Here is a 52,907-nt window from a genome sequence, read left to right as displayed (position 1 = left end):
AACGGCAGACGCTGCGCGAACAGATGGGGGATGAAAACGGAAAACGACTCGCACCCAATAATAGGGAATAGCAGTTCACCAATACCCAATACTTCGACTTCGCTCAGTACAAGTACCCAATACTTCGACTTCGCTCAGTACAAGTACCCAATGACAAATGACAAATGACAAAATTCAAGTGATTGGCATTGATGTGGGGGGAACAGCAATTAAGCTGGGACGTTTTACATCTGATGGTACTTGTCTCTTATCTTTGACTTTGGTAGCTCCCCAACCGACAACACCAGAGGCGGTGGTGGCGGTGCTAGTAGATGCGATCGCTCAAATTGATCCAGAGAATCAAGCTGTTGCTATTGGTGTTGGTACTCCAGGACCTGCCGATGCAACAGGACGTATTGCCAAAATTGCGATTAACTTACCTGGATGGCGCGATGTGCCTTTAGCAGACTGGCTAGAAGCTAAAACTGGTAAACCGACTGCGATCGCTAATGATGCAAATTGCGCTCTTTTGGGAGAAGCTTGGCTGGGAGCCGGTCGCCACTTTCAAAATCTGATTCTGCTAACTTTAGGAACTGGGGTTGGTGGTGCAATTATCCTCAATGGCAAACTATTTATTGGACATCAAGGAGCCGCCGGGGAATTGGGTTTAATTTCATTAAATCCTGATGGGCCAATTTGTAATAGTGGCAATCAAGGCTCTTTGGAACAATATGCCTCTGCGACTGCGATTCGCCGCCGCACTCTCAAGGAACCCGCCGAATTGGGTTTTCTTGCCCAACAAGGAGATGACGCAGCCTTGACTTTTTGGCAAGAATATGGTAATAATTTGGGAATTGGTTTAACGAGTTTGATTTATGTACTCACACCGCAAGCGATCATCATTGGTGGCGGCATAAGTGGCAGCTTTGAATTTTTCTTACCAGCAGTGAAGGCAGAAATTGAGAAGCGAGTGCAGCCTTTATCACGGGTGGGGTTACAAATATTGCCAGCAGAGTTAGGCAATTTTGCTGGGATAGTAGGTGCAGCAAAGTTGGCATGGCAACACTATTCGGGATTTTAGATTATGGTTCAAATAATCCCAGCTAGAGACATCAGTCTTTACGAATTAGAAGAAAAATTTGGTTTGCAACTTGCCACAGACACCAACTTATTTACAGAATGGACAGAAAATTTAGCAACTCTAACTGATAATGAAAAGCAAGCGATCGCGCGAGTCAAAAGCAACTATTTAAACTTGAATAAGCATCGTCTGATGTCAGAAGAGGCGGTAAAGATGGTAGTGCTGTCTCCTTTACTCGATCTAGCTGGGTTTTATCAACTTCCTTTTGAGATTGAAACCGAGACTTCTGTGGAGATTTCTGCTAAAGACGAAAGCTTTATCGTTAAAGGAAATATTGATGTTCTTGTCATCCAAAAACGTTTTTGGGTACTTGTGATCGAATCTAAAAGCAGTAAATTTGATGTGATGACAGCCCTACCTCAAGCACTTGCTTATATGCTTGATCGTCCAAATCCTGCACAACCAACTTTTGGTTTACTAATCAACGGAAGGGAATTTGTTTTTGTCAAATTGATTCAACAAGAATATCCTTGGTATACCGGATCTGATGCGCTATCAATTGAACGTGATTCCGAACTACACCAAGTACTCAGTATATTGAAGCGGCTGGGAGAATTAATCGTTATTTAGAATTGTGGATTTAATCACCTGCAATTTTTATAAGGTGCATGAATTGACACTAAGAAAAAGAATATCCTGTTGCTTTCTTAACGTATTGCACCACTTTTTGATATGATTCAGGATTACTCACAGGGTTGATGATGATCGGAATAGTGCCATCTGGCAACCAAAAAGTTATCCTGCCGTTCGGTTCATGACAAAAGGAACTGATGCAGTTGAGATTAATTACATATTCATTTTTTTCGTAAATAATTTTCACCCAGTGGGCGTGATCTAATTCCAACGCCGTCACACATTCTAAATAATCAAGAATCTTTTGATAATCTTCCAAGTTACTTTGCGGGTTAATCACTATAGGAATGGCACTATCGGGTAGCCAAAAAGTAACTCTGCCATTCACTTCATAACAAAAAGCATGGACACCCTCAAAATTCACTACATATTCTCTCCTTTCGTAAAGGATTTTCACCCAGTACGCCACAACATCTCCTCAAGTCCGAAATTTACGAATGATGCACCCTGGATGTCCAAATCTGCTAAAGTCTTAAGTTAATGTTGCAATTAATTATCAATTATGAATTTTTATGACACCTCCAATGGTGTAGGTTTACCAGATGTCGAGATCGAAAGAGCGATCGCTGTTTGAATGAACCCTTTAAATAAGGGATGAGGGGTACTGGGGCGCGATTGAAATTCTGGATGGAATTGGCAAGCAAGAAAGAATGGGTGCTTGGGTAATTCCACAATTTCAACTAACTGTCCATCGGGAGAAGTACCACTGATCACATAGCCAGACTTCAATAACAGATCGCGGTAATCATTGTTGAACTCATATCGATGTCGATGTCGTTCATAAATTACATCTTCTCGATAAAGCTTGAAAGCCAGAGTATCAGGTATAACACGACAAGGATATAGCCCCAAGCGCATTGTACCCCCTAAATCCACTACTTCCTGCTGTCCTGGCAATAAATTAATCACCGGATCAATTGTATAGGGGTCAAATTCAGCACTATTGGCATCTGTTAATCCGCCTACGTGCCTAGCCCATTCAATCACAGAACATTGCATTCCCAGGCATAAACCCAAAAAGGGGATTTGGCGATCGCGCGCGTATTTAATGGCGGCAATTTTGCCATCTACTCCCCGAACACCAAAACCTCCTGGTACAATCACACCATCGACACCTTTAAGATGAGTTTCGGCTGGTTCAGTTTCCAAATCTTCTGAGTTCACCCAACGCAGGCGCAGTTTGCCATAAGTGGAGATGGCAGCATGGTTTAGTGCTTCCACTACAGATAGATAAGCATCACTTAACTGCACATATTTCCCGACAATGGCAATTTCTACCTCGTGCTTGGGACTATGTAACCGTTTTACTAGGGTTTGCCACTGCGTCAAATCTGGTTTGCGTTGTTCCATTTGCAGCAAGTTCAGCACTTGTTCTGCCATTCCTTCCCATTCCAGATTTAGCGGTACTTCATAGATACTTTTGGCATCTTGGGAAGTGATCACACATTCTTCCGCCACATCGCAAAAACCCGACAATTTTTGTTTTAATCCTTTGGGTAAGGGGCGATCGCTGCGACAAACTAAAATATCTGGTTGAATGCCAATGGATCTTAGTTCCTTAACTGAATGCTGGGTTGGCTTAGTTTTCATCTCACCCGCAGAGGCAATCCACGGTACCAGCGTTACGTGCATATACAACACATTCTGCCGTCCCACCTCTTTGCGGAACTGGCGAATTGCTTCCAAAAATGGCAGTGATTCAATATCTCCCACCGTACCGCCGATTTCTGTAATCACTACCGAGGGATTTGTACTTTTAGCAACTCGCAGAATCCGATCTTTTATTTCATTAGTAATATGAGGAATTACCTGTACAGTACCGCCATTGTAGTCTCCGCGTCGCTCTTTATTGATAACTGCCTGGTAAATCGAGCCAGTAGTAACACAGTTTAAGCGCGACATTGAGGTATCGGTAAAGCGTTCGTAATGCCCCAAGTCCAAATCTGTCTCCGCACCATCCTGGGTAACGAATACTTCCCCATGCTGAAAGGGACTCATTGTGCCAGGATCGATATTGATATAAGGGTCGAGTTTGAGAATCGACACCGAATATTCGCGCGACTTGAGCAAACGCCCTAGACTTGCTGCTACAATGCCTTTACCAATACTGGAAACTACGCCTCCAGTTACAAAGATAAACTTAGTCATAGTAGTTTGAATTTCTAACAACTTCTAAAAATACATCCCGTCATTGTGCCACAGTTATTGTGGTGTAATTTTCTGTGATTTGCAGTGAAAAACCTTTTAGGATTAGTAATATTAGGCTTTATTCTCTCCTCCTCGATCGCATTGGCACAGCCATCTCTTATAGTCATTTTTCCCCAAACAAACTACCAGACAAGTGCCGAAAAAATCTTCTTTCTGGGCACTGCACCACCAGATGGTCAGGTTTTGATCAATAGTAAGCCAATTACCCGCAGCAAAGCTGGTCATTTTTCCCCTAGTTTCCCCTTGCAGTTGGGGGAGAATCTTTTTACTGTACGTCACGACAATCAAGAACTCCAGATTAAAGTGACAAGGCTTACCACTAGCCCTGAACTACCACAGGGGTTAGGCTTTGCTAAAGATTCCCTGACTCCTGCTGCTGACATTGCCAGACTACCAGGAGAACTAATTTGTTTTAGCGCGTTAGCGAAACTTCCTCAAGGGGTCGCACCCCCTAAGGCCAATGTCTCTGTTAAATTGGCTAATCAAACTATTGCCCTTTTACCCCAACCTCAACAAGCACAACTACCAAGTAATTTGGCAATTCTGACCGGGCAAAATCAGCCTTATGCCCAGTCTAGCGTAGGCAATTATCAAGGTTGCACCACAGTAGCAGCAGCTGCCGATCTGGGGCAACCTCAGTTTCAATTGACGCTCAATGGCAAGACAATAACTCAGCCAGGATCTGGTAAGATTCAAATCCTCTCAAGAGCAGAGTTGCCAGTTGCTGAGATTATGGCAGACGCAGGCGTTGCTCGTACTGGCCCAAACAGCGATTATTCTCGACTCACACCACTGCCCAAAGGCACACGCGCAACAGTTACAGGTAGGGAAGGTGAATGGTTGCGCCTAGACTATGGCGCTTGGATTAATAGTCAAGAAACGCGCATTTTACCTGGTGCAATTGAGCCACAGACAATAATTCGCAGTGTTGGATACCGTCAACTCCCTGGTGCGACAGAGATAGTTTTCCCCTTGCAAGTTCCCGTGCCTGTGAGTGTGCAACAAAGTGAGCAGGCGATCGCTCTCACTCTCTACAATACCACTGCCCAAACGGACATTATTCGCCTGGATGATGACCCCCTAATTTCTCGCCTAGATTGGCAACAGAAAGCTCCAGGACAAGTAAAATACACCTTTAACCTCAAAAAACCTCAACAGTGGGGATATAAGCTAAGATACGACGGTACAACCCTGGTTTTGGCTTTGCGTCATCCGCCTCAAATCGGCAACACAAAACGCAAGCCTTTAGCTAATTTTAAGATTGTACTAGATCCAGGGCATGGCGGTAAAGAAACTGGTGCCAGTGGCCCAACTGGATATTTAGAAAAAGATGTGAATTTGGTGGTATCTAAGTTGCTGCGGGATGAGTTGGTGAAACGAGGAGCAACGGTGGTGATGACGCGGGAGGACGATCGCGAACTTTCCCTAGTAGAACGTCAGGCAATTATCAGTCAAGAAGAACCTACGATCGCTATTTCCATCCATCACAACTCCCTACCCGATGATGGCGATGCCGAAAAGATTAAGGGATTCGCCGCTTTTTGGTATCAACCCCAAGCTCATAACCTCGCAATATTTTTACAGAAATACGTAGTCAAAAAACTTGCTAGACCTTCTTATGGTGTGTTTTGGGATAACCTAGCGCTGACACGTCCGACAGCTGCGCCATCAGTGTTGCTGGAATTGGGTTTTATGAGCAATCCCGATGAATTTGAGCAGATAGTGAACCCAGAGGTACAGAAGAAAACGGCAAATGCGATCGCTCAAGGAATTACTGAGTGGTTTAGGAGTGTGAGATAAATTTGGAGGTACAACTAGTGTTGTATTTGGTGGAGTGCGATCGCTAGAGGATCTCGAAAAGGCCAAGCTGGAAGATGAATTGATGGAGGTAATTTGCGATGGCGAAGAAGAAATCAGCGATTCTTGAAGCCGTTCACGAAACGGTTACGGGGCTGCACAAGGCTGGACTGATAGATCAAACTACATTGCGGGAATTCGACAGTCTGTGTTTGTCTGAGATTGAACCGCTAGAACCTAAGCAAATTAAGGAAATACGCGAATCATTGCCGAAAGCGAGACAGAGATTGTAGTGATTACTGTGTATACATTTTATTTTTAAGGAAAGTGACGCGATGAAAATTAGTTATGGGACTTCCAAATAAAAAAATATCCAACTATTTATTGTGGGGTGGGCGTCTCGCCCGCCCAGTAACCAAAGGCTCTCGTGTCGCCCACCCCACAAGTAGTAGTAATTATATTTCTTGGAAGTCCCTATGACCAAGAAAGAGATTAAAAGACGCTTAGGAAGATTATTCAACGGAAACAGCTAAAAAGAACGGGGTAAAAAATGAGCAACGAAAATAATGTTTACATTAGTAGTGGGAATGTGTTTGCTGATTTAGGATTACCTAATCCCGAAGAAAGATTAGTCAAAGCCGAACTTGCCCGTAAAATTAGTGAGATAATTGCTGCTCGGAAATTAACACAAGTGCAAGCTGGTGAAATTTTAGGAATTGATCAGCCTAAAGTTTATTCATTAATTAGAGGACGATTAAGCGGGTTTTCAATTGATAGATTGATTAGCTATTTGAATAGTTTTGGTAATGATGTAGAAATGACGATTAAACCCAAACCTGAAAATCGCCCAATCGGACGTACAACAGTAGTCTGTTAATAAAATTATTCCAGAAATGCGTGTGCTTTTTCATAAGTCTACTTTTGAATATTCTTCGGCAGCGTCAATATTCAGCGCTCGCTATTTTTTAACTATAGCGGTTTTCACTTGAGTGAGATACAATCAAATGTACTATAGAGAGAAAATAAGTAAAAACTGTCAGTAATGAAAGCATATTACTTAGATTTGCGGCAGAAAATAATAGAAACATACAAGCAGGAATCTATATCTCAACGCAAGTTAGCAAAACGATTCCGAGTTGCTCTAAGTTTTATATATAAACTACTAAAACAATACAGAGAAAAGGGGACAATAGAAGCTAAGAGTCATGGAGATGGTCAGAGCCTAAAACTGAGTCCAGAGAATATCATAGCGCTGGGAGAACTAGTAGAGCAAAAGAATGATGCTACCCTAGAAGAGTTGAAAGAACAACTGTATGAAGAGACTCAGGTCGAGGTAAGTAATTCCACTATTAGTCGTGTATTGACTCGTTTAGAATTGACCCGTAAAAAAAAACGTTGCAGGCAAGTGAAAGGCACACAGAGCGAGTGCAAAACTTACGCAGAGAATACCGACAAGAAATGACCATGTTACCGGTGGAAGATTTAGTCTTCGTAGATGAAGCCGGGGTAAATTTAGGAATGACTCGCCGATTTGGACGGGCATTATCAGGACAAAGAGCTTATGGAACCTGCCCTCAACAACGAGGACGAAATATTAGCCTCATTGGTGCAATTGGATTACGGGGTGTTGTCGCTTCCATTGCAATTGTAGGAGCAATAGATGGCTTAACTTTTGAAGCTTTTATCTCTCAGCGATTAGTACCCAATCTTTGTTCGTGTGCTGTGTAGTCATGGATAACGCCTCTATTCATCAACAAGCATTTTTACGTCCTATTCTAGAACAAGCAGGTGCTACTTTACACTTTCTCTCTTCCTACTCCCCTGACTTCTCTCCCATTGAAAACTGTTGGTCGAAAGTGAAAGAGTTTATTCGTTCCATTGCTCCTCGTACCTATGATGACTTAGCTCAAGCTATTGACACAGCTTTTCAAAGGGTCTCTTGGAAAGATATTCATCACTGGTTTACTCATTGTTGCTACTGTCTGACTGAATATTTAGAACCAGACTCAAGTTTTTCTCCTCACTCCTCTATTTAGTACATCAATTCTTTAGTACACAAGTTCGTATCTCATCCAAGTGCATACCGCTATAGTCCCTGCTCAATGTTGCGATCGGTCTTTGTTCAGCAACCGATGAGAAACCATTCCTACTGTACCAATTGAGTAAAATGAAAGTTCGTGAAAGGCAATATAAGCCCCTTCAATGGAGACTGGGCGTATTGGAGCGCCCGTCGAGGAACTCACCCAGAAACGCCAACAAGAGTTGCCAAGCTAATGAAGGCGCAAAAAGGGAAGTGTCCACACTGCCATCTATATATTCGCTCTGTTGACCTAGTTGAGGTTGACCACATAACCCCTCGCTCACAAGGAGGCAAGGACATTTACACCAATCTGCAACTAATCCACAGGCATTGTCACGACGCGAAAACAGCAACGGATACCAAATCCCAGGCTAGAAGTACCTATGTCACAGGTCAAAATACAGAGGAGCCGTGTGACGCAAAAGTGTCACGCACGGTTCTGAAGACGAGTAGTTCCTGTGAGGGAATTGCTTAGTTTAACTGCAAGCACGGTTCCGAATGGGAGGGGTAATGCAGTAATGCACACCTCGACCCTACCCACGGTACTGTACTCTGTCAGTGTAGGAGTATGTCACTAAATATTACTCTACATCTGGATCGATACCCATTGCCCTGAGCCGTTCTGCTAATTGTGCAGCTTTTCGTTCTGCTTGCTCGGCTCTTTGCCTTTGCAAGTTAGCTTCTTCTTTACCAATCAGTAATAAATTTCCCTCTAAATCCCACCAGCGTAACCAAAATTGCTCAGGATTATTCAAGTAGCTTCCCTGCCATAAGCCTAGTTCTACTCCTAAAGGAGGAATTGGGTAGTGGCCTCGCTCATTAGGCTGCATCTTGTGGTAAGAAAAATCTACCAAGTGATAAACCTCCAGTTTGCCATTACTAATTTCATAAATCGCATAGTAGGGAATTCGGATTATTCGCTCATATACCCAGAATTTACCCGGTTTTGCGCCTTCCCGACTACCAGCTAGAGGTAAAGGAGTGATATCTCGTTCTTCATCGCCATTACCACTAGCTAGTTCTATGGCAATCAATGGCGGTATGTATTCCCGCCACAAAACATAGGAGCGACGGTTTTTGCCATCTAGCCTTGCTGGTACACCAGGGACATAAAACCAGTCGGGTGCTGCTGCTCCTTTTTCTGGTGGTTCAGTCTCTCGCCAATAAATACCACAATCTTGACCAATGCAATACTGTCCATTTGGATGTAGGCGTTGCAAAACTTCAGCAATTGAGTCTGTGAGAATGATGGTTTGGGGATGCTCTTGAAAATTTTTCACAAAAGTACCATCAGACTCTGGTAGTTGAGTGTGATCGGGAAACTGGGGTGGTATGGCAATATCAGCAAGTCTTTCACTCATACTTTGAAAAGTATTGCAGCTATTTGTTTAATGCTTGACGTTTCCCATAAGGTGTTACTAACTAGTATAACACCTTGTTATATCTGGATTTCAGTGCTTTTACCCTGCCAGAACCCCTTTGATTGCGGGTAGAAATATATGAAATCTGATATTTTGAAAGTCCATGTCTTTTAAAATAGGTGGCATGGTGAGAGCGATCGCTATTTTCTGGAATAATGGCAGTGCGATCGCCCAAGATGCACAAAGATATATCACTATTTTATAAGCAGGAAATGGGGAGCAGAGGAGCAGAGAGGAAATAACCAATGCCCAATACTTCTCTATGAGAGGCTGCGCCAACGACGCCGCTCAGTACAAGTCAGTACAAGTGCCCAATGCCCAATGCCCAGGTATAAAATACTAAGGACAAAACAAGGTGTCACGCGTATCTCGTCCGGTAATGGGATTAGTTCCTTTGGCAAGTTTGCACAATTTTTTTTGCTCATCGGAACGCAGCAGCGCATCAGTAAAATCTGCCCCGTCAATAATTGCACCATCAAATCTGGCGTTAGCAGCAAAGGCACCCTCCAACAGTGCATTTGTCAAATTTGCTCTGACTAAACGAGCTGAGTCTAAAGTAGCATTTCTTAAGTCAGAACTTTCCAAATTTGCAGACTCCAAATTTGCTGCAAAGAAACTGACACCCTGCAAATTAGCGTGGCTGAAGTTGCTCTGGCGAAGATTAGCTTTGGTAAAGCTGGAGTCTGTTAAATCACGTCCTGAGAAATCAGCCTCGACCAAAATTTCTTTATTATATTCGAGTGCCAAAGCTGTGGGAGCAAAACCGACTGTTGCGGTGATGGCAACTATTCCCCACAGGAATAAGCTGAGTATGCTTGCCCAAATTCGGGCGCTTAACTTAGAATTCATGCTATTTTTAGCCAATGGCGAACTCTCCTCCATTTCATTATCCTTGAGTGAGAGATGTTAGCGCAAAAATCCTTTAAAAATATTTTTACGAATACTAATTCAAGTTCATATGACGATTTGAACGTTGCCTTCGCACGACTTCAAGCTATCCAGTGGGATACGCTGGGAATGGGGGAGAAATACGAAAGACTTACAAAACTGATGTTAGAAGGGAAGAATAAGGAGATTATGGAAATATGATTTTGGTTAACTGCTAGAAACTCTTATTTTCCTGTTGAATTAAGTCATTAAATAACCCAGAATACTATACTAAAGTTTATATGCATTGTACAAATAGTGGTCAATTAGGAGAAGACCTAGTAGCCCAATGGTTGCAATCTACAGGTTGGATGATTCTCCATCGTCGCTTTTCTAGTCGCTGGGGAGAAATCGATATTATTGCTGAATATGATGGAGTAACTGGGAAAAAGCAGGGTAGCAGGGGAGAATACCCGACTCCCGACTCCCATTCGGCTACGCTCACGGCAAGCCGACTCCCCACTCCCCACTCATTACTAGCATTTGTGGAAGTCAAAACCCGCAGCTCAGGTAGTTGGGATGCAGGGGGAAGAAGCGCTATCACCCCACAAAAGCAAGCAAAAATCTCGCGCACAGCTGGAATGTTTTTAGCCCAGTACCCTGAGAAGGCAGATTATTCTTGCCGATTTGATGTTGCTATTGTCTATTGTCAAAGGATATCAAAAAATCTGACTGGGGTTACAGCAACCCAGTCCGCTCTAGCTACTTCATCAGCAGCCGGATACAAGTTTAAGCTGCAAGAATACATTCTTGCAGCTTTCGACTCTTCAATTGATAATGGTTAATCGGTAATCGATAAAATATCTTGATTACCAATGACCAATAATCTTGTAGTGACCTGACAACCAAATAGGATCACGCCAAAGTTTCTGGGCAATAGCCTAAGCCTCGGACAAACTGTTGGCGGAAGGCCTCGATTTCATCTCTCTCTGGACTACCATGAGAGACGATCGCAACCTGATAGCGACGCATCACGTCCACAGGGCACTGTCCCGCTTCCAAACTCCAAAGTGCCATTTGCACCCTCATTGGCGGCTCGTAGCTAATTCCTAATTCATTTAGAAAAGCGCGAAAGTCGCCATCCTCTTGATGCGAGACTTGACCTTTGAGTTTGATCCTAACCACCCAGCCATCAATTTGATGAATTACGGTGACGAAAGAAACTGGTGTCTGGGGTCTAGCGTGCAGGTGTTGAACGACCCTCAGGGTTAGACTGGCATTTGCCAGATAGTACAAGTATTCCATGTTTGTTGGTGCTTGGGATCAAAGCCAATCCTACATATCTATATTCGTCAATCAATGCCTGTTCACGCTAGGGTAAAAGCCCCCGTTTTTATATGGGGAGGTTTACCCAATTTTTATGTTAATTTTCCGTGTTACTTAATAGTACCAATCTTATAGCCAAGCGAGAAAACTGAGCGAAGATGCTTTAAAGTTCTTTTAGAAGGAAAACTCAAACCAGCTTTTTTAAGAGAGTATAAATACTAAATAAAGCAAAAACTAGTAGAAGTCAATTTGAAAGACACCTCTGGCACACAAGGAAAAGATTTTGAATTAGATTGTTCGGTAGCTGGCTATGACTACAAACTATCTCCAGAACTGATTGCCCAAAACCCAGCAGTTCCTAGAGATAGTTCGCGGTTACTGGTGGTTAATTCTCCCAATACAGGCACCGAAACAGCAACCCTGCACCACATTTTCCATGATTTGCCTGCACTGCTGCGCTCTGGTGATTTGTTGGTTATGAACAATACAAAAGTTATTCCAGCGCGACTTTATGGACATAAATCTACTGGTGCTAAAATCCAGGTGTTGCTGTTGGAAGAACGTCAGTATAACTGTTGGTTAGCTTTAGTTAAGCCAGGAAAAAGCTTCAAGCAGGGAGCGAAGATTATTTTTCAACCAAGGCTAGATGGGGGAGATGGGGGAGATGGGGGAGAAAATTTTACCTCATCCTCTTCATCCCCTCACCTTCTCACGGCTACGGTTCTAGAAACAGACGCAGCCACCGGGGGGCGTTTGTTGCAATTTAATGTGCCAGAGGGAAAGTCTTTGGTCCAACTGTTAGAGGTATTTGGTGAAGTACCACTACCACCGTACATCACTGCCTCAAAAGCTGCTGATGATCAGTATCAGACAGTTTATGCTAAAGAGCCAGGAGCGATCGCAGCTCCGACAGCCGGATTACATTTTACAAAAGAATTATTACAAAAGTTGCGCGATCGCAATATCAATCAAGCTTTTGTGACGCTACATGTTGGTGTTGGCACATTTCGCCCTGTGGAAGTGAAGGACGTAACTACCCATCAGATGCATGAAGAATGGATTGAAGTCCCAAGAGCCACAGTAGAGCAAATCCGCGCCACTAAAGCAGCTGGCGGTCGGATTATTGCTGTAGGAACAACGGCAGTACGGGCTTTAGAAGGGGCGGCTGAATCTGGTAATTTACAACCATTTTGCGGTAAAACGGATTTGTTTATTTATCCGGGCTACCAATGGCGGGTAGTGGATGGTTTAATTACCAATTTTCACCTACCGCGTTCCAGTTTGCTGATGTTGGTAAGTGCGCTAATTGGCAGACAACGGTTATTGAATATATACAACGAAGCGATCGCTTTTGGCTATCGTTTTTATTCATTCGGTGATGCCATGTTAATTTTGCCAGAAGCTGTGGGAGTGGGGAGTTTGGAGAGACGCGATTAATCGCGTCTGTACAGGAGTTGGGAATTTGGAATTTTTTCTTTGGTGATGGGTACTCTGACTTATAAGGAACTAAAAATAAGTACAGGTTTGCGATTCATCGCCTTGCAACAAACAACAAGATCAAATACAGCCTGCGCGCCACTTATCGCCAAGCCTTACAGCTAGAGCGTAAAAACGCCACAGCCTACAAGTAATTTAGTACAACCACCTCAGCCACAGACGCCAAATCAACCAGAAACTTCTCCGAAAACGCCCGCTAACCCTGCCTCAGTTGAACCACAGCCTACTTTAACCAGTCCTAAACAATATAAACAATCAAAACCTCACCCCCAACTCCTCTCCTTAGTAAGGACAGGGGAGTTAACAATTCAAAATTTAATTAAAAAACACACATGGTAGCCTATATCTGGATGTTTTTTTGAATTCGGCTTTGTCTTAACACTGGTTTTTTCATGAGTGCAACACTTTCCGAGCAAATTCAGCAATTTTACGATGCTTCCTCTGGTCTGTGGGAACAGATTTGGGGCGAACACATGCACCACGGCTACTATGGCGCCGACGGTACCCAGAAAAAAGACCGCCGTCAGGCTCAAATTGATTTAATTGAAGAACTGCTAAATTGGGCAGAAGTAGAAGCAGCAGAAAATATCCTAGATGTAGGTTGTGGCATTGGCGGCAGTTCTTTATACCTCGCAGAAAAGTTTAATGCTCAGGCTACAGGAATTACACTGAGTCCTGTACAAGCCGCTAGAGCAACAGAACGCGCATTGGAGGCTAATTTGAGCCTGAGAACAGAGTTTCAGGTTGCCAATGCTCAAGAGATGCCTTTTGCTGATAATTCTTTTGACTTGGTTTGGTCGCTAGAAAGCGGTGAACACATGCCAGATAAAAAGAAGTTTCTCCAGGAGTGCTACCGAGTATTGAAGCCTGGGGGTAAGTTAATTATGGTGACATGGTGTCATCGACCAACTGATGAGTCAATATTAACGGCGGATGAACAAAAACATTTGCAGGATATTTATCGGGTGTATTGTTTGCCTTATGTGATTTCTTTGCCAGAGTATGAAGCGATCGCACATCAACTACCATTACATAATATCCGCACTGCCGATTGGTCAACCGCTGTCGCCCCCTTTTGGAATGTGGTGATTGATTCCGCATTCACTCCCCAAGCGCTTTGGGGCTTATTAAATGCTGGTTGGACTACCATTCAAGGGGCATTATCACTGGGATTAATGCGTCGCGGTTATCAGCGTGGGTTAATTCGATTTGGCTTATTGTGCGGCAATAAGTAGGGTAACACAATTTTAGATTTTAGATTTTAGATTTTAGATTGAAAAGAGCAATCAAGTCACTAAATCTGTCATTTAATCTTAGATTTTGGATTTGAGATTTATTCTCGGTTTAAATTCAGAGGCTTCTCTTGGAGACGCGCAAGGGACAGACCTTTTTAAATTTTGGATGCAAGAATCTTCAATCCAAAATCCAAAATTTAAAATCTAAAATTCAGTAAATGGATAAGGATGCTAAATAATCCACTCAACTCCTGTAAAATTAAGTTTCTCCTTTTTCATTTTTGAATTTCAGCAAATGCCACTCAAATTGCAAAACCTCACAGGCGGTTACACCTCAGTACCAATTGTTCAAGACATTAACCTGACTCTGCAAACAGGAGAATGGTTGAGTTTAGTTGGTGCTAACGGTTCAGGTAAATCTACTTTACTCAAATTGCTGAGTCGTATTCTCACCCCACAGCAGGGAACAGTGCTACTTGACGGCAAAGCAATTCACTCTCAACCCCCAAATATAGTTGCCCAGAAACTAGCATTATTACCGCAACAACAAACGGTTCCCCTTGGCTTAACAGTGCGACAATTAGTAAGTTTAGGACGCACACCACATCAACCTTGGTGGCAATGGGAATTAAACGCTCAAGATTTGGTGAAAGTGGAAGCTGCAATTAAAAAGACGCAACTAGAAAAATTGAGCGATCGCTTAGTCGAAGAACTCTCAGGCGGTGAAAGACAACGGGCTTTTTTAGCTTTAGCATTAGCGCAAGAACCCAAAGTTTTACTATTAGATGAACCAACAACTTTTTTAGATATCAACTATCAATTGCAACTATTGGAACTGCTTAAAGAACTGAATCAGCAGCAGGAATTAACTATTGTCACAGTTTTACACGAACTGAATTTAGCAGCCCGGTATAGTTCTCGCATTGCATTATTAAAACACGGTCATATTTGGGAAATTGGTACACCTGAACAAGTTCTGACATCAAATGCGATCGCTCAAGTCTTCGGTGTAGAATCAGTGATTATTCAGACACCTGTAGGATTACAGGTTTGTGCCATTTCTGCTGTTTAAAATCAAATCATAGTATCGTATCCTAAATTTTTCATAATCAAAAAACCTCCCAATAATCTGCCAGAGGTATTTTAACTTTTCAACTGTAAATAATCTTAATCCTCAATCTTCATGCTGGCGTCTATAGATTAGGGTTGGTTTACTCATATCTTGCACCTGGAAATATGGATGTCAAAACCACAACTACGTGTAAGAGGAATTAATCGTTCAATATCAAGTAAAAGAAGAGACATGACTAGTTGAGGGAAAATAGATTCAAGTGCAGTTTTTGCAGCTTGACCCCAATCAAGCGGTGATGGGAACTGAATTTGGAGATAAGTCCAGTGAGCTATGAGGTAAGCAGTCAGAGAAAGGATGAGCCAGCGATATATACAATAGCATTGTACCTTGCCCAAAACGATGTAAGCCGAAACGATGCTTTGCAGTTTTAAACCAACCTTCTATCTGCCAACGACGCTTACCATTATAAACTCTTATTAAATCCCCAAACTCTTTGAATTTACCCCGTTTTTCAAGAGTTGTTAGGTCAATGATAACCTGTAAAAATGGTCTACGTCCTTTGCCTGATGCTGATGAAACCTTTAAAACCGTCTCTAATACATCACTACGAACAATACGAATCATATCCCTTGTTGACCAAGGATTGATATTTAAAAACCGACTCAATGCACTTGGAGATTTGGTTTTAGAGTGTTCGGGCAAGGGATGCCCTTGTGCCGACAAAAATAATCCCAGCATGGCATCAAAATTATCTTTTTGATATTGGGTCGGCATTAACTCTTTGAGAGTGTATACTAGCTCTTGGGCGTAGGCAAGCATTGTTCTTGCTATAAAAAATTTGATATTTCACGCCCTTTCTCTCATATTTTGTGCTATCAAAGCAAATTCAGATTTTGGAATTAAAGTTTAAAGTTAGCGATCGCTTTCGGCGGGCGGGTACGCCATCGCACCACGGGATCAGGCAAATAGTCATCGCTACATTTTGTCTTCTGTGAAACTATTTATGTAATATTACGGCTATCAAGTCGCTTTTTAATCTTTGTCTACTTAAAGTTTCGTATTGATCCTCTGTTATATTTTGTACTTCTTATTTGCCTTTTAGGGGTTTGTTCGGTTAGGTGCAAGATGTGAGTTTATATCTGCAAATGTTTGGAAAACTGCTATTTAATCAAGCGTGGAGGTATAGCATCTCCACACGGGCGATATGTTAATCTTATGGCCCGCCTGAAAGGTTATAGCCAATGTAGCAGTTACTGCCAGTACGAACAAATACACCTGTTGATGTCCATTGCTTGATCTGTTTGATAGAACGAGCATCTAGGAACAGTGGATAGGGTTCACCCAACAAGGTAGGTATTTGTCCAACTTGCGTAAGCGGCCACAACTTTTTATCTATCAAATCTAACTCTGTCCTACAGGGAAGCTGTATCCCGTAGGAAAAAACTCCAATGCACTTATTTGAAGCAATATAGACCCGATCACCGTATGAAACTCGGCAAGGTAATCCTCCTTTTCCTGGTAGTGCGTAGCCCAAAAAGTTAAAGCTCCACGGTAGAAAGACAAGCAAAAGTACAGAAAATAGGATGAAGCCTACTGTACCTAGCACTATGGTAGATTTCCGAATGGGACTCATTATATTTTGTTGACACAACTTCTAACTCTCTTAGCGTACAAAAAACTCGTTTTAGCACGATGACCCCATAGGGGCGCACAGATGTGCGCCATCATCGCATAAACACTAATTTGTCAAAATATACAACTAATTTAATTGACACCTAAGACTTAGTTTCCTGTGTCTGTGCGTCGATAATTACACTCCAGTCATCATTTTTCACCGCCGCTTCAAGTTGACGCTGACGTTCGGCTTCACTCGCATCTATTGTTTCTGACTCTTTAGAAAGGGTTGTGTCAGCCATTGCTTTGCGCAGTTTTAACTTTTTCTCTTCGTAGGCTTGACGTTGAACCTCTGACATTACCGCCTTTGCAGCCTCCCCGACTGTACTAGCCCACATTTCGCCATCAGTTGCATTACCAGGTGGTGTGTTTTCGAGTTCTGCTATCCATGCATCTCGCAAATCTTCCATTTCTTGACGCTTGGGGAACTTGAACGCTTGCACACGTACAAAAGCAGACTTTTGCTCACCATTTTGGCGAAGATGGCCGTTTAGGGAAAGCAACACATTCCGAGAATAGCCAATGTACTGCGTGTGGTGTTCTGCGTTTAATACGGCGTAAACACCTGCAATTTTCGCGTTCTGAGCAGCTGCACTCCAAACCTCAACGTGAATGATTTCTGTACCATCGTTTGCCAGTTCAGGAGTTATACTCACCTCAATGGCGGCATGTTCCTCGTCGGAACTGTACAAAAAGTCATGTAGTCCACGGTGATTTATAGGGACATTTTGATGTTCAATTGGCGAGTTGTGCTGAGTTTCCATTGCAGTTTATCTCCGAGTTATTAATTAGCGTTACGCAAATATATGCCCTTAAAATATTGAAGCGTAAATCTACTCACATCCCCAAATTCTTCTTCTGACAAAGCAAAAACAACTATTAGAGCTTATATGAATCAATTTACGCCTAAAAATTGGATATTCATCAAACAACGACTAACCCCTTATTTATTTTTACTACCCGCCTTGGTTCTTTTAGGATTAACTGTATTTTGGCCAGCACTGCAAGCGTTTTACCTCAGCTTTACTAGCTATGAAGATATTGCCCAGCCGCCACAATGGATAGGTTTCGCCAACTTCCTAAAACTTTGGAAAGATGCAGTTTTTTGGAAAACCTTGGAAAACACTTTTTTATATCTTGTGGGTGTAGTACCAATTTTAGTAATTGCTCCCTTACTACTGGCAATTTTGGTAAATCAGAAACTGCGGGGGATGAATTGGTTTAGAGCAGCTTACTACACCCCAGTAGTAATTTCAATGGTAGTTGCGGGAATAGCTTGGAAATGGCTGTATGCAGAAAACGGATTACTCAATCAGTTCTTTAAAGCTTTAGGTATTTTTCCAGAAGGTATTCCTTGGCTAACAAGCCCAGACAAAATTTTTGGCATTGTACCAATTTCACTTGCCAGCGTCATGGCTGTTACCATCTGGAAGGGACTAGGCTACTACATGGTGATTTATTTAGCGGGGTTGCAATCAATTCCGGCTGATGTGTACGAAGCCGCAGCCATTGATGGCTCTGATGGTATCAGCAAACATTGGGATATTACCATACCTTTGATGAAGCCATATTTAGCACTAGTGGCGGTGATTTCCGCTATTTCTGCAACCAAAGTGTTTGAAGAAGTATACATTATGACCCAAGGGGGACCACTCAGTAGCTCGAAAACGATTGTTTATTATCTATATGAGCAAGCCTTCAATAATTTGGAAATTAGTTACGCTTGCACAATTGGGCTAGTGCTATTTTTGATAATTTTGGGATTATCAATTTTACGATTAATTATTAATCAGTACGGGGGCGATAATATCACAATCTGATATTGACCGAATTGGGAGCATCTCAGTGAAAGCAAATATACCAGATGAGAAACAAGATTCTTGCTCCCTCTCCTTAGTAAGGAGAGGGTTGGGGTGAGGTTTTACAAGGTTTTTTACACTCATTGAGATGCTCCCGACCGAATTTCAGGATATTAAATTTAGAAAAATCAGCCACGAGAATCTGAAAATATTCAAACATCCAGAGTACATGAAAACAGACACGATTTTTTACACCTTATTTTAAACTCTCCCAGGTGTCTTATTTGAACTATTGGAACAATCCCAATCGCTGGCGTTGCACTACCAATTTACCTCAGTAGAAATCAAAGAACTAGCGCGTCGCATTGATGGTTTAAGCTGATGTGCAGCTAAATTGTATAATACGAAAACGTAAAATTATTGTAGTGTGGGCATCTTGCCCGCATCGCATATACAAATTAAATACGCAACAGCTTATTCTTACGCAAACCTGACTTCCCAGAAGACCCAATGTATTTTGTTGAGGTACAGTTTCAGCGCGATGATGATATTTACTGGCGAATAATCACAGAAACTTTCCTGTATATACAGCACATTTCATCTGAATGAGGTACACAAGGGCGGGCAGGATGCCCACCCCACAAGATTTATCATATTAAGATGTGTACTTAATTTACCTGCAAAGTGCTGTAAATCAATATAAACCTCAACGTCGCTGGCAAGCAGTATTACTTTTTGCTCAACGCAGTCTTGACCCAGGTGTGCCATTCATTTATGAAACATCTTTAGCTCAACAGCAAATTCGGATAATTTATTTAGACGAGTTAGATAATGTAGCATCATCTTCGATTGGGCTAGGCGTGATTAAGTTAGTAGTTGCAGCAGAAGATAAAGCCGTACAGCAAGCAAAAAACTTGATTTATCAAGTACAACAAACGGATGAAGCTAACCGTAGCAATCTCTTAGAATTAGTAGAGAGAATGCTTATCTATAAATTTGTAAACAAAAGTCAGCAGGAGTTACAAGCGATGTTTGGATTAACTGATTGGAGACAAACTAAATTTTACCAGGAAGTAAAAGAAGAAACAAAGCTCGATACTATAGCCCCTCTGCTTAAGTTTGCTTTAAGTATAGAGCAAATCGCCGAAGCATTAGAATTGGATGTTGAACAGGTGCGACAAGCTATTGAGAAGCAAGGAGAACAGGCAACAGAAAGTAATTCATAATTGAAGAGATTTATTTAAAACCGCGTTTGATACTCCACTACTGCACGACTATCATCGCTTAAATTAGTGGAAGCACGCACCCGAAATTCGTTGTTTATCCGGTAATTAACACCCCATTGGAAAGGGTCATTTGTTGTCAAAATTTTGATGCTGGAAAAGGATATTTTGGAAGAAATATCAACCCCAGCCTCTGCTGCTAATTCCAAACTTGAACTGCTTCTTCCCGCTTCGGGATTGTCAGAAATAACGGTAGGAAATATCCGTAGTTCACTTAAGCCAAAGGTACTGCCAATCTGGTTAAAAGCTGACTGAAAATTATTGAACACGGCTGAACCTGCGATGTTAATCAGACCCAAAGTACTGTCACCACGTCCTTGGGTGTCTACAAACCCACCTCCTAAAAGAGCAACAATTTCGGTTTGACTACGTGATGGGCTGCTTGTTAGTTCTAGATTTTCATTTAGTTTGCTGGCCAGACCCTTGATAGTGGCTTCGACTCGAACACTCTCTAAGGCTGATAAACCTGTGGAATTTACCCGGCTGAAATCATTATTTTGAGTTACGTCTAGTACTTTGGCAAATAGCTGAATATCTAAATCGGGGTCGCGGGGTTGAGAGGGACTAAAAGTTGCGGTGTGTGTATAGCCAGAAGCAAGGTTAAATTGGGTAGTAAATAAATTTACCCCACCTTTTTCTAAGCGGATAGTGCCATCGGGTATTGGCTGATTGATTGAGCCGTTAACGATAAGATTACCAGCTGCGCGAAAGCTGAGAATAGGGGGACGGGTAATTTGGACATTTTTGCCTAGTTCCAAATCTAGATTATTAAATTTGGCGTTCACATTTCCCATCCCATTCCCAATTTCGGGTTTGTTCTGCTTATTGGCTTTTGTGGGTGATACGCCAAGACTACTATTTGCAGATGAAGGAGTGCTAGTCGATTCTGCTAGCAATACCTGACCATCAAATAAACTTACTTTACCGCCAATTATCGGGTTAAGGGCAGAACCAGTAATCTGCAAATTGCCGCTAGCGCCTCCCTGGTAAAGTCCCTTGAGATTCAATGCCAGCTGTTCGAGCTTAACGGTTAGGGGATTGTTGATAATCACGTTCTCATTGTTGAAAATGGGAATTTCTCCAGCAGCTTCTACCTGACCACGGCTAAATCTACCCTGAAGATTTTCTACTAAGATGCTGTCAAAATTAAATAGCACTCTAGCTGTAACACGTCTCACCTTACCTGGCAAAGCTTGGGCTGAAAAAGTAGCATTATTAATAGTAGCAATTCCATTTACTTCGGGTTTTTTGAGTGTTCCGCGTACCTTCAGGTCTACTTTTCCTTCACCTTTCTCAAATACCACTTGATTAGTAAATGCGTTTAACAGTGCCAATCCCTCGTTTTCCAAGTTCATATCCAGAGTTATTTGATCACTGTCTGGTGCGACAGCAGCAAAAGGCAATTTATAAGGTATGCTGCCAATAATATCAACAGGTTTTGGCCCAGCAACTGCTACAGTACTACCAAAGTTTAAGCGTCCGTTGGCATAGCTGAAACTTGCTGTTGCTGACTCTATTTTGTTCTGATTTAGTATTCCTTCTGTGATTTGCAATTCCCCTTTAGCTTGGGGATTAGCAATGCTGCCTGCTAAAGCTGCTGTCGCGTTCAGATTACCTATGATTCCAACTGGCAGTTTGACAAAATTATTCAGTACTTGCACCGGAAAATTATTCACCCGCAACTGACCAGATTGTTCGTCACCGCCAATGTTACCGGTGAAGGCAATTAGCCTGTTTTTAGACTCGATTCGTAAAGGTCGCAAACTCAAAACACTGTTTTCAAAGTTGCCTTCGGCAATCACTTTTTCGGCAGTATAAAAACGATTTCGTTCTTCCTTTTTACCCCAGGCAAAGTTTTGTCCATTCAAATTAAATTCCACTGACAATCCATTGGCTGTAGCTGTATTTATAGCCACTTCCCCATTGAAAGTCCCCTTTAAGTCTGCCAAATCCGGTATTGGCGTGGAATTAAATCGCTGTTGTTCCTGTTCTGCTACCAGGGCTTCAATTTCAGAAAACCGTTCAATTTGAGCTAATAAGGGCTGATTTAGCGACCCTTGGGGGTTGGTGGTCAGATCCTCTGCTGTGCCGTAGATTGCTGCTGAACCACCGGGCAAATTTTGTAAATCAAATACCTGTGCTACAGCTAGAACATCTTCGATTTTACCCTGGTTGACGTTCACTTTACCTTGTAGTTGAGGGCCTTTAGGAGTTTGAGCAAAAGTCCCAACAAGGGCGTAGCGGCTGTTACCTTTGACAAATTCACTAGTGGCGAGTGTGGCTTTACCATTGTCGTAACGGAATTGAGCTGCTAAACGATCGCCGCGAAGTCGCCCAATTTGCGGATTGGCGATCGCTAAATTCCCTGTTGCTGCCAATGTCTGCTGATTAAACAGTAAATCCCCAGTTAACAACCCAGCTATCTTACCAGTACCTAGTCGAGTAATTGCTGGCGGAGTCAAATTCAGTATTTGTAAGGGGAAATTTGCAACTTTGAGTGTCCAATCATTCCCTTCAACATTACCTGTGGCTAATGCTTGCTGCCATTGTACTAAGAAGGATTTAGGGCGATTATTAGCATCTAAATTAAAGGTAAGGCGATCTCTTTTTCCTGCCAAGTTCAAATTCAACCCACGTCCCCGTACTGAATCGATGTTTCCAGTTAACAACGGCTCAAAAGCAATATTTTGAACAACCAAATCTCGTAAGTTGATTTGCCCTACTACATTTGGTAACGGTAACTTACCAGTGATTTCACCATTAAAATCGACTTTCCCCGCCAGAGCAACCTGATGAGGAAGATTAATCGGTAACTGTTTTAAGTTGTAATTCTGGGCTTGGACGTTGAGATTTAGGGCAGTAATTTCTGGTATACCTGCCTTTTTTGCATTGGCTAATATGTTACCAGTAACATTTAAACCGGGAGCAGTTGCTCGTTCAATGGTCAGCCTTTCACCACTCCAAGCGATCGCAGCCGTCAAGGGTTGTTCAAGACCAGGGATACCTTGGGATAATTGTACCTGTCCAGCAGCACGGACATCAGCTAATTTAGATGATCCTAGCCTGCCAGCTAATTGCAACTGACCGCCAAATTGACCACGCAATTGCTGATTTAACCGATTTAATTCCACACCATCAGCATTAACTACAGCTTGATAGCGACCATTGTCCAATTGGATATTAGAGGCTGCGATCGCTCCACCTGCAACATTTAACCGTCCCTGACCACTGGCTTGGATAGTTTGCGGTTTAAAAGAATCAACAGAACCCGCCACGTTTCCTTGACCAGTTAAGGTTCCTCGTAACTGCGGTGGTACTGCTACCAACTGCTGCAACGGTACATTATTTGCTTGAATTTGTGCCTGATATACACGATTAGCCACTTGGATATTAAAGGCTTTAATAGTCCCACCTGCAACATTAATTAGTGCCTGACCATTGGCTTGAACAGTTTGTGGTTTAAAAGGATCAACAGCACCCGCGACATTGAACTGACCATTTAACGTTCCTTGGAACTGCTTTGGTACTGTTGCCAACTGCTGCACAGGAACATTCTTAGCCTGGACTTGCGCTTGATATACACCATCAGCAATTTGAATATTAGAGGCTATAACAGCACCACCGCCAATAGCAAGACGACCCTCACCACTGCCACGTAGCGTTTTCAGACTGAAATTATCTCTGTTACCTGCGATTTGGAACGTACCCGCTAATGGATTATTTAAAGCTGGGGGAGACTGTTTCAATATTTGCCCTAACCGTACATTATTAGCTACAAGTTGAGCAGAGAAACTTTGGTCTTGCAGTTGGACATGAGAAACTGCAACTGTGCCGCCTCCAATTTGAACTCCTCCACCATCAGTGCGAATCGTGGCAATTTTAAATGGTGCTGTGCTACCTGAGAGGATGAGACGACCATTGAACTCTACCCCCGCCAAAGAGACATTTTGCAGTTGACTTTTGTTTACAAAGGGTTCTAACTTCACCCCAGAGGCAACAGCCACAGCTTGCCAACGCTGATTGGCATAACTACCAGTTGCCCGTACTGTACCACTACTTACATTCAGAGCCACATTACGGAAAGAGACGGTGCGATCGCTAGCGATCGCAACTTCGCCAGTTCCGGGGTAAGTTCCGTTAGGAGCCTCGAATTGTACCACAGTTTGGGCATTAGTAGGAGCGCCAGTTAGTTGGGCTGTAGCTGAGACATTGCCGATTTGGAAATTGGGTGTTGTTTCGTAAACTTTAGCGATCGCATCCCCTGGAACATTCTGGGCAGCGAAATTTAAATCCAGTCGCGGGTTTTTACCGAGTTGAATTGTGCCAGCGCCGATGATTTCACCACCAACTTTCCCTTGACCTTGAATATCTTTCAGGGTAATTAAAGAAGATTTAGTAACAAGCTCAAATTTACTACTGATATTATTAAAATCAACTTTGTCAATCCGGGCAGTTTTAATTGTGGCAACTGTACCTGAGAGAATTGGCTCTTTTATTGATCCGGTAATCTGCAAAGAAGCTTGTACTTGTCCAGCGATCGGCACAGGTAGTTTTACCTTGAGAGTCTCCTGGGCATTAGCCAAACTCACCGAATTTACACGCGCTGCCAACTTAAAACCTGCTTGAGTGTCGATGATTCCCTTCGCCACTAAGGGAATTTTGCCGTAGTTGGTAGTAACATTATTTAACTGCAACTCTGTTCCCTGGAAGTGGAGGTTTCCTTGGGTATTGCTCAACAGTTGCGGCACTTTGGGTATTTGGACTGTTACGCCTTGCACAGCAGCGTTGCCAAACAATAAAGTCCGCTGTCCTGGCATCAACCGAATTAACAAGTCGCCATTGGCTCGACCCGCCTGTAAGTTCACTGGTAACTTGATTAGGCGAGTAATATCCTCAGCCAGCAAGTCTTGCGATCGCACCTGAAACTTCCCTGCTAGCATCCGAGAACGTGTCTCTCCCTGAATGGAAATACTGCCACCACTATCTGCTTGACCCCCGACATCAAACCTGATGAACTGGTTTTTTGCTAAAAGTTGGGCAGAACCGTTCAGTTGAGAAAATGTTACAGGGGATGAGGAGGATGTTACTCCCCCTACTCTTTTCTGCGGCATCAACGCCAGCTTGCCATTGCGAAACCGCAGGTTGTCCAAATCGGTTTTAATTGCGCTACCTTGACCAGACGACGCTATCTTAGTGGAAACCCAGCGCCCTTGGTTATCCTGTTCAATGTAAATATCTGAGTTGACTAAAGTGACATCTAGTATTAGATGGCGGTTAAAGATTAGTTGTAACAGGTCAAAACCCACCTCCACAGATTCGACTGCCGCCTGATCTGGATCTGTGGGTGTGGCTGGGATAGTTGAAGCTCCAAACTGCACTCCCATCAACGAAAATTGTGTGACTCTTCCCAGTTTTACCGGACGGTTGAGTGTAGTCGTGAGACTTTGTTGTGCCAAGGGTGTTAACTCTGTTTGCACAAAAGTCCACAACCGCCAAATACCGACGACAATTGCTAACAGTAAAAGTCCGCCCAAGGCAATGCTACCCCGACTCAACACCAGCAACCATAGACGTTTGCGGATAGGGGAAAGGGAGTGATGATCTTGATTGGAAGAGTTAGTCATTTGCTTTCACAGTATTAATTGCCGGATATCGCTGGCACACACAAGCATTAACTGGCACATTGATTAACTATGCCATTTCCAGGATACGCCAACTAAATCCAAGACTCATTGGTTGAGTTACGGAATTTGCTTGATCTAACATTTATGCTGAATAATATTGGCGTTTTCAGGAAAATCTAAGCTAAATAGAGTGAAAATTGTTCTTGTGACTTTCGGTGAGACACAACCTAGAACTTTAATATCAATAGACCTTAAAAAAGAAAAATGATTACACCTATGCGTGTTTTTGTGTTAATGTTTAATGCTCGAACGGAAAATGAGGGGATTCACACGATTCGGGAGGGCGATGCCGAAGGCGGCAAGCTACGCAATAAAATTCTGATGTTCGAGTCAGAAGACGATGCTACCCGCTTCGCCCTGATGTTGGAAGCTCAAGACTTCCCCTCACCGACACCAGAACCGATCGATGCTGAGGAAATCAAGGAATTTTGCGAAAGTGCTGGATATGAATGGGAAATCATCCCAGAAAACACCAATTTAGTTATCACTCCCCCAGAACTTAACGTGGAAGAAACCGACTGGCAAGCAGATGCCCAGAAGCAGGATACTCTTGAAGACACATTCCCTCTCAATCAACAGCCACTAGAAGAACCAGAATTGTCTGATTCGGAACTAGATAAGATGCGTCGCAAATTGGAAGGATTATTGTAATTTGTCATTAGTCATTAGTCATTGGTGAGCCAGTGCGGCCTTCTCCCAAAGGGAGAGGCTAGCGCCTTCCCTTCGGGACGCTATGCGAACGCGGAGCGTCTCGTAGAGAAGGGGGTTTCCACGCCACTTGAGCAACTGGTGAATCCGAAGGGTCATTGGTTAAGCTAATGAGCATTTAAGTTGCATAAAAGTAGGGCTGTTCGCGAAGCGTTCCCGTAGGGTAGCCCTTACTACAAAGGAATTATTGGGGAAAAATGAATGACGATTAGCTTATTAGCCATTGGTCGCTTGACTAATGACATAGACAGCCCAAAAAGCGGCTACTCTACGAGAACGCCAAAGGCGAACCCGTAGGATAGGACAAAAGACTAAGGACAAATTACAGGGGACAAATGACAAATTTGCAGGAACGCGGACATCTTTTAACCGAGTTGGTAAATCCTAACAGTCTTAACTTAGACCAGCTGAGTTCTCTGGAATTGGTGGAGCTGTTTAATAACGAAGACCAAAAGGCAGTTGCGGCGGTTGCGGCGGCGAAAATTGAGTTGGCACAAGCAATTGAGCGCACCGCAGAGCGTTTGCGCCACGGAGGACACCTATTTTATATCGGTGCGGGCACAAGTGGTCGCTTAGGGGTGTTAGATGCTGCTGAGTGTCCACCTACTTTTTGTACACCTCCAGAGTTGGTACAGGGGATTATTGCTGGTGGTGCGGGGGCGCTGGTACGTAGTTCTGAAGATTTAGAAGACAGTATTGAAGATGGTGAGGCGGCGATCGCTGGGCGACACATTACCCAACTAGATGTAGTAGTTGGCATTACCGCCGGTGGGACAACACCTTATGTCCACGGTGCGCTTCATGCTGCGCGTCAACGGGGAGCCACTACTATTTTTATCGCCTGTGTTCCAGCCGAACAAGTTAGCTTTGATGCCGATATTGACATTCGCCTATTGACTGGACCAGAAATAATCGCCGGCTCAACTCGCCTGAAAGCTGGTACCGCTACGAAGTTAGCTTTAAATATGCTTTCTACTGGGGTGATGGTCAAGCTAGGCAAAGTTTATGGCAATCGCATGGTGGATGTGGCCGTAACAAATCAAAAATTACGCGATCGCGCTTTAGGAATTTTGCAAGACCTCACAGGTTTAAGTCGGGAAGCTGCTGGTTTTTTACTAGAACGTAGTGGCAAGTGGGTTAAGCTAGCGCTATTGATGCACTGGACTGGTTTAGAAAAAGACGAGGGCGATCAGCTTCTTTCCGAAAACCAAAGTAATCTCAGAGCAGCTGTTCTCAGCTATCAAAACCACAACCAACCTTAAAGAAATTTTCCTAAATAAACCACTTCTACTTTCTGACTTTTCACGGCATTAGCAAAACCCTCTTCTTCATCTCTCTCCTAGAAGGAGAGAGATGAAAAATTTTCCTCCTTAGAGGATGTTTTAAAAGTCCTCTTGTCGGTAGCAAAACGTTCTTAAAAGGATTTGCCCTCATCCCCCAACCCCTTCTTCCAGATTTGGGAGAAGGGGAGCCAGAATGTCAAAGTCCCTCTCCCAGATAGGGGAGAGGGATTTAGGGTAAGGGTGTTTTCTACAAGCCAAATGCCATTTGACTTACTAAAAATGGTATTTTGCTTTCTCATTTCGCTGTTTTCCGTAGTTAATTACCTTCTAGCAAAGTCCAGAAGTAGCCATCTGGGGCAACAAAGGAGAAACTCCTCTCGCCAAACTCATTACTAATGATATCTGTAACTTTTTGTGCAATACTTGCTTTAATGCGATCGCAATACTCCTGTATTCCCTTAACCCGATAGGTATATAAAGACATCCCCAAGCTACCTGGTTGGGCTGCTTCAAAGCGCGATTCTAAATTAATATCTTCTGGGAATCGAACGATGTAAAGCCTGCCACTGCGTGCAGCCATCAGGTCCGACTTAGAAGAACGGGGATCATCAAAGGTAGTCACAATAAACTTTTCACCAGGGTTAAGGTCAAAAATATCTCGACCTGCTAGTGAAGATTCATAGCTAGTTTCGACATCATCACGCACACGCAGCAAACCCAAAACTTCTTCATAAAATTTCAGGGTTTCTTTGCTGTCATCTTGAACAATGATCCCCAGATGGGTAAACTGACTAGCCTTGAGAGCAGCATTATGGTTAACTTGTCCGTAATGCGGTAGTGTATAGCCAAACCGTTGAAATAAAACCTGTCGAGCTAAGGGTTGCAATAGTAGCATTTCTCGCACACCAACTGCTGGCTCAATAAAAGAACGGGTTCTCCTCTCTTTGTTGTAGATGACTTCCCAATAAGGGTTAGAGTGCCTAATAGGCAAACCTGCGGCTTTTGCATCCTCTATATGATTTAAGATATTTAAAACATCCGTTGTTAAACTTGTCGCCCAACGATTTCCCTTAATTTTCATTGAGGAAATTTCTAAACCTTTATGGGTGGGGTTTTGCCAAACCATCAGCCGAATCAAACCATGATCTGCATTTTGGTGGTAGAGCCGGATTGAACGTAAAGATGAATTCACCCCATATAATTGATTGGCTACATCTGCGGTTAATTCACCGATTTCACCAATACCATAGCCAAATTGCTCCCAATACTGAATTGCCGAAATTGGCTCTGGGATGCCAATACAGACTTCATAGATCCCTTCAATTGCGGTTTGTTGTTCGTGAGTCATATATGAGTGCTGAGGGCTAAACCCGTCGCTACTTGATTCGCAGCCATAGTAATTATTAACAGGGCATGAATTCAGGCGATCGCTATTCCTGATATTAGTGCTATAAATAATCCTAAGAAAATATTAGCTGTAGCTGCCCGTAGCCTATCACTAATGATTAAGCTGATTGTTTGGATGTTCATCCTTTGTAACCGTAGGTGATACTGCTGTTACCACACTTTTTTCTTGGGCTTGTATTTCCAGTAATTGGGGAATCGTCACAAATCGATAGCCTTGGGCTTTCAGACCTGCGATCATTTCTGGTAAAGCCTTGACAGATTTGGATCGGTTGCCGCCTCCATCGTGCAACAGTACAATTGCACCAGGTTTTGCCTGTTTCAGCACATTTTTGACCAGCATTGGTACTTGAGGCGAACGACTTTCAGCGTCTCCTGACTCTTCTGACCACATCATGACGGCGTACTTCTGGTTTTTGGCATATTGAGCTAATCCATTATTCAAAAAGCCACCAGGGGGACGAAACAGAGTAGTTTTCTGTCCTGTCGTCTTGTAGATGATGTCTGCTGTGCGATCAATTTCACTAGCCGCAGTCGCTCCATCCATTTGAAAATACCAATGATGCCATGTGTGATTACCAATTACGTGACCATCAGCAGCCACTTGCTTGGCAATCTGGGGAAAATACTTCACCATTTCTCCAACCATGAAGAATGTCGCCTTGATATCATTTTTCTTCAAAATTTCTAAAATCTGTGCCGTATTTTTGGGGCCAGGTCCATCATCAAAGGTCAAGGCGATGACTTTCTCATTTGCTTTTAGTTTCCCTTGATAAACAATTGTTCCCTGAAAAGGCTTTGGCACTTCATTCATCTGGTTTATTGCTGGGGAAACAACGTGTGCAGATGCACTCATTGCCCTACCTAAACTCGTTTTAGTGCGATCGCCTTTTAACTTTTGAATTCCCAACAAATGGTCAAGTCTAGTTGTGCCTACAAGCAGACTGATACTCAAACTACTAGCAGTAGTAAGCAATGTAATGATTGCTACTTTCAAAGTGAGAGTTAATTTATGACTGGACACCTTAAATCTCCTTAAATATTAATCATTAGTCATTAGTCATTAGTTATTAGTTATTTCCCCTTCCTCCCCCCGCTTCCTTATCGCCCTCTTATTTAATTCGCACTCGGTTGTAAATTAATATCTCTCCTGCTAAAAGAAAAAAGAATAAAAAACCTTGAAACATCCCAGTTAAAGCTAAAAGAAGTCCCAATTTAATCTATACTAATTCGCCACCTACATACAAAAGTCCCATCAAAAGACTAGATAAAATAATATTTAGTGGATTTAAGCGGCAAATAAAAGCAGCAATAATGGCAGTATAACCATAACCCGCAGAAATGCTAGGACGTAGTTGACCAATAGGGCTTTGGACTTCGCTCTTTATCCCAGCATACACTGCTATTTTAAGGGCTGAAGCCCTGAGTAAAAACCTTTAATTATTCATGCCCACTTACTTTTATCTATACATCCAAAAACCTGTAGAATCTTCCTCGTTCCCAGGCGGGAGCCTGGGAATGCATTAGACTTCTTGCATAAATCAAAAAAAGAACCCCACCCCGCCTTTGACTTAAGTTAAATTCTCCCCTAAGAGCCTGCTCTTAGGGGCTGGGGGTGTGGGGTGTTAGGAACTTTTGCAAGGAGGTCTATTTATCAAGGCTCTGCTTCCACTCAGACATTGAGGCAGAGCCTCTAGATGGGCATTCCCATACGGAGTATGGGGACGAGATCAATAATGAATGCAAACTTTTTTAGGGTTGTGATCAGCGCCTAAACAATCGATAAATGTTTAATGTAAAAGCATTCAACTTGACATCATCCCCGCCGTAAACGGTCGGGGATTCCTAAGACTCACGACTTAGGTTTCTGTTTCATAGCAACCGCCTCACCCCCTAAGAGGATTTGGTCTTATGTCCGCTCCACAGACTTTACGACCGTGTGTCCCACGGCAACTTGAAAAAAACTTAATGTTCAGGTGTTTTGTAACTTAAGGATGTTTCCATTGCCTCTTGTTCTTATCCCAGTCTGCCGACATTTGGGCACCGTCGATAGTCTTGTATCGAACTCTGGGGTTAGGCTTTCTGTCTCCGATGTCTGAGTGGGTCAGCGACCACTCCTAACTCTACCACAATACCTCTGATAGAAATACAAACTTTGTTAAAGCCGGGAAACAAAGCACGGGGTTTTAAACCCAACTTTCTGATAAAAATAACCCAATGCTGATGTGGGGTACGATCGCTGCTTTCGGTGCCAGAATTTTCAGTACTCATCTGCTTATAGCCTCCCACATCATATGTAACACTTGTAATGTTAGTCTGGAGACTCTTCAGAGATAGGTTCCGATTCGGTTTCAAGTTCTTCTGTTTTGACTTTGGCTGGAGGTTTAACGGGTTTTGGGCCACGCGCTAGGGCAGGATTCCCCGGCTGCCTCTTTTCATCCCCATAGGATGATGCTTTTTTCTCTGTGCCAGAGGAACGATTACGAGTCGGTTTTGAGCTTTTGAGGTTGGATTCAATAGGAGGTATAGAATCGGAGTTTTCGGAATTGTTGTCAGTACTTCCTTGGGACTGACGTTCCGATTTCTTGATTGGGCGTTCTACCATTGTTGATTTTTGCAAATTTATCTGTATAGTACATCGGTTTGGTGACTATTTAAACTGTTGAGTAGCATTTTTTAAAGATTTTATCAGAAAAGAATTTCGGAGTCACAATTGAGAATTCAGAATTTAAATGTGAAAATGGGTGCGTTCTCGATAGCTGAACGCACCTGACAACTATTCAACAAAATCACGTCGTGCCTGTTGAGTTAATTTCAACTTTGACTCTAAAACTACCCAATTCTCTTGCTCAATTAAGTTAGTCAACTCATCGAGATTATGGCGATACTGTTGGAGCGATCGCAGCAATGCTTGACGATTATACCGCGCCATCATTACGCCTAACTCTGGATTGCCACCACCCACACGACTGGTATCCCGAAAGCCGGAACTAGCTAACTTTTGGGCTAATTCCAAAACATCTGTTTCAGTTTCACTCAAACAAGCAGCAATCAATGAGGAACTGACCATTACAGGTAAATGGGAAATCCAACTAACAGCGCGGTCATGTTGCTCTGGTTGACAATGGTAGATATTCGCTCCCAGCGATCGCACAATTTCCTCCACAACGGTAATTGCAGTGGTAGTTGTTGTCGTTACCGGTGTTAATACATAAGGTTTATCGACAAATAAATGCCTCTGTGCAGCTTCTATCCCACTCTCTGTTCTTCCTGCCATTGGATGACCGCCGATAAAATTATTCCAAAGGGGAGAAATCGCCTTGACTATCTGGGCTTTCGCCGAACCTACATCAGTGACAACGGTAGCGACAGACAAATGAGGGATCAACTGTTCAAATTGAGGCACAATGAGGGCTAGAGGTGTACAAATAAATACAACCTCTGCGGTTGCCAACAGGTTCAGATCAACTGATGCTTGATCAACACTGCCGAGGGCAACTGCCTTTTCACAGGTGGATTCACGGCGACTAACTCCTAAGATATGATGTCCTTGCGATCGCAAATCAAAACCCAAAGAGCCGCCGATCAGTCCCAGTCCTAAAATCCCAATATTCATTTTTGATTTTGACATTCCGTTTTTTCTGACTTTACCAACTATTAAAGTTGGCATCCAAGGGGTAGCATCAATGACTATAGAGGAATTACTGGAACAATATGCAGCAGGAGTCTTAAACTTTAGTGGTGTTGACCTTGCGGAAGCTAACCTGAGTGGGGTTAAACTCAGTGGCGTAAATCTTAGCGATGCTAATTTGAGTATAGTTAACTTGAGTGGCGCGAATCTGAGTGAAGCTAACTTGAGCAATGCCAAGCTGAATATAGCCCGACTCCGTGGCGCGAATCTATCTAACGCCATCTTGAATAACGCCAGTTTGAACGTCGCTAATTTGATTCGAGCGGATCTCAGTCGCGCTCAACTTAAAGGAGCTTCATTGATCCGCGCCGAGTTAATTCGCGCTGATCTCAGTCGCGCCGACCTGTCAGAGGCTGACCTCACCAGTGCCGATCTGCGAGAGGCGACACTCCGCCAAGCGAATCTCCGTCAGGCTAACTTGAGTGGGGCACTCTTGAGAGGCGCTTCCTTGACGGGAGCTAACTTGGAGATGGCTAATTTAAACTCCAGTGACCTGAGTCGTTCTGACTTGAGCGGTGCAAATTTGCGAGATGCCGAACTCAGACAAGCCAATTTCAGCCATGCTAACTTGAGCGGGGCAGATTTGGGCGGGGCGAATCTCCGGTGGGCAGATCTGAGGGGGGCGAATCTCCGGTGGGCAGATTTGAGCGGCGCAAAATTGAGCGGGGCTAATTTAATTGGCGCAGATTTAAGCAATGCAAATTTAACGAATACTAGTTTAATCCACGCCGATTTAACTCAGGCAAAATTAATTAAGACGGAATGGATCGGTGCTGATTTAACAGGAGCAACTTTAACTGGGGCAAAACTTTATGCCACCTCCAGGTTTGGTTTAAAAACCGAAGGTATGACTTGTGAATGGCTTGATCTTAGCCCCGCAGGCGATCGCTCCATAATCCAAAAGTTCGATTCCGAAGACTCACGAGATTTTTTTAACGAAACACCGCCAACAATTCGGATTATTGTTGATGCACCCCTAGAACATGAAGCCAGTTTTGCGATCGCTGGGGCTTACTACCAAATTGCTCAAGAATACCGGGGGCTGAAACAACCCCCAAGCATCGACAGTGGGTGTCGTCGCACTGTTTTCACCTTTTATCTAGATAGCGACGAAGCCTTATTTTCCACTGCTTACATTGTGATTCTTCCCTTTCTAGATGCGGCATCTACCCAAAAGAATATTTTCAGTCTGGTGGAAATGATTAATAGTGAAGTTGTTGCCAACAAAAATTTCAAATCGCCGGATATGGTGAAACAATTAAATATTCTTGTAGAGCAAGCCATAAGTCAGGCTACAACAATTAAACAGATGAAAAAAAATATCGCAGTCGCCGCAAAATTAAATTTTTGCCAAGCCCCAACCCAAATAATTTTAACGAATTCCAGCGCCCACAATTTGATTGTCCATGACCATCCCAACTTTGGGAAAAGATTTATTAATCGCTCTGCTCTCAATACTTCAGCTTATGATGATACATCCCATAACTCCACAAAATATATATTGCCTTCCTTAGATATGGTTATAGATTTTTTTAAAGGATTTCACTATATTAGTCATTAGTAATTCGGCATTGGACAAATGAAAAATGACAAATAACAAATTTCTGGAGGATAAAAATGCGCGATACCTTTAATAAAATCATCGGTCGAAATCGCTATGTAGTCTTTCGCCTATTTCTGCACTTAGGGGGAGGTGAGGTAGCCCCAATTATGGGAGTATTGAATAGTGCTGGACGAGATGCGATCGATGCCGATGGCGATTTAGAAGTTTTGGGAGAAGGATTGGTAGAAATTAGCCAAACCCTGTTGCAATACGATGAATATTGGCTTTCTGCTGCCAACGAAGGCGATGTATTTTGGGATGAAGGCGAGGCGGGAGATTACGTGAATGAATTATTTACTGATTCTGCCCAAAGATATCTTAGTGAACCAGATTACAGTTCTGACTCTGGATTGAATCAACCTTTATCTATACCTGTAACCCGCAACGTCATTGTGATAATTACAGTAGCTTATGAAGGAGAAATACCACAGTTAGAAACTGATCTTTCTAACGTTCAGTCCCTGAAGGAAGCTTTTAAAGCTTTAATCAATTTGCACTATAAACATAAACTCAAGGCAATCCAAGTACATTTCTCGCCAGCACAGTTAGGCGATGAACTCACTAGCGATCAACTGTTGCAATATTACCCAGAATTGATTCCTTTGTAATCTGTTGGGTAGTCCGTACTTACTACTCACATCGAGAAATTTTTAAGCTCAGAGATAGGACAATAATCCAATGATCATGACCATAGTACGTAAATTTACAGCCGTTTTTTTAGCTCTGAGTTTGTGTCTGACAACTGTCGCTTGTGCAGGCCAAAACCAAACTAATTCTTCACCTAAGAACGTTAGCCAAAGCTTTAATGCCACCAAGCTGAGTGACGGGGAATATCAAATACAACAAGCTACTTATGACGATGCAACTGGGGAATACAGCTTGTTTTTACTTAACAATAATCCTCCAACCTTTGCAACCGAAAATTTGCAAATGGCACGGTTAACTGATGATCAAATCAAGCAAGGTAAGAAAAGCTATCTAAAGGTAGAAAAAGGACAACCGATTTTATATGTGACGGAAGACTTTAAAATTGAGTACGTCCACAACGTTACCGAGAATAAAACCAATCCTCAAACAGGACAACAAGAGACGGTTGTAGTCCGTCGAGAAAATAATTTCTGGGCACCGTTTGCTGGGTCTGTAGCTGGTAGCTTGGCTGGTCAGGCAATTGGTAGTATGTTCTTTAGACCCCAATATTATGTACCCCCTGTCTATCAATCAGGTCAAGGATTAAGTGGCTTCGGTGGCTATGGGGGAAGCTATGGCCAAGCAGTTCAAAACTACCAAACTCGCTATAATGTGCCACCCGCAGCCGTAACAAATCGCACTGCCTTCCGCAATACAGGCACAATTAGAAGATCATATCCGGGAAATTCAACTATACGCAATACACCGCGTAGCACTACAGGTAATAACCGTCCTTCGGGTTCTGGTTTTGGTGGTAGCAGCTTGCGACCCTCTGGTAACTCCAGCACCATCAGACGCAATTCTGGTAGTAGTTTTGGTAGCGGGCGTAGTTCAGCACCCCGCCGTTCAAGTGGTTTTGGCAGCAGACGCCGTTAGGAAATTCTAAATTCAATAAATACACCACCTAAGAAGTGAAGGTAGCGTGTTGCATAAAGAAGTCGGAGGATCACAAGTCAACCCTCCGGCTTCTCTTTATATCTCAATACGCTGGGGTTAAGGCTTGATTCTCCCTAACCTAACGTGAGTTCGACGGAAGTAAAAAACGCCAGGAGGTAGTGCAGGATTTGGGTAAATGTCAATCGAGGGTTTTTTGGGCAAATAGGTGTAAGCTGCCATTTTTAGTACTGACTCGGTTTTGGAAGTAGTCACAACAGGAAGTGTGTGGCGGTGTATATCCAAGATACATGAGAGATTTGCAGCGTCTCTTGTTAAGAAGTTTCCTGAAGTAAATGTGATTTTTCCGAGGTATGAGCCTGCTTACGGTGCTGGTTTGTTGGCGTTGCAGACAACTCAAAATTGACGGACTACTAACTGTTAACCGAAGAACGCAATAATACGAGTTTTCAGTCTGTAAATATCCGCCCTAAGAAAGTTACTATTTCAGACCAAGCAGCAGTGGTAGCACTAGAATCATAACGATAACCGTCGTCGCGCATGAATGTATGTTCTGCTTCATACAAAAGAACTTTGTGAGGCACGTTAGCATTCTCAATTGCTCTGATTATGGTTTGGCGATCGCTCTCTGGGATATGAGGGTCAAGAGTACCGAACACTATTAGCATCTCGCCTTTGATTTCACTTACCCGCTCGATTGTATCGGCTACCTCTTTACCCAGTTTGCCACTGGGAATACCAGTCGGGTAACAGCAGACGCAAGCCCGAATTTCGCTTTTAAATGCCGCGCGGAAAGCTAAATGTCCACCAATACAAAAGCCTAAAGTGCCTATTTGATTTGGAGAAACCGCACTCTCTGTTTTCAGAAATTCAATCACCGCCAGGCAATCGGCATCATAATCAGCTACGGAGGTTCGACGAGCATCGTCATTTCCGCGCATCCGTCCCAGATCGTCTGGCTCAATTACTAAACCAACTGGCTCAATTCGGTGAAAAATTTCTGGGGCTGCTACTACATAGCCGTATCCTGCTAAGTAGTTAGCTAGACGAATCATTGCATCACCTAACTGATAAATATCACTGTAGAAGACAATACCAGGGTATTTTCCGGTTGCTTTGGGAGCCGCTACATAAACACGCATTAAGCTGCCATCTACTCTTAACTCAACATTGCGCTTAGTGATTTGCACTTTTTTGTCTCCGTGTATTGCCGAAGGCATTCATCCGCATCTACACAATACCCGAAGTTTTTCCAGCATCCGGTTACTTTTAACCCACAATTTGGCGTTCTTCTGTCAGTGAAAGTTTGTTGCGATCGCCTTAATAGTTAATAAATAAGTATTAAATTTTATAAAGTAATGAATTGGGCTATTTAGATCATCTGTGATATGAATCAAAAAAATATTCTTACTTGGGGTGATGTAGCTTACGCTTCCCGAATTGCGACTGTAGGATCAGAGCATGAATGGGAAGCATTAGAACTGATTTGGCAAGCATGGGAAATAATAATCCAAGCTGGACTTACAACTTATTCTAATAAGCCTGAATTTTTGCAAGTGATCATACACTTTGTTGCTCTTGTAAGTTTTTACCTAGAATTATTGAACGAGGATGATTGGCAATACTATGCTTATTATTACATGAGCGAGTGGATTAGAGCTATTAGGATGGCTGATGATTCTCTCCAATACATAATCGAATGTGTAGATAGTTTGGCTTTACCCCTAGTGCCAAATTCAGAATTAGATAGTTTACTTTTATATTCTATAGATATTGCTTTACAGCAAATTATACAATTATTAATAGATAACCTTGACAATAATTTAATGTTATTTAAAGCACCACAAGCTATTAAGTATAAACATTTTGAAGAAGAGGAATATGATTTTCAAAGAATAGACGCTGAACTAATAAGTGAAACTATATTACTGGAAAAAATAATTAAATCATCTGAGAAGCATGAAGACTTTTATGAAGATAACCAATTTTTAAAATATGAAGTTGCAATTATAGAAATATTTGAAAATCAAGAAATTATGGATAACACAGATTTTACACCTGATTTTGATAATTTTGGTCATTTAGATGATTTTAAGCACTCACAAGAAGTTACGGATGCTGCTAATCAAGTATTCAGGTTTTTCTCTTCATATCAATTAAAACCTAAGCATTCTATTAAGCGAATTTCTGACGAAACTGGGTTTACTGAAGCAGAGTTAGGACGCTGGATACGTACAATTAATCGCAAAAAACAAGTAATTTTAAGCGGTTCGCCTGGAACAGGAAAAACCTTTATTGCTGAACACCTTGCAAAACATTTAATAGGTGGTAGTGATGGCTTCTCAGAACTTCTTCAATTTCATCCCACATACTCTTATGAGGACTTTATTCAAGGTATACGTCCTCAAAGCCAAGATGGACAATTAACATACCCTTTGCTTCCAGGCAGTTTTCTAAAATTCTGTAAAGAAGCAGAGTATCATCAAGGGACTTGTGTTTTAATTATCGATGAAATAAACCGTGCAAATTTAGCTCAAGTTTTTGGCGAACTAATGTACTTGCTTGAGTACCGAGATAGAGAAATTCCATTAGCTGGTGGTAACAGGTTTCGCATCCCGAAAAATGTCCGCATTATTGGCACAATGAACACAGCAGATAGGTCTATTGCAAATATAGACCATGCGCTACGCCGCCGCTTTGCATTTATTGAACTTAGCCCAAACCATGATGTCCTGCGAAGTTATCACCTAAAAACAGGTTTTGCAGTAGAGGGATTAATTAACATTTTACAGCAATTAAATCAGGCGATCGCAGATAAAAATTACGAAATTGGTATTTCATTCTTTTTAACAGACAACCTACGTGAAGATATAGAAGATATCTGGCGCATGGAAATTGAGCCATATTTAGAAGAGTACTTTTTTAACCAGCTACAAAAAGTAGATGAGTTTCGTTGGGATGAAATTAAAAATAAACTATGGATATAAACCCCGCACAACCAAGAATCATTGAACTTACAGAATACGAAAATAAATTATTTCAGCGTGATGAAATACCCTATTCAGCCGGGGTTGAGTTATATGAGAAATACAAAATACAAGTAGATATAGAATTTCCTACCTATAAAACGAGAGAAAATTGGAAACTGAAAGCTAAAGGATGGGTAGGTTACATTCCTGTAACTCCTGAATTGCATCTAAAAATAAATCCGAAAGTGCCTATCCAAAACCTCTTCGGAATGCTGGAATATGCCTACAATTTGAAAGGGTTTCGCTTTCTCGAAGGGCTGATGGATTGTGAATCTAACTCAGAAACAAGTCAGTCATTCTCAGGGTTGAACTCAGTAAGCAGTGGAGTTTGATAAATATGTGAGGTTCAAAGAAGCAGAACTTGATGTTCAACAAAACTCAATTTTTGTCAAGTTGCGAATAATAGCATAAGCGCTTAATAATAGAGAAGAATTATGTGGAATTTAGGTATTGTTCTTCTGCCTAATTTTCTAGGTTTTGGTGCGTTGTTCGCTTACGTTTTCACCTTGCTACCAAGTGGTTTAAAAGTAGTTTTTCCAGCAATTAAAAAAGCCGGAGGGTCACAATTCCTTTGATATTTAAAATTGGTGTTGATGCACCAGTACAAGCCGCATCTAGCCAGTGCATTTTCTCTAAATTTTGAGGAAAGCGATTAAATTTGGTCAACCCTCCTGAACCTGTTTTTACAGGTAATCTAGTTGTTTTTAAAACTTCCAGCAATGCCAAACGAGTTGTATTAAGTGCGGCTGCATCTGCTAAAGGTCTTCAAGCTTGACTTAAAATTTTCTGTACTCGCTCTAAGTGGAATATTACGCTAGAGTCGGTAAAAGTGAATACTTAAGATATATTCAAAACTTTGTAGTACGATTGAGTATTTAAATGGTTAAAGTAGCATTACTGATTGGAGTTAGTGAGTACGAATCTGATTTAGAGGTATAGCTAAGTGAAGGTATTCGACTTTGATGATACATTTAGATTGTGGCAACGCGATCGCACAGCCAGGAGCTAGACTATAAAATATGCGGACATGATATAATTGCCAACTCCTAAAAAAAATCCCCACCCAGACATTTGCCTGAGTGAGTAATATGAGGTGGGACAAGATAATCTTCCCAAAAGAAGTAAGGGAATTATTTGCTCTCTGTAAAATCAGCGTCAATCACATCATCGGCGCTACCAGAGCTAGATGTCGAACCACCATCTTGAGGTTCAGCATTTGGTGCAGCACCGCCACCGGCTTGTTGATAGATGTTGCTACCGACAGCGAATAGCGCTTGTTGCAATTCTGGGGTCAGCTTCTTGATTTGCTCATCGTCTTCTTTAGCAACTGCTTCCCGCACTTCTTTTACCAAACCTTCGACTTTGGTCTTATCAGCAGCCGGAACTTTATCGCCCAATTCTTGTAGCTGCTTCTCAGCTTGGTATGCCAAAGAGTCGGCTTGGTTCTTGCGTTCAATCTTCTCACGCCGTTCTTTGTCAGATGAAGCGTTCTGTTCAGCTTCTCTCACCATCCGGTCAACGTCATTTTTATCCAGGGTGGAAGCGCCAGTTATGCTGATGGACTGTTCTTTAGCAGTACCTTTATCCTTAGCGGTGACATTAAGGATACCATTGGCATCAATGTCGAAGACTACTTCAATTTGAGGAACGCCGCGTGGTGCAGGTGGAATACCATCAAGGCGGAAGGTTCCTAAGCTCTTGTTATCGTTAGAGAATTCGCGTTCACCTTGAAGGACGTGAATTTCTACGTTGGTTTGACCATCCACAGCAGTGGAGAAAACTTCTGATTTTTTGGTGGGAATTGTCGTATTCCGGGGGATAATTTTGGTCATTACGCCGCCCAATGTTTCTACACCCAAAGATAGCGGTGTCACGTCTAACAGCAAGATGCCAGTTACATCACCAGCCAGTACCCCAGCTTGAATGGCTGCACCAACTGCTACCACTTCATCGGGGTTAACACTTTGGTTGGGGTCTTTACCCAATACCTGCTTCACAATCTGGTGGACTGCGGGAATCCGGGTAGAACCACCAACTAACACCACTTCATCAATATCGCCTTTGTTTAACTTGGCATCCCGGAGGGCGTTTTCCACAGGAACACGACAACGGTCGATTAAGTCAGAGCAAAGTTCTTCAAACTTGGCGCGAGTCAAGGTTGTATCCAGGTGCTTAGGCCCATCCTGGGTAGCGGTGATAAATGGCAGGTTGATTTCTGCTTGAGTGACGCTAGAAAGCTCAATTTTGGCTTTTTCTGCGGCTTCAGTCAGACGTTGTAAAGCTTGCTTATCTTTTCGTAGCTCAATGCCTTCGTCTTTCTTGAACTTCTCAGCTAAGAAGTCAACTATTTTTTTATCGAAATCGTCACCGCCGAGGTGGGTATCACCAGATGTGGCTAGTACTTCAAAAACTCCGTCTCCTACTTCCAGCACGGATACGTCGAAAGTACCACCACCAAGGTCAAACACAAGAATGGTTTCGTTACTCTTCTTGTCAAATCCATAAGCCAGAGAAGCAGCAGTAGGCTCGTTGATAATCCGCAGAACTTCAATCCCGGCAATTTTACCAGCGTCTTTTGTCGCTTGGCGTTGGGAGTCGTTGAAATATGCCGGAACGGTGATTACAGCTTGGGTTACGGTTTCGCCCAGGTATTTGCTGGCATCTTCAACTAGTTTGCGAAGAACTTTTGCAGAAATTTCTTCAGGAGCAAATGGTTTACCAACGATTGGACAATCTAGTTTGACATTGCCGTTGCTGCTGAGGACTTTGTAAGAAACTTCTGTAGCTTCATTACTCACTTCGTCGTAGCGGCGTCCGATAAAGCGTTTGACTGAGTAAAACGTATTTTCGGGGTTCATCACCGCTTGGCGTTTGGCGATTTGACCAACCAAATTGTCGCCATTTTTCGCAAATGCGACTACTGATGGCGTTGTCCGAAAACCTTCAGCATTAGCAATTACTGTGGGTTTACCACCTTCCATCACTGCCACGCAGGAGTTCGTTGTTCCTAAGTCAATTCCGACTACTTTTGCCATTTTAGGTGCTGGCTCCGTATAACTACAAATGAATGAATGAATGAGAATATAAAGGACTAAATTTTGAACCAACCGGGTCAATAAATCAGCCAGTTCAGCATGAATACCTTTGGTTTGGCTTTCCTGGGGTTAAAACTCCAGATTATGCTGATATATATACTGAAGCTTAGTGCTAGCCAGTCCATGAAGGGTGGTTTCCCGAACCTTGCTTGGGACAGTTAAACTAACTAAATTGTGTTTTTAGTTGGTTCATGAATTAATTGCCTTCACTCTGTCTAATGTATAAGAATTAATACTTTCAGCAATTAGGGTGAACCGTAACGTCAGAGTGGTGTTTGCCGTCTTTAGAGGCAACAAACTACAAAAGCCTGGATTGATTCCGATCGTCTATCTCGGTGGTTGATGGGTTTTAATGCGGTTAGCCACAGCCCCCGGATTAGGTGATAGCGCCTATCTCAATCTAGTGGCAGCAACCCAACCCTTCTGGGGCGGATTCGCCCCCGCCCTTGTCACCTTTTTAATTACCTCAGGATGTCTCCTTAGCTCTGCGACTGCTGTTTCTAACTGTCCACGGATTTTGTATCAGTTAGCCAAAGATGGCTACTTATCGCCCGTATTTGCCGTGTTGTCCAGCCGGGGAGTGCTTGAATACCTTGCCAAACACGAGAAAAACCTTAGATTTATAATTAATGCGACGAGAAAAGAGTTTCCCAGTCAATCACAGGCGGTCTTTGTCCCTGGTTGACTATTTCAAAAATTTGTCTGGAACTACTTGGGTAAAAAAGGCATTCCACACAAGCGTTTGCTACGTCAATCCGGCTGGCATCACCCGAAAGTGTATCCCCGGTGGCTACGACCACACCGTATTTACCCCCGGTTTTTGCCTTGAGAAGGGTGTTGAGGTCGTATGACGTATATGGCCCGTCAATGAGGCGTCCTGGGCGGATAATGGTGTAGGGTAATCCAGAATTAATAATCGACTCCTCACCCTTTTGTTTGGCATCCAAGACGCCGAACGCGTTAAGAATACTAAAAGGAAACTGATTTTTACGGAGAATTCCACAGGAAGAGACGAAAACGAATCGCTGCAAATTCCGGGGTGCTGCTGCCACTAGGTTGCTGATACCTTGGGCATCGACCTTTACCGGACTATTATTTGCTTTTGCTTCACTAGATTTGGGGTTAAGGAAAGTGATTCCCCATTCAATCAAGTTTGGAGGTTGGTCAAACTCCCATCGTGTAGAGGGAAAGGCAGTGGTTCCGGTACAACTTATGATCTGGGTGACATCTGGCATTGCGGCTGGCAGTGTAGCTGGCTGGCGGATGTCACCAACGGCAATTTCTACTCTCTGGTTAAACATTTCTTCAGCTTTTGCGGCATTGCGTGTCAGGACACGAACTTTCAAGCCCTTTTCTAGCAGCTTGCCTACCACGAGTTGCCCTACTCCACCAGTAGCACCAGCAACTAGTACCAAATCTTTAACTGAAGTTTCAAAAGAAGTCATAAAAGTGCCTTTGAGATAGTCTATGCGGTTCTCAATTGTATGGAATACAGCCCACTCGTAGGCGGTAAAAATCAGCACGAATATTTTTTAGGCGATAACTGCGTAGGCGTAGCCCGTACTTCGGCAAGCTCAGTAACCATCGTAGACATCACACTTAGAGGGGGAATTGCGCCCCAATTGTTCGGTTCTACCACTGTCATCAGTACACAAATAGATATAACCTCTTAGGTAGTAGTGAAATGTCTACCCTAGACGCTGTTAGTCGCTCTTGAATTAAGGGGTGAAAACTTGTGTACAAATGGATATTGCCAAGCCTGAGCGAAATCTTGGCTGAAAATCAATCAAGTGTGACTGAATGTTCACCTGCTAAAGCACAGCAGCAGTGGCGTGTCAGCCTCGCAGCAACAGAACATTTGCTATTAAATACTTTAGCAGATTCTTCAACAGGCAGAACCCAAGGATTGGTTTTAGCTGCACCAGCACCATTATTGAGTCAGCCAAAACTGACTCAAAGCTTACAAACAGTAACTTTTACGGCAAAACCATTTAATCCTTTGGCGCTGATGCCATTTCAAATGCCACATGCGATGCCTGAGTTGGTAACAGAGCCACTTGTAGCGAGCGCAGTCCAAGTAAGTCGAAGTGCGGGTTACGCCAAGGCCTCTGTAAATGAAGAAATCGCTCCCGATGAATCGCTACTTTCCTTACTACCTGCCGATCCGTTGGGTGCAGAGCAGTTTTGCTTAGTTTTTACAGATAAATTTAGATTAGTACTAGTTTTAGCAACACACAAGAACGGTAAAAAAACCTTTTCATTTTCTTTTGAGCCAGAGGTAGTACAGCAGGCTTGGCGATCGCTAGGAGCAAGGGTAATGCTCGCTAATCCAGAATTTTTCGCCCGCCTGGATGCCTTAGTAGAACAGTATTCCCCGGTAGCACCAGATTACCGGATCATGATTGAGTTTAGCCAGTTGTTGCTTCAGGAATTAACCGAACCAGAAGGGACTGGGGACAAGGGGGACAAGGAAAATAACCCATGCCCAATGCCCAATGCCCAATGCCCAATCCTCAATGCCCAATCCTCAAATCCTGATGTAGAATTCCTCCAAGCCTTTGCTCACGAAGTCCGCACACCTTTAACAACTATTCGCACCATGACTCGTCTGCTGTTGAAGCGGCGAGACTTAGATGCTGGGGTGATCAATCGCTTAAAAATTATCGATCACGAGTGTACCGAGCAAATTGACCGCATGGAGTTGCTGTTTAAGGCAGCAGAACTGGAAACTACTGCTTCCACAAAATCTTCAAAAACTCAACTCACACCGATGTCTTTAGATCAAGTGTTGCAGCAGAGTATTCCCCGGTGGGAACAAGCAGCGCATCGGCGGAACTTAACTTTAAATGTTGTTTTACCCCAGCAATTACCAACGGTGGTGAGTAATCCCACCATGCTGGATCAGGTACTCACTGGTTTGATAGAGAATTTCACTCGCAGCTTACCCCCCGGCAGCCATATTCAAGTACAAGTTATCCCGGCTGGAGATCAGCTGAAGTTACAATTATCGCCCCAATTTGGGTGCAAAGATTCAAGTAAAGCCGCCACACCTACAACGCCACCAATTCGTAAGGCGCTGGGTCAACTGCTGATGTTCCAACCAGAAACGGGTACAATTAGTTTGAATATCGCCGCAACCAAGCATTTGTTTCAGGCGATCGGTGGTAAATTGATTGTGCGCCAGCGTCCACATTATGGGGAAGTTTTGACGATTTTCCTGCCTTTAGAAGTTAGCAAGCAGAAGCCGGGAGTTAGGAGTTAGGAGTAGAGAGGCGATTAATCGCCTCTCTACACGAGTTAGGAGTTAAAAATTCATAACTCATCACTCATAACTCATCACTAATTTTCTGTAGCGATCGCTCTTGGGGTATTGGTGTCAACTTAACGTAGAAGTTAGACTTGGCAAGCTTTCCAGGTTTGACCCTCACAAGAACAGCCCCTCTCCCAAAATTGGGAGAGGGGAGCAAATTCTCTAGTTCCCCGAATCCCAACTTGGGATTCGGGGTTAGGGGATGAGGGCAAAACGCCTTCTCAAAGCAGATTTTTTCTTAAGTTGACACCAATGCTCTTGGGGTATTAGCAACAGTTGCCAGTTGCACTGTAAATGTGGAACCTTCAGATAATTTACTTTTTACAGAAATAGATCCGCCAGAGCGTAACAGCAATTGCTGTACAATTGTTAACCCCAACCCAGCACCACCATAATCTTCAGTTGCGGCTGTACGCACACGATAAAACCGCTCAAAGATTTTGGTAATTTCGTTTTCGGCAATACCGATACCTGTGTCACGGAATTCTAATTGGACATAATCGCCTTGAATACGAGCACGCACCCATACTTGACCACCATTAGGGGTAAACTTAATGCTGTTATGTAGCATTTTGATCACAATTTGCCTCAGACCACCGCTCACGCACCAAACAGATGGGATTTCAGGCGGTACAGTGTAGGCTAAGATAATCCCTTTTTCTTGGGCTACAGTTTGATACGTACTGACTACTCCAGGCACAATATCTGAGAGACGCACTGACTCCAAAGTAGTTCTCTCCAAATTCCGTTCTAGCTGCACCAGTTCCAACAAACCAGTAATCAGGGAATTTTGTTGATCGCACTGGGTATTTAACATCTGTAAATAACGTTGTCGCTGGGGGGGTTTAAGATTAGGGGAATTCAATATCGAAAGTGCTGTCTTCATGTGCGTCAGGGGTGTACGCAATTCCTGACATACATTTTTCAGGTATTCATCTTTGAGTTGCTCTTTGTTGTGCAGTTCTTCCTTTTTCTGCTCCAACCTAGTGGTGCCTAGTGTGATGATTTGACGATTAATTTCATCTTGTCGAAGGAGTTGTTTTGCCAACAGTTGATTCATCAGTGCGGCTTGAGGCACAGTTGGACAAATAAAACTAGCAAGTAAAATTGGCGATGATTCTGGCGCAATCCCTTTTCGGATACCATCTAATACTTGCTGAATTATTCTCCCCTCAACAGTAGTTATAATCAGCAACGGCTGGTTTTTGTTTTTATTAGTATTTACCTTCACCGATGTCTGATTTTGGCGTTTTTTAAGTGGTCGATAAGCCAAAATTAAACTGCAAAACTGGGGCGATAACACCATCAAAAAGTTTTCCCGTCGCATTTGGCTATCTGGTGGGAGGTGAACAGAGACATGATGAGAGGATGAGGGGGATGCATTTACTCTTCCCTCTGCCTCATCTCCCCCTGCTTCCTCAATCTGACAAGTATAAATGAGACTAGACGCACCTACAGAGGATTTATAACGCGCTAATTCTGATTGCCAAATTTTATCTGGTGGTAGCTTCACCCATAAAGTTGCTGCAATTTGCTGCTCAATTAGTAAGTCAATTTGCGCTCTCACCAGTGATAGCAGGGTAGCAGGACTGAGGGACAATGGTTTAGGAGGCACTTGCACTCCCATAACCAGTTGATAAACAGACAGTTCCTTAGCCAGAGATACATTCATGAGTCAAGCACAACAAGGATGAAGCAAGAAATAATTCTGTTTTCGATTCTCGCCTTTATGTGTGCATTTTTTACAAATCCCCACGGAAAGAAACATGAACTATGAATTATGGGCGATTTTAATTTTGTGAAATACACATTTTAGGGTAGCACATATCTGCTACCCTTGAGATTAAGCCGATATGTTCAGTCTTTGGTGTAAAGCGTCGCGTGCGTGTTCTCGGTCGTCAAAATGTATTTTTTCAGTACCAAGAATTTGATAGTCTTCGTGACCTTTACCAGCAAGCAAGACTCCATCACCGGGTTGTGCTTGTAAAATAGCAGTACGAATTGCGATTGCGCGATCGCAAATTACAGTTGGCTGCACTGTGTCAGCAATTCCCGCCAAAATATCTTGCAAAATCCGTTCTGGGTCTTCAGTGCGGGGATTATCCGATGTCACCACCGCCACATCAGCTAATTCAGCAGCAATTTTACCCATTTTTGGGCGCTTAGTGCGATCGCGATCGCCTCCACAACCAAACATACAAATCACCTTCCCAGGTATAAACGGACGTGCAGCTTTCAGCAAATTTTCTAAACTATCCGGTGTGTGGGCATAATCCACAATCACGCTAATATCTTGGTCAGGACTAATCTCTACCCGTTCCATCCGTCCGGGAACTCCGGGAAACTCCGGTATCACAGATGCGACTAACTGTAAATCTAGCCCTAAGTGTAAAACTGCTCCTACGGCTGCGAGAAGATTTTCTAAATTATATTGTCCGACTAGAGGCGATCGAAAAGCCACGTCACTATGAGGTGTATGTAATGTCCCACTGACACCATTGGGCTGGTAATTTAAATCACTCATCCATAAATCAGCGCTGTTATCGTTGACACTATAACTCCAAACCCGTTGGGAATCCAACGAAGCGATTAACCGTTTGCCATAGGAATCATCAGCATTAATTATTGCCCGTCCCTTGAGATACTCAGGGCTAAATAACAACGCTTTGGCAGTAAAATAATCTTCCATGTCGCTGTGATAGTCGAGATGGTCTTGGGTAAGATTACTAAACACTCCCACCTCAAATTGACAACCCAACACTCTACCTTGAGCCAAAGCGTGGGAACTTACTTCCATCACCCCGAACTCACTACCAGCATTTACAGCCTCAGCTAGCTGCTGTTGCAGTTCCACCGCAAAGGGCGTAGTATGGGCAGCAGTTTGCTCAAAACCTGCCCAACGAGTGTAGAGAGTTCCCATCAAAGCTGTAGCTAGATTAGCTTTGATCAGCAGAAATTCAATTAGATGAGTCGTTGTAGTTTTGCCATTTGTACCAGTCACGCCTACCAGCTTGAGTTTTTGTCCAGGATAACCGTAAAAAGCACTGGCTATCTGGGCGCAAGCTTGAGTTATGTTACTTGCGCTGATTACCACAGCCTGATTTGTGGGAGGATTTTTATGTGCAGCTTCGAGAGAGACGATCGCAGCTACGGCACCAGATGCGATCGCACTTTGCCAAAATTCCCCACCATCAACCCGCGTTCCTGGCATCCCAATAAACAAATCTCCCACAATACAAGCATGGGAATTTGTCTTCAAACCCCTAACTTCCACATCCTCAAAAATCGGATAATTAGGCAATTGCTCAACACTATCCACCGCCGTTAGTAATTCCCGCAATTTCATCTTGTGAACCTCGCCACATTAATCTTGCGATTATTCTGCATTATTTTTTTCTAATTGGCTAAATACTTACGTAACATTTGCTCCAACTGCTGCACACTAGCACGAGGAGAAGGACGCGGCAATAATTTCTCTTCTTCCTCTGCGCCTCTGTGGTTTGATAAATAAATTACTGGCACCTCATACTCATATACAGCCAACCAATCTTCACGAGTCGTAATATCCCTAATTTCCAACTCGAAACTGAGATTTTGGATTTGTTCTAGCTTTTCCTGCAAGCCTTCACATAAATGACAGCCGGGTTTACTGTATAAAATTAATTGCATTGTTTCTTTAAGAAGTTATATAGCCTTTCCCAATCCCATGAAGTACATCATAGCCCCCTCCTCACTTGCCTACGGTGTACACGCGAATTCTATTCGCCAAGGCGCTTTTACCTAACTTCAGAAGAAAAGCTGCCAAAAATATCACAATTTGGGAAAATAAGAAAGTAAGTCGAATATTATACGACTGACCCAAATTCCTCTCGGAAAATATGACTCATCCTTTCCTTGAACGCCTGCGTAGTCCAGATAGCCCAGTCCTCGTCTTTGACGGGGCGATGGGAACCAACTTACAAACCCAAAACCTGACTGCTGAAGACTTCGGCGGCCCACAGTATGAAGGTTGTAACGAATACTTAGTCCACACGAAACCCGAAGCTGTCGCTAAGGTTCACCGCGACTTTCTCGCGGCTGGTGCTGATGTGATTGAAACCGATACCTTTGGCAGTACGTCCCTTGTGCTGGCAGAATATGATTTGGCAGACCAAGCCTATTACCTCAGCAGGACAGCCGCAGAATTAGCCAAGCGTGTGGCGGCGGAATTTTCCACGCCAGAAAAACCCCGATTTGTGGCAGGTTCCATTGGCCCGACAACTAAACTCCCTACCTTGGGACATATTGACTTTGACACCATGAAAGCAACTTTTGCTGAACAAGCAGAAGCGTTGTGGGATGGTGGTGTCGATTTATTTCTGGTGGAAACTTGCCAAGATGTGCTGCAAATTAAAGCGGCGCTGAATGGGATTGAAGAAGTGTTTGCTAAGAAGGGCGATCGCCGGCCGTTGATGGTATCTGTGACAATGGAAAGCATGGGTACAATGTTGGTTGGTTCCGAAATCAGTGCTGTGCTGACAATTTTGGCACCTTATCCAATTGACATTCTCGGTTTGAATTGCGCCACAGGCCCAGACTTGATGAAACCACATATCAAGTATTTGGCAGAACATTCACCTTTTATCGTTTCCTGTATTCCCAACGCGGGTTTACCTGAGAACGTCGGCGGTCAAGCGCACTACCGCCTCACACCGTTGGAATTACGGATGTCATTGATGCATTTTGTTGAAGATTTGGGTGTCCAAGTGATTGGGGGTTGCTGTGGGACGCGTCCAGAACACATTCAACAATTGGCAGAACTTGCTAAAGACCTGAAGCCAAAAGTTAGACACCCAAGTTTAGAACCCGCAGCAGCATCAATTTACACCACTCAGCCCTACGACCAAGATAATTCCTTCTTGATTGTCGGTGAACGTCTCAACGCCAGTGGTTCCAAGAAGTGCCGCGATTTGCTAAATGCAGAAGATTGGGATGGACTCGTTTCAATGGCGAGGGCGCAGGTAAAAGAAGGCGCACATATCCTCGATGTCAACGTGGATTATGTGGGACGTGACGGCGTGCAGGATATGCACGAATTAGTTTCGCGCATTGTGAATAATGTGACATTACCTTTAATGCTTGACTCCACCGAATGGGAAAAGATGGAGGCGGGTTTAAAAGTTGCCGGTGGTAAGTGTTTGCTGAACTCCACCAACTACGAAGATGGGGAACCGCGCTTTTTGAAAGTGCTGGAGTTAGCGAAAAAGTACGGCGCTGGTGTAATCATTGGTACTATCGATGAAGATGGGATGGCGCGGACAGCAGACAAAAAGTTTGCGATCGCCCAACGCGCATACCGTCAAGCTGTAGAATATGGCATACCTCCCACAGAAATATTCTTTGATACCCTAGCTTTACCAATTTCCACCGGGATTGAAGAAGACCGAGAAAACGGTAAGGCGACAATTGAATCTATCCGGCGGATTCGTCAAGGATTGCCTGGAAGTCATGTAATTTTGGGTGTTTCCAATATTTCCTTTGGTTTAAATCCAGCGTCGCGCATGGTGCTGAACTCAGTATTTTTGCACGAGGCGACGACGGCGGGAATGGATGCAGCCATTGTCAGCGCTAACAAGATTTTACCACTCTCGAAGATTGAGGAACGCCATCAAGAAATCTGTCGCCAGTTGATTTATGACGATCGCAAGTTTGAGGGTAACGTCTGCGTGTATGATCCCTTGGGAGAGCTTACCACAGTATTTGCCGGAGTCACAACAAAACGCGATCGCTCCTTAGATGAAAGTCTCCCCATCCCAGAACGTCTCAAACGCCATATCATCGACGGCGAACGCATTGGCTTAGAAGAACATTTGAAAAAAGCCCTAGAAGAATATCCCCCCTTAGAAATTATTAACACCTTCCTGCTAGATGGTATGAAAGTTGTCGGGGAATTATTCGGTTCTGGACAAATGCAGCTACCCTTCGTCTTACAATCTGCCGAAACCATGAAAGCGGCGGTTGCGTATTTAGAACCGTTCATGGAAAAATCAGAATCTGGCAACAATGGTAAGGGAAGCTTTATCATTGCCACAGTCAAAGGCGATGTCCACGACATTGGTAAAAACTTGGTGGATATTATCTTATCCAACAACGGCTACAAGGTGATTAACCTGGGAATTAAACAGCCGGTGGAAAATATTATCAAAGCTTACGAACAGCACAAAGCTGATTGTATTGCCATGAGTGGATTGCTGGTAAAATCTACCGCCTTCATGAAAGAGAACTTGGAGATATTCAACGAAAAGGGAATTAGTGTCCCCGTGATATTAGGTGGTGCGGCGTTGACTCCCAAATTTGTGTATGAAGATTGCCAAAAAACCTACAAAGGTAAAGTTGTTTATGGCAAAGATGCCTTTTCTGACTTGCACTTCATGGATAAATTAATGCCAGCAAAGGCCGCTGGTAACTGGGAAGATTTGCAGGGTTTTTTGGATGAAGTCGAAACTGCTGAAGTTTCGACAAATGGTCACAAAGAATCAGTAACTACAACTGCTGAAGAAACAACATCTGCTAAACCAAAAGAAGTAGATACGAGACGTTCTGATGCTGTGGCGATAGATATTGAACGCCCAACACCGCCTTTCTGGGGAACGCAGTTATTGCAACCTAGTGATATTCCCATCGAGGAAATATTCTGGCACTTGGATTTACAAGCTTTAATTGCTGGACAGTGGCAATTCCGCAAACCAAAGGAGCAATCTAAGGAAGAATATCAGGCTTTCTTGGCTGAGAAAGTTTACCCAATTTTAGAAACTTGGAAACAGCGAATTATTGAAGAGAATCTGTTGCATCCCCAAGTGATTTATGGGTATTTCCCTTGTCAGTCTGAGGGGAATTCTCTACATATATATGACTCAGAGAACCAATCACAACAGGTTGCAACTTTTGAGTTTCCCAGACAAAAGTCATTAAGGCGGCTGTGCATAGCAGATTACTTTGCACCAAAGGAGTCAGGAATTATTGATGTATTCCCGATGCAGGCGGTGACTGTAGGGGAGATTGCAACAGAGTTCGCCCAAAAGCTGTTTGCTGGGAATCAATACACCGATTATCTGTATTTTCACGGTATAGCGGTGCAGGTAGCGGAGGCTGTAGCTGAGTGGACACACGTCAGAATTCGCCGAGAGTTAGGTTTTACTGCCCAAGAACCCGACAATATTCGGGATATATTGGCGCAACGCTATCGTGGCTCACGGTATAGCTTTGGGTATCCAGCTTGCCCAAATATCCAAGACCAGTATAAGCAGCTGGAGTTATTGCAGACTGACAGAATTAACTTGTATATGGATGAAAGTGAACAACTTTATCCAGAACAGTCTACCACTGCGATTATTGCTTATCACCCACTAGCAAAATACTTCAGCGCCTAATCCTTCCCCTCTCCTTACCAAGGAGAGGGGTGCCCGAAGGGCGGGGTGAGGTTATTATCTTATGAACACAGCGCCTAATCTCTTTTCCCCTCTCCTTA

Annotated in this window: 47 protein-coding genes and 3 pseudogenes; 28 read left to right on the top strand and 22 right to left on the bottom strand. The window is 43.2% G+C overall.

All coding sequences use genetic code 11. The features are described from left to right. Positions 1-157: 157 nt before the first annotated feature. Positions 158-1,060: an ROK family protein gene (locus ACYTXL_RS01315; RefSeq protein ID WP_461920911.1), complete on the top strand. Its 903-nt coding sequence runs from the start codon at positions 158-160 to the stop codon at positions 1,058-1,060. A 3-nt stretch (positions 1,061-1,063) separates the two neighbouring features. Then, positions 1,064-1,690, top strand: coding sequence for a type I restriction endonuclease (locus ACYTXL_RS01310; protein ID WP_461920910.1), 627 nt, complete (start codon positions 1,064-1,066; stop codon positions 1,688-1,690). Between the two features lie 49 nt (positions 1,691-1,739). Here ACYTXL_RS01310 and ACYTXL_RS01305 read toward each other — a convergent pair whose 3' ends face one another. Then, positions 1,740-2,162 carry a hypothetical protein gene (locus ACYTXL_RS01305; protein ID WP_461920909.1) on the bottom strand — a complete coding sequence of 141 codons (423 nt, stop codon included), beginning with the start codon at positions 2,160-2,162 and terminating at the stop codon, positions 1,740-1,742. A gap of 101 nt (positions 2,163-2,263) precedes the next feature. Continuing rightward, on the bottom strand, positions 2,264-3,901 hold the full coding sequence (locus ACYTXL_RS01300; protein ID WP_461920908.1) for a CTP synthase: 1,638 nt from the start codon (positions 3,899-3,901) through the stop codon (positions 2,264-2,266). Positions 3,902-3,985: 84 nt separating this feature from the next. Here ACYTXL_RS01300 and ACYTXL_RS01295 point away from each other — a divergent pair, with 84 nt between their 5' ends. The 4 genes and pseudogenes from ACYTXL_RS01295 to ACYTXL_RS01280 all read left to right on the top strand — a co-directional run bounded on the left by ACYTXL_RS01295 (position 3,986) and on the right by ACYTXL_RS01280 (position 8,313). Beyond that, entirely contained in the window at positions 3,986-5,761 is a 1,776-nt protein-coding gene (locus ACYTXL_RS01295) for an N-acetylmuramoyl-L-alanine amidase (RefSeq protein WP_461923151.1), read from the top strand. Positions 5,762-6,308: 547 nt separating this feature from the next. After that, positions 6,309-6,635, top strand: a complete 327-nt coding sequence (locus ACYTXL_RS01290) for a helix-turn-helix domain-containing protein (RefSeq protein ID WP_461920905.1) — start codon at positions 6,309-6,311, stop codon at positions 6,633-6,635. A 165-nt stretch (positions 6,636-6,800) separates the two neighbouring features. After that, positions 6,801-7,794: pseudogene (locus tag ACYTXL_RS01285) on the top strand (IS630 family transposase). Positions 7,795-7,935: 141 nt separating this feature from the next. Further along, the gene (locus tag ACYTXL_RS01280; protein WP_461920904.1) at positions 7,936-8,313 is read left to right on the top strand and encodes an HNH endonuclease; all 378 of its coding nucleotides are present in this window, start codon (positions 7,936-7,938) and stop codon (positions 8,311-8,313) included. Positions 8,314-8,419: 106 nt separating this feature from the next. Here the strand turns inward: ACYTXL_RS01280 and ACYTXL_RS01275 are convergent, their stop codons facing one another. Together ACYTXL_RS01275 and ACYTXL_RS01270 are read right to left on the bottom strand one after the other, a co-directional pair. Then, entirely contained in the window at positions 8,420-9,199 is a 780-nt protein-coding gene (locus tag ACYTXL_RS01275) for a Uma2 family endonuclease (protein ID WP_461920903.1), read from the bottom strand. 399 nt (positions 9,200-9,598) lie between these two features. Further along, the gene (locus ACYTXL_RS01270; RefSeq protein ID WP_461920902.1) at positions 9,599-10,108 is read right to left on the bottom strand and encodes a pentapeptide repeat-containing protein; all 510 of its coding nucleotides are present in this window, start codon (positions 10,106-10,108) and stop codon (positions 9,599-9,601) included. A gap of 54 nt (positions 10,109-10,162) precedes the next feature. Here ACYTXL_RS01270 and ACYTXL_RS01265 point away from each other — a divergent pair, with 54 nt between their 5' ends. After that, positions 10,163-10,348, top strand: a complete 186-nt coding sequence (locus tag ACYTXL_RS01265) for a hypothetical protein (protein ID WP_461923150.1) — start codon at positions 10,163-10,165, stop codon at positions 10,346-10,348. Between the two features lie 80 nt (positions 10,349-10,428). Further along, positions 10,429-10,971: a YraN family protein gene (locus ACYTXL_RS01260; protein WP_461920901.1), complete on the top strand. Its 543-nt coding sequence runs from the start codon at positions 10,429-10,431 to the stop codon at positions 10,969-10,971. Between the two features lie 70 nt (positions 10,972-11,041). Here the strand turns inward: ACYTXL_RS01260 and ACYTXL_RS01255 are convergent, their stop codons facing one another. Then, complete coding sequence (locus ACYTXL_RS01255) at positions 11,042-11,431, bottom strand: hypothetical protein (RefSeq protein ID WP_461920900.1); 390 nt, start codon at positions 11,429-11,431, stop codon at positions 11,042-11,044. A gap of 270 nt (positions 11,432-11,701) precedes the next feature. Here ACYTXL_RS01255 and queA point away from each other — a divergent pair, with 270 nt between their 5' ends. From queA to ACYTXL_RS01240, 3 genes are all read left to right on the top strand, one after another. Next, on the top strand, positions 11,702-12,889 hold the full coding sequence (gene queA, locus ACYTXL_RS01250) for a tRNA preQ1(34) S-adenosylmethionine ribosyltransferase-isomerase QueA (protein WP_461920899.1): 1,188 nt from the start codon (positions 11,702-11,704) through the stop codon (positions 12,887-12,889). Between the two features lie 452 nt (positions 12,890-13,341). Further along, positions 13,342-14,184 carry a methyltransferase domain-containing protein gene (locus ACYTXL_RS01245; RefSeq protein WP_461920898.1) on the top strand — a complete coding sequence of 281 codons (843 nt, stop codon included), beginning with the start codon at positions 13,342-13,344 and terminating at the stop codon, positions 14,182-14,184. Between the two features lie 295 nt (positions 14,185-14,479). Next, complete coding sequence (locus ACYTXL_RS01240) at positions 14,480-15,256, top strand: ABC transporter ATP-binding protein (RefSeq protein ID WP_461920897.1); 777 nt, start codon at positions 14,480-14,482, stop codon at positions 15,254-15,256. 285 nt (positions 15,257-15,541) lie between these two features. Here ACYTXL_RS01240 and ACYTXL_RS01235 read toward each other — a convergent pair whose 3' ends face one another. Next, positions 15,542-16,075 carry a hypothetical protein gene (locus tag ACYTXL_RS01235; protein ID WP_461922734.1) on the bottom strand — a complete coding sequence of 178 codons (534 nt, stop codon included), beginning with the start codon at positions 16,073-16,075 and terminating at the stop codon, positions 15,542-15,544. Positions 16,076-16,125: 50 nt separating this feature from the next. Here ACYTXL_RS01235 and ACYTXL_RS01230 point away from each other — a divergent pair, with 50 nt between their 5' ends. Next, positions 16,126-16,251 (top strand): hypothetical protein, encoded by a 126-nt coding sequence (locus tag ACYTXL_RS01230; RefSeq protein ID WP_461923149.1) that lies wholly within the window; start codon positions 16,126-16,128, stop codon positions 16,249-16,251. 218 nt (positions 16,252-16,469) lie between these two features. On the opposite strand, the gene ACYTXL_RS01225 is transcribed toward ACYTXL_RS01230, so the two are convergent. Together ACYTXL_RS01225 and ACYTXL_RS01220 are read right to left on the bottom strand one after the other, a co-directional pair. Then, on the bottom strand, positions 16,470-16,889 hold the full coding sequence (locus ACYTXL_RS01225; RefSeq protein WP_461923148.1) for a hypothetical protein: 420 nt from the start codon (positions 16,887-16,889) through the stop codon (positions 16,470-16,472). 142 nt (positions 16,890-17,031) lie between these two features. Next, entirely contained in the window at positions 17,032-17,694 is a 663-nt protein-coding gene (locus ACYTXL_RS01220) for a GIY-YIG nuclease family protein (protein ID WP_461923147.1), read from the bottom strand. A 126-nt stretch (positions 17,695-17,820) separates the two neighbouring features. Here ACYTXL_RS01220 and ACYTXL_RS01215 point away from each other — a divergent pair, with 126 nt between their 5' ends. The 4 genes from ACYTXL_RS01215 to ACYTXL_RS01200 all read left to right on the top strand — a co-directional run bounded on the left by ACYTXL_RS01215 (position 17,821) and on the right by ACYTXL_RS01200 (position 19,955). Further along, a complete protein-coding gene (locus tag ACYTXL_RS01215; RefSeq protein ID WP_461923146.1) occupies positions 17,821-18,750 on the top strand; it encodes a carbohydrate ABC transporter permease in 930 nt (309 codons plus the stop codon). A 271-nt stretch (positions 18,751-19,021) separates the two neighbouring features. Beyond that, entirely contained in the window at positions 19,022-19,111 is a 90-nt protein-coding gene (locus tag ACYTXL_RS01210; RefSeq protein WP_461923145.1) for a DUF2887 domain-containing protein, read from the top strand. Positions 19,112-19,239: 128 nt separating this feature from the next. Continuing rightward, complete coding sequence (locus ACYTXL_RS01205) at positions 19,240-19,338, top strand: DUF2887 domain-containing protein (RefSeq protein ID WP_461923144.1); 99 nt, start codon at positions 19,240-19,242, stop codon at positions 19,336-19,338. Positions 19,339-19,391: 53 nt separating this feature from the next. Continuing rightward, complete coding sequence (locus ACYTXL_RS01200; RefSeq protein WP_461923143.1) at positions 19,392-19,955, top strand: DUF2887 domain-containing protein; 564 nt, start codon at positions 19,392-19,394, stop codon at positions 19,953-19,955. A 14-nt stretch (positions 19,956-19,969) separates the two neighbouring features. Here the strand turns inward: ACYTXL_RS01200 and ACYTXL_RS01195 are convergent, their stop codons facing one another. Beyond that, positions 19,970-25,636 (bottom strand): translocation/assembly module TamB domain-containing protein, encoded by a 5,667-nt coding sequence (locus tag ACYTXL_RS01195; protein ID WP_461923142.1) that lies wholly within the window; start codon positions 25,634-25,636, stop codon positions 19,970-19,972. 264 nt (positions 25,637-25,900) lie between these two features. Here ACYTXL_RS01195 and ACYTXL_RS01190 point away from each other — a divergent pair, with 264 nt between their 5' ends. Both ACYTXL_RS01190 and murQ read left to right on the top strand, forming a co-directional pair. Further along, positions 25,901-26,347, top strand: a complete 447-nt coding sequence (locus ACYTXL_RS01190; protein ID WP_461923141.1) for a DUF3110 domain-containing protein — start codon at positions 25,901-25,903, stop codon at positions 26,345-26,347. Positions 26,348-26,739: 392 nt separating this feature from the next. Further along, positions 26,740-27,666 carry an N-acetylmuramic acid 6-phosphate etherase gene (gene murQ, locus ACYTXL_RS01185; RefSeq protein ID WP_461923140.1) on the top strand — a complete coding sequence of 309 codons (927 nt, stop codon included), beginning with the start codon at positions 26,740-26,742 and terminating at the stop codon, positions 27,664-27,666. 337 nt (positions 27,667-28,003) lie between these two features. On the opposite strand, the gene ACYTXL_RS01180 is transcribed toward murQ, so the two are convergent. From ACYTXL_RS01180 to ACYTXL_RS01155, 6 genes are all read right to left on the bottom strand, one after another. Further along, positions 28,004-29,035 carry a VOC family protein gene (locus ACYTXL_RS01180; protein ID WP_461923139.1) on the bottom strand — a complete coding sequence of 344 codons (1,032 nt, stop codon included), beginning with the start codon at positions 29,033-29,035 and terminating at the stop codon, positions 28,004-28,006. A 150-nt stretch (positions 29,036-29,185) separates the two neighbouring features. Next, the gene (locus ACYTXL_RS01175; protein WP_461923138.1) at positions 29,186-30,115 is read right to left on the bottom strand and encodes a polysaccharide deacetylase family protein; all 930 of its coding nucleotides are present in this window, start codon (positions 30,113-30,115) and stop codon (positions 29,186-29,188) included. A 196-nt stretch (positions 30,116-30,311) separates the two neighbouring features. After that, positions 30,312-30,491 carry a hypothetical protein gene (locus ACYTXL_RS01170; RefSeq protein WP_461923137.1) on the bottom strand — a complete coding sequence of 60 codons (180 nt, stop codon included), beginning with the start codon at positions 30,489-30,491 and terminating at the stop codon, positions 30,312-30,314. Between the two features lie 673 nt (positions 30,492-31,164). Beyond that, entirely contained in the window at positions 31,165-31,362 is a 198-nt protein-coding gene (locus ACYTXL_RS01165; RefSeq protein ID WP_461923136.1) for a hypothetical protein, read from the bottom strand. Between the two features lie 40 nt (positions 31,363-31,402). Next, positions 31,403-31,696, bottom strand: coding sequence for a hypothetical protein (locus tag ACYTXL_RS01160; RefSeq protein ID WP_461923135.1), 294 nt, complete (start codon positions 31,694-31,696; stop codon positions 31,403-31,405). Between the two features lie 171 nt (positions 31,697-31,867). Further along, positions 31,868-32,707, bottom strand: coding sequence for a prephenate/arogenate dehydrogenase (locus ACYTXL_RS01155; RefSeq protein WP_461923152.1), 840 nt, complete (start codon positions 32,705-32,707; stop codon positions 31,868-31,870). A gap of 70 nt (positions 32,708-32,777) precedes the next feature. Between ACYTXL_RS01155 and ACYTXL_RS01150 the strand changes: the two genes are divergently transcribed. From ACYTXL_RS01150 to ACYTXL_RS01135, 4 genes and pseudogenes are all read left to right on the top strand, one after another. Next, entirely contained in the window at positions 32,778-34,343 is a 1,566-nt protein-coding gene (locus ACYTXL_RS01150) for a pentapeptide repeat-containing protein (protein ID WP_461923134.1), read from the top strand. A gap of 56 nt (positions 34,344-34,399) precedes the next feature. Then, positions 34,400-34,993, top strand: coding sequence for a DUF1517 domain-containing protein (locus ACYTXL_RS01145; RefSeq protein WP_334789688.1), 594 nt, complete (start codon positions 34,400-34,402; stop codon positions 34,991-34,993). A gap of 70 nt (positions 34,994-35,063) precedes the next feature. Next, on the top strand, positions 35,064-35,948 hold the full coding sequence (locus ACYTXL_RS01140) for a hypothetical protein (RefSeq protein WP_461923133.1): 885 nt from the start codon (positions 35,064-35,066) through the stop codon (positions 35,946-35,948). Positions 35,949-36,183: 235 nt separating this feature from the next. Further along, a pseudogene (locus tag ACYTXL_RS01135) lies at positions 36,184-36,372 on the top strand (ATPase); the annotation flags it as partial. Positions 36,373-36,415: 43 nt separating this feature from the next. On the opposite strand, the gene ACYTXL_RS01130 reads toward ACYTXL_RS01135, so the two are convergent. After that, complete coding sequence (locus ACYTXL_RS01130) at positions 36,416-37,156, bottom strand: dienelactone hydrolase family protein (protein ID WP_461923132.1); 741 nt, start codon at positions 37,154-37,156, stop codon at positions 36,416-36,418. A gap of 198 nt (positions 37,157-37,354) precedes the next feature. Here ACYTXL_RS01130 and ACYTXL_RS01125 point away from each other — a divergent pair, with 198 nt between their 5' ends. The 3 genes from ACYTXL_RS01125 (at position 37,355) to ACYTXL_RS01115 (ending at position 39,570) form a co-directional block, all read left to right on the top strand. After that, positions 37,355-38,953, top strand: coding sequence for an McrB family protein (locus tag ACYTXL_RS01125; protein ID WP_461923131.1), 1,599 nt, complete (start codon positions 37,355-37,357; stop codon positions 38,951-38,953). Next, the gene (locus tag ACYTXL_RS01120) at positions 38,944-39,327 is read left to right on the top strand and encodes a hypothetical protein (RefSeq protein ID WP_461923130.1); all 384 of its coding nucleotides are present in this window, start codon (positions 38,944-38,946) and stop codon (positions 39,325-39,327) included. The genes ACYTXL_RS01125 and ACYTXL_RS01120 overlap by 10 nt, the downstream gene beginning before the upstream one ends. 102 nt (positions 39,328-39,429) lie before the next feature. Next, complete coding sequence (locus ACYTXL_RS01115) at positions 39,430-39,570, top strand: hypothetical protein (protein ID WP_461923129.1); 141 nt, start codon at positions 39,430-39,432, stop codon at positions 39,568-39,570. Here ACYTXL_RS01115 and ACYTXL_RS01110 read toward each other — a convergent pair. The 3 genes and pseudogenes from ACYTXL_RS01110 to ACYTXL_RS01100 form a co-directional block, all read right to left on the bottom strand. Beyond that, positions 39,551-39,760 (bottom strand): annotated as a pseudogene (locus tag ACYTXL_RS01110) (RNA-guided endonuclease IscB); the annotation flags it as partial. The gene ACYTXL_RS01115 and the pseudogene ACYTXL_RS01110 overlap by 20 nt on opposite strands. A 365-nt stretch (positions 39,761-40,125) precedes the next feature. Then, positions 40,126-42,030, bottom strand: coding sequence for a molecular chaperone DnaK (dnaK, locus tag ACYTXL_RS01105; protein WP_461923128.1), 1,905 nt, complete (start codon positions 42,028-42,030; stop codon positions 40,126-40,128). Positions 42,031-42,716: 686 nt separating this feature from the next. Beyond that, positions 42,717-43,535, bottom strand: a complete 819-nt coding sequence (locus ACYTXL_RS01100; protein ID WP_461923127.1) for an SDR family oxidoreductase — start codon at positions 43,533-43,535, stop codon at positions 42,717-42,719. Between the two features lie 39 nt (positions 43,536-43,574). Between ACYTXL_RS01100 and ACYTXL_RS01095 the strand changes: the two genes are divergently transcribed. Together ACYTXL_RS01095 and ACYTXL_RS01090 are read left to right on the top strand one after the other, a co-directional pair. Then, positions 43,575-43,763 carry a hypothetical protein gene (locus ACYTXL_RS01095; protein WP_461923126.1) on the top strand — a complete coding sequence of 63 codons (189 nt, stop codon included), beginning with the start codon at positions 43,575-43,577 and terminating at the stop codon, positions 43,761-43,763. Between the two features lie 62 nt (positions 43,764-43,825). Next, the gene (locus ACYTXL_RS01090) at positions 43,826-45,352 is read left to right on the top strand and encodes a sensor histidine kinase (RefSeq protein WP_461923125.1); all 1,527 of its coding nucleotides are present in this window, start codon (positions 43,826-43,828) and stop codon (positions 45,350-45,352) included. Between the two features lie 286 nt (positions 45,353-45,638). On the opposite strand, the gene ACYTXL_RS01085 is transcribed toward ACYTXL_RS01090, so the two are convergent. The 3 genes from ACYTXL_RS01085 to ACYTXL_RS01075 all read right to left on the bottom strand — a co-directional run bounded on the left by ACYTXL_RS01085 (position 45,639) and on the right by ACYTXL_RS01075 (position 49,069). Continuing rightward, positions 45,639-47,072: a DICT sensory domain-containing protein gene (locus tag ACYTXL_RS01085; RefSeq protein ID WP_461923124.1), complete on the bottom strand. Its 1,434-nt coding sequence runs from the start codon at positions 47,070-47,072 to the stop codon at positions 45,639-45,641. 171 nt (positions 47,073-47,243) lie between these two features. Next, positions 47,244-48,746, bottom strand: coding sequence for a UDP-N-acetylmuramoyl-L-alanyl-D-glutamate--2,6-diaminopimelate ligase (locus ACYTXL_RS01080; protein WP_461923123.1), 1,503 nt, complete (start codon positions 48,744-48,746; stop codon positions 47,244-47,246). A 50-nt stretch (positions 48,747-48,796) separates the two neighbouring features. Continuing rightward, positions 48,797-49,069: a glutaredoxin family protein gene (locus ACYTXL_RS01075; protein WP_461923122.1), complete on the bottom strand. Its 273-nt coding sequence runs from the start codon at positions 49,067-49,069 to the stop codon at positions 48,797-48,799. 209 nt (positions 49,070-49,278) lie between these two features. Between ACYTXL_RS01075 and metH the strand changes: the two genes are divergently transcribed. Then, on the top strand, positions 49,279-52,809 hold the full coding sequence (gene metH, locus ACYTXL_RS01070; protein ID WP_461923121.1) for a methionine synthase: 3,531 nt from the start codon (positions 49,279-49,281) through the stop codon (positions 52,807-52,809). Positions 52,810-52,907 lie beyond the last annotated feature (98 nt).

It is taken from the genome of Nostoc sp., from assembly GCF_054880495.1.
Note: the sequence above shows the minus strand (reverse complement) of the source record. Positions and strands in the feature narration are given on the sequence as shown.

Excerpts from the sequence above, each read along its gene's own strand:
- ACYTXL_RS01315 (WP_461920911.1), top strand. The coding sequence starts at position 158 with ATGACAAATGACAAAATTCAAGTGATTGGCATTGATGTGGGGGGAACA.
- ACYTXL_RS01310 (WP_461920910.1), top strand. The coding sequence starts at position 1,064 with ATGGTTCAAATAATCCCAGCTAGAGACATCAGTCTTTACGAATTAGAA.
- ACYTXL_RS01300 (WP_461920908.1), bottom strand. The coding sequence starts at position 3,901 with ATGACTAAGTTTATCTTTGTAACTGGAGGCGTAGTTTCCAGTATTGGT.
- ACYTXL_RS01290 (WP_461920905.1), top strand. The coding sequence starts at position 6,309 with ATGAGCAACGAAAATAATGTTTACATTAGTAGTGGGAATGTGTTTGCT.
- ACYTXL_RS01275 (WP_461920903.1), bottom strand. The coding sequence starts at position 9,199 with ATGAGTGAAAGACTTGCTGATATTGCCATACCACCCCAGTTTCCCGAT.
- ACYTXL_RS01270 (WP_461920902.1), bottom strand. The coding sequence starts at position 10,108 with ATGAATTCTAAGTTAAGCGCCCGAATTTGGGCAAGCATACTCAGCTTA.
- ACYTXL_RS01265 (WP_461923150.1), top strand. The coding sequence starts at position 10,163 with ATGTTAGCGCAAAAATCCTTTAAAAATATTTTTACGAATACTAATTCA.
- ACYTXL_RS01260 (WP_461920901.1), top strand. The coding sequence starts at position 10,429 with ATGCATTGTACAAATAGTGGTCAATTAGGAGAAGACCTAGTAGCCCAA.
- ACYTXL_RS01255 (WP_461920900.1), bottom strand. The coding sequence starts at position 11,431 with ATGGAATACTTGTACTATCTGGCAAATGCCAGTCTAACCCTGAGGGTC.
- ACYTXL_RS01245 (WP_461920898.1), top strand. The coding sequence starts at position 13,342 with ATGAGTGCAACACTTTCCGAGCAAATTCAGCAATTTTACGATGCTTCC.
- ACYTXL_RS01240 (WP_461920897.1), top strand. The coding sequence starts at position 14,480 with ATGCCACTCAAATTGCAAAACCTCACAGGCGGTTACACCTCAGTACCA.
- ACYTXL_RS01235 (WP_461922734.1), bottom strand. The coding sequence starts at position 16,075 with ATGCTTGCCTACGCCCAAGAGCTAGTATACACTCTCAAAGAGTTAATG.
- ACYTXL_RS01225 (WP_461923148.1), bottom strand. The coding sequence starts at position 16,889 with ATGAGTCCCATTCGGAAATCTACCATAGTGCTAGGTACAGTAGGCTTC.
- ACYTXL_RS01220 (WP_461923147.1), bottom strand. The coding sequence starts at position 17,694 with ATGGAAACTCAGCACAACTCGCCAATTGAACATCAAAATGTCCCTATA.
- ACYTXL_RS01215 (WP_461923146.1), top strand. The coding sequence starts at position 17,821 with ATGAATCAATTTACGCCTAAAAATTGGATATTCATCAAACAACGACTA.
- ACYTXL_RS01205 (WP_461923144.1), top strand. The coding sequence starts at position 19,240 with ATGTATTTTGTTGAGGTACAGTTTCAGCGCGATGATGATATTTACTGG.
- ACYTXL_RS01195 (WP_461923142.1), bottom strand. The coding sequence starts at position 25,636 with ATGACTAACTCTTCCAATCAAGATCATCACTCCCTTTCCCCTATCCGC.
- ACYTXL_RS01190 (WP_461923141.1), top strand. The coding sequence starts at position 25,901 with ATGATTACACCTATGCGTGTTTTTGTGTTAATGTTTAATGCTCGAACG.
- murQ (WP_461923140.1), top strand. The coding sequence starts at position 26,740 with ATGACAAATTTGCAGGAACGCGGACATCTTTTAACCGAGTTGGTAAAT.
- ACYTXL_RS01180 (WP_461923139.1), bottom strand. The coding sequence starts at position 29,035 with ATGACTCACGAACAACAAACCGCAATTGAAGGGATCTATGAAGTCTGT.
- ACYTXL_RS01165 (WP_461923136.1), bottom strand. The coding sequence starts at position 31,362 with ATGAGTACTGAAAATTCTGGCACCGAAAGCAGCGATCGTACCCCACAT.
- ACYTXL_RS01160 (WP_461923135.1), bottom strand. The coding sequence starts at position 31,696 with ATGGTAGAACGCCCAATCAAGAAATCGGAACGTCAGTCCCAAGGAAGT.
- ACYTXL_RS01155 (WP_461923152.1), bottom strand. The coding sequence starts at position 32,707 with ATGAATATTGGGATTTTAGGACTGGGACTGATCGGCGGCTCTTTGGGT.
- ACYTXL_RS01150 (WP_461923134.1), top strand. The coding sequence starts at position 32,778 with ATGACTATAGAGGAATTACTGGAACAATATGCAGCAGGAGTCTTAAAC.
- ACYTXL_RS01145 (WP_334789688.1), top strand. The coding sequence starts at position 34,400 with ATGCGCGATACCTTTAATAAAATCATCGGTCGAAATCGCTATGTAGTC.
- ACYTXL_RS01140 (WP_461923133.1), top strand. The coding sequence starts at position 35,064 with ATGATCATGACCATAGTACGTAAATTTACAGCCGTTTTTTTAGCTCTG.
- ACYTXL_RS01125 (WP_461923131.1), top strand. The coding sequence starts at position 37,355 with ATGAATCAAAAAAATATTCTTACTTGGGGTGATGTAGCTTACGCTTCC.
- ACYTXL_RS01120 (WP_461923130.1), top strand. The coding sequence starts at position 38,944 with ATGGATATAAACCCCGCACAACCAAGAATCATTGAACTTACAGAATAC.
- ACYTXL_RS01115 (WP_461923129.1), top strand. The coding sequence starts at position 39,430 with ATGTGGAATTTAGGTATTGTTCTTCTGCCTAATTTTCTAGGTTTTGGT.
- dnaK (WP_461923128.1), bottom strand. The coding sequence starts at position 42,030 with ATGGCAAAAGTAGTCGGAATTGACTTAGGAACAACGAACTCCTGCGTG.
- ACYTXL_RS01100 (WP_461923127.1), bottom strand. The coding sequence starts at position 43,535 with ATGACTTCTTTTGAAACTTCAGTTAAAGATTTGGTACTAGTTGCTGGT.
- ACYTXL_RS01095 (WP_461923126.1), top strand. The coding sequence starts at position 43,575 with ATGGAATACAGCCCACTCGTAGGCGGTAAAAATCAGCACGAATATTTT.
- ACYTXL_RS01085 (WP_461923124.1), bottom strand. The coding sequence starts at position 47,072 with ATGAATGTATCTCTGGCTAAGGAACTGTCTGTTTATCAACTGGTTATG.
- ACYTXL_RS01080 (WP_461923123.1), bottom strand. The coding sequence starts at position 48,746 with ATGAAATTGCGGGAATTACTAACGGCGGTGGATAGTGTTGAGCAATTG.
- ACYTXL_RS01075 (WP_461923122.1), bottom strand. The coding sequence starts at position 49,069 with ATGCAATTAATTTTATACAGTAAACCCGGCTGTCATTTATGTGAAGGC.
- metH (WP_461923121.1), top strand. The coding sequence starts at position 49,279 with ATGACTCATCCTTTCCTTGAACGCCTGCGTAGTCCAGATAGCCCAGTC.